Annotated in this window: 40 protein-coding genes; 27 read left to right on the top strand and 13 right to left on the bottom strand. The window is 44.9% G+C overall.

Annotated elements, in window-relative coordinates; all coding sequences use genetic code 11:
* Positions 1-2,752 (bottom strand): MFS transporter (locus tag QZZ55_RS13770; protein WP_293267912.1); only part of this gene is annotated, 2,752 nt, incomplete at its 3' end.
* Positions 2,753-2,922: 170 nt separating this feature from the next.
* Here QZZ55_RS13770 and QZZ55_RS13765 point away from each other — a divergent pair.
* The 7 genes from QZZ55_RS13765 (at position 2,923) to QZZ55_RS13735 (ending at position 11,140) form a co-directional block, all read left to right on the top strand.
* The gene (locus QZZ55_RS13765; protein WP_293267911.1) at positions 2,923-3,693 is read left to right on the top strand and encodes a helix-turn-helix transcriptional regulator; all 771 of its coding nucleotides are present in this window, start codon (positions 2,923-2,925) and stop codon (positions 3,691-3,693) included.
* Between the two features lie 346 nt (positions 3,694-4,039).
* Positions 4,040-5,074: a MoxR family ATPase gene (locus QZZ55_RS13760; RefSeq protein ID WP_293267910.1), complete on the top strand. Its 1,035-nt coding sequence runs from the start codon at positions 4,040-4,042 to the stop codon at positions 5,072-5,074.
* Positions 5,075-5,089: 15 nt separating this feature from the next.
* Positions 5,090-6,043 carry a DUF58 domain-containing protein gene (locus QZZ55_RS13755; protein ID WP_293267909.1) on the top strand — a complete coding sequence of 318 codons (954 nt, stop codon included), beginning with the start codon at positions 5,090-5,092 and terminating at the stop codon, positions 6,041-6,043.
* Entirely contained in the window at positions 6,043-6,525 is a 483-nt protein-coding gene (locus QZZ55_RS13750; protein WP_293267908.1) for a DUF4381 domain-containing protein, read from the top strand. Before QZZ55_RS13755 ends, QZZ55_RS13750 begins: the two co-directional genes overlap by 1 nt.
* The gene (locus QZZ55_RS13745; RefSeq protein ID WP_293267907.1) at positions 6,518-7,504 is read left to right on the top strand and encodes a VWA domain-containing protein; all 987 of its coding nucleotides are present in this window, start codon (positions 6,518-6,520) and stop codon (positions 7,502-7,504) included. The genes QZZ55_RS13750 and QZZ55_RS13745 overlap by 8 nt, the downstream gene beginning before the upstream one ends.
* A gap of 1 nt (position 7,505) precedes the next feature.
* Positions 7,506-9,398: a VWA domain-containing protein gene (locus QZZ55_RS13740; protein WP_293267906.1), complete on the top strand. Its 1,893-nt coding sequence runs from the start codon at positions 7,506-7,508 to the stop codon at positions 9,396-9,398.
* Entirely contained in the window at positions 9,392-11,140 is a 1,749-nt protein-coding gene (locus tag QZZ55_RS13735; RefSeq protein WP_293267905.1) for a BatD family protein, read from the top strand. Before QZZ55_RS13740 ends, QZZ55_RS13735 begins: the two co-directional genes overlap by 7 nt.
* Positions 11,141-11,187: 47 nt before the next feature.
* Here QZZ55_RS13735 and QZZ55_RS13730 read toward each other — a convergent pair whose 3' ends face one another.
* The 3 genes from QZZ55_RS13730 to cadR form a co-directional block, all read right to left on the bottom strand.
* Positions 11,188-12,303, bottom strand: a complete 1,116-nt coding sequence (locus QZZ55_RS13730) for a M48 family metallopeptidase (protein ID WP_293267904.1) — start codon at positions 12,301-12,303, stop codon at positions 11,188-11,190.
* Complete coding sequence (locus QZZ55_RS13725; RefSeq protein ID WP_293267903.1) at positions 12,304-13,491, bottom strand: YjgN family protein; 1,188 nt, start codon at positions 13,489-13,491, stop codon at positions 12,304-12,306.
* Positions 13,492-13,701: 210 nt separating this feature from the next.
* Entirely contained in the window at positions 13,702-14,175 is a 474-nt protein-coding gene (gene cadR, locus QZZ55_RS13720; RefSeq protein WP_293267902.1) for a Cd(II)/Pb(II)-responsive transcriptional regulator, read from the bottom strand.
* 139 nt (positions 14,176-14,314) lie between these two features.
* Here cadR and QZZ55_RS13715 point away from each other — a divergent pair, with 139 nt between their 5' ends.
* Complete coding sequence (locus QZZ55_RS13715; RefSeq protein WP_293267901.1) at positions 14,315-16,621, top strand: heavy metal translocating P-type ATPase; 2,307 nt, start codon at positions 14,315-14,317, stop codon at positions 16,619-16,621.
* Positions 16,622-16,761: 140 nt separating this feature from the next.
* Here QZZ55_RS13715 and phbB read toward each other — a convergent pair whose 3' ends face one another.
* The gene (gene phbB, locus QZZ55_RS13710) at positions 16,762-17,505 is read right to left on the bottom strand and encodes an acetoacetyl-CoA reductase (protein WP_293267900.1); all 744 of its coding nucleotides are present in this window, start codon (positions 17,503-17,505) and stop codon (positions 16,762-16,764) included.
* 77 nt (positions 17,506-17,582) lie between these two features.
* Positions 17,583-18,956, bottom strand: a complete 1,374-nt coding sequence (locus tag QZZ55_RS13705) for a malonyl-CoA decarboxylase (protein ID WP_293267899.1) — start codon at positions 18,954-18,956, stop codon at positions 17,583-17,585.
* 158 nt (positions 18,957-19,114) lie between these two features.
* Between QZZ55_RS13705 and QZZ55_RS13700 the strand changes: the two genes are divergently transcribed.
* The 9 genes from QZZ55_RS13700 (at position 19,115) to QZZ55_RS13660 (ending at position 28,334) form a co-directional block, all read left to right on the top strand.
* Positions 19,115-19,555, top strand: a complete 441-nt coding sequence (locus QZZ55_RS13700) for a MaoC family dehydratase (RefSeq protein ID WP_293267898.1) — start codon at positions 19,115-19,117, stop codon at positions 19,553-19,555.
* Between the two features lies 1 nt (position 19,556).
* Positions 19,557-20,102, top strand: a complete 546-nt coding sequence (locus QZZ55_RS13695) for a hydrolase (RefSeq protein WP_201348521.1) — start codon at positions 19,557-19,559, stop codon at positions 20,100-20,102.
* A gap of 68 nt (positions 20,103-20,170) precedes the next feature.
* The gene (locus QZZ55_RS13690) at positions 20,171-21,811 is read left to right on the top strand and encodes an acyl-CoA synthetase (RefSeq protein ID WP_293267897.1); all 1,641 of its coding nucleotides are present in this window, start codon (positions 20,171-20,173) and stop codon (positions 21,809-21,811) included.
* Between the two features lie 41 nt (positions 21,812-21,852).
* Positions 21,853-23,061 (top strand): ATP-binding protein, encoded by a 1,209-nt coding sequence (locus tag QZZ55_RS13685; protein WP_293267896.1) that lies wholly within the window; start codon positions 21,853-21,855, stop codon positions 23,059-23,061.
* Positions 23,054-23,689: a response regulator gene (locus tag QZZ55_RS13680; RefSeq protein WP_293267895.1), complete on the top strand. Its 636-nt coding sequence runs from the start codon at positions 23,054-23,056 to the stop codon at positions 23,687-23,689. Before QZZ55_RS13685 ends, QZZ55_RS13680 begins: the two co-directional genes overlap by 8 nt.
* Positions 23,690-23,733: 44 nt before the next feature.
* The gene (gene gmk / locus QZZ55_RS13675; RefSeq protein WP_293267894.1) at positions 23,734-24,354 is read left to right on the top strand and encodes a guanylate kinase; all 621 of its coding nucleotides are present in this window, start codon (positions 23,734-23,736) and stop codon (positions 24,352-24,354) included.
* Between the two features lie 89 nt (positions 24,355-24,443).
* Positions 24,444-24,656 (top strand): DNA-directed RNA polymerase subunit omega, encoded by a 213-nt coding sequence (gene rpoZ, locus QZZ55_RS13670; protein ID WP_293267893.1) that lies wholly within the window; start codon positions 24,444-24,446, stop codon positions 24,654-24,656.
* 83 nt (positions 24,657-24,739) lie between these two features.
* Positions 24,740-26,848, top strand: coding sequence for a RelA/SpoT family protein (locus QZZ55_RS13665; protein WP_293267892.1), 2,109 nt, complete (start codon positions 24,740-24,742; stop codon positions 26,846-26,848).
* 163 nt (positions 26,849-27,011) lie between these two features.
* Complete coding sequence (locus tag QZZ55_RS13660; protein ID WP_293267891.1) at positions 27,012-28,334, top strand: HDOD domain-containing protein; 1,323 nt, start codon at positions 27,012-27,014, stop codon at positions 28,332-28,334.
* Here the strand turns inward: QZZ55_RS13660 and QZZ55_RS13655 are convergent.
* Positions 28,331-30,256 carry an ATP-binding cassette domain-containing protein gene (locus tag QZZ55_RS13655; protein WP_293267890.1) on the bottom strand — a complete coding sequence of 642 codons (1,926 nt, stop codon included), beginning with the start codon at positions 30,254-30,256 and terminating at the stop codon, positions 28,331-28,333. The two genes, QZZ55_RS13660 and QZZ55_RS13655, sit on opposite strands and share 4 nt — an antisense overlap.
* Positions 30,257-30,279: 23 nt before the next feature.
* Between QZZ55_RS13655 and QZZ55_RS13650 the strand changes: the two genes are divergently transcribed.
* Together QZZ55_RS13650 and QZZ55_RS13645 are read left to right on the top strand one after the other, a co-directional pair.
* Complete coding sequence (locus tag QZZ55_RS13650; protein ID WP_293267889.1) at positions 30,280-30,771, top strand: TIGR02444 family protein; 492 nt, start codon at positions 30,280-30,282, stop codon at positions 30,769-30,771.
* A 91-nt stretch (positions 30,772-30,862) separates the two neighbouring features.
* Positions 30,863-31,558 (top strand): FKBP-type peptidyl-prolyl cis-trans isomerase, encoded by a 696-nt coding sequence (locus QZZ55_RS13645; protein WP_293267888.1) that lies wholly within the window; start codon positions 30,863-30,865, stop codon positions 31,556-31,558.
* A gap of 43 nt (positions 31,559-31,601) precedes the next feature.
* On the opposite strand, the gene QZZ55_RS13640 is transcribed toward QZZ55_RS13645, so the two are convergent.
* Both QZZ55_RS13640 and rsd read right to left on the bottom strand, forming a co-directional pair.
* Positions 31,602-32,582 carry a hypothetical protein gene (locus QZZ55_RS13640; protein ID WP_293267887.1) on the bottom strand — a complete coding sequence of 327 codons (981 nt, stop codon included), beginning with the start codon at positions 32,580-32,582 and terminating at the stop codon, positions 31,602-31,604.
* 2 nt (positions 32,583-32,584) lie between these two features.
* Complete coding sequence (gene rsd / locus QZZ55_RS13635) at positions 32,585-33,058, bottom strand: sigma D regulator (RefSeq protein ID WP_293267886.1); 474 nt, start codon at positions 33,056-33,058, stop codon at positions 32,585-32,587.
* Positions 33,059-33,198: 140 nt separating this feature from the next.
* On the opposite strand from rsd, the gene QZZ55_RS13630 reads away from it, so the two are divergent.
* The gene (locus tag QZZ55_RS13630; RefSeq protein ID WP_293267885.1) at positions 33,199-33,603 is read left to right on the top strand and encodes a flagellar basal body-associated FliL family protein; all 405 of its coding nucleotides are present in this window, start codon (positions 33,199-33,201) and stop codon (positions 33,601-33,603) included.
* 3 nt (positions 33,604-33,606) lie between these two features.
* Here QZZ55_RS13630 and gshA read toward each other — a convergent pair whose 3' ends face one another.
* From gshA to pyk, 3 genes are all read right to left on the bottom strand, one after another.
* A complete protein-coding gene (gene gshA / locus QZZ55_RS13625) occupies positions 33,607-35,172 on the bottom strand; it encodes a glutamate--cysteine ligase (protein WP_293267884.1) in 1,566 nt (521 codons plus the stop codon).
* Positions 35,173-35,253: 81 nt separating this feature from the next.
* Positions 35,254-37,551, bottom strand: a complete 2,298-nt coding sequence (locus QZZ55_RS13620) for a Tex family protein (protein ID WP_293267883.1) — start codon at positions 37,549-37,551, stop codon at positions 35,254-35,256.
* 133 nt (positions 37,552-37,684) lie between these two features.
* On the bottom strand, positions 37,685-39,121 hold the full coding sequence (pyk, locus tag QZZ55_RS13615) for a pyruvate kinase (protein ID WP_293267882.1): 1,437 nt from the start codon (positions 39,119-39,121) through the stop codon (positions 37,685-37,687).
* Between the two features lie 275 nt (positions 39,122-39,396).
* Between pyk and QZZ55_RS13610 the strand changes: the two genes are divergently transcribed.
* Positions 39,397-41,568: an ATP-binding protein gene (locus QZZ55_RS13610; protein ID WP_293267881.1), complete on the top strand. Its 2,172-nt coding sequence runs from the start codon at positions 39,397-39,399 to the stop codon at positions 41,566-41,568.
* A gap of 10 nt (positions 41,569-41,578) precedes the next feature.
* Positions 41,579-42,985, top strand: coding sequence for a sigma-54 dependent transcriptional regulator (locus tag QZZ55_RS13605; RefSeq protein WP_293267880.1), 1,407 nt, complete (start codon positions 41,579-41,581; stop codon positions 42,983-42,985).
* Between the two features lie 67 nt (positions 42,986-43,052).
* On the opposite strand, the gene QZZ55_RS13600 is transcribed toward QZZ55_RS13605, so the two are convergent.
* Positions 43,053-44,666: a methyl-accepting chemotaxis protein gene (locus QZZ55_RS13600; RefSeq protein ID WP_293267879.1), complete on the bottom strand. Its 1,614-nt coding sequence runs from the start codon at positions 44,664-44,666 to the stop codon at positions 43,053-43,055.
* A gap of 364 nt (positions 44,667-45,030) precedes the next feature.
* Here QZZ55_RS13600 and QZZ55_RS13595 point away from each other — a divergent pair, with 364 nt between their 5' ends.
* From QZZ55_RS13595 to QZZ55_RS13575, 5 genes are all read left to right on the top strand, one after another.
* Complete coding sequence (locus QZZ55_RS13595; RefSeq protein WP_293267878.1) at positions 45,031-46,014, top strand: TRAP transporter substrate-binding protein; 984 nt, start codon at positions 45,031-45,033, stop codon at positions 46,012-46,014.
* A gap of 110 nt (positions 46,015-46,124) precedes the next feature.
* A complete protein-coding gene (locus QZZ55_RS13590) occupies positions 46,125-46,754 on the top strand; it encodes a TRAP transporter small permease (RefSeq protein ID WP_293267877.1) in 630 nt (209 codons plus the stop codon).
* Positions 46,751-48,148 carry a TRAP transporter large permease subunit gene (locus QZZ55_RS13585; RefSeq protein WP_293267876.1) on the top strand — a complete coding sequence of 466 codons (1,398 nt, stop codon included), beginning with the start codon at positions 46,751-46,753 and terminating at the stop codon, positions 48,146-48,148. The genes QZZ55_RS13590 and QZZ55_RS13585 overlap by 4 nt, the downstream gene beginning before the upstream one ends.
* 141 nt (positions 48,149-48,289) lie before the next feature.
* Positions 48,290-48,790: a hypothetical protein gene (locus QZZ55_RS13580; RefSeq protein WP_293267875.1), complete on the top strand. Its 501-nt coding sequence runs from the start codon at positions 48,290-48,292 to the stop codon at positions 48,788-48,790.
* Positions 48,787-49,662 (top strand): RluA family pseudouridine synthase (locus tag QZZ55_RS13575; RefSeq protein WP_293267874.1); only part of this gene is annotated, 876 nt, incomplete at its 3' end. The genes QZZ55_RS13580 and QZZ55_RS13575, both read left to right, overlap by 4 nt.

Below are 49,662 nucleotides of genomic sequence, written 5' to 3'. Positions count from 1 at the left end.
TATTGAGCTTTTCTGCCCCAGAAACAACGATGCGTAAGCTGTCGAACATAAGCGGATGCACTTTGTGGTTGCGGGCAAAAAGCCTTAGAAATGTTGATGTACCACACATGACGGTTGCTTGATGTTTGGCTACAGCTTTAGCGATACCCAGAGCGTCCGTTGGGTCAGGGTGGCAGATCATCGGTAAACCTTCGATCAGGGGTAAGAACTGAGTAACGGTTAATCCAAACGCATGAAACAAGGGTAATGAGGCCATGATAACGTCATCATCATTCATGTTGAGCACGTCGGCAGCTTGTTTAACGTTGGCCATTATATTGCGGTGGCTCAGCATAACGCCTTTGGGAGCGCCTTCACTGCCGCTTGAAAAGAGAATAGCGGCCGTTGCAAGCGGGTCACGCTGTTTACACACCAAATGTGCAAGTAGAGATGTAGGAAGAAGCTTCGCCATTAACCAATGACCAAGTAGCTCTCCTTTACCTATAGTCTTTTTCAACTCTTCTAGATAAACAATCTGCACACCGTCAAACAGTGGTGTGAGATCCACGCCACGCTTCTCCAGCTTTTTAACAAAGCGCTGGGATGTATAGATGGTTTTGATCTGTGCTTGTTTAACAGCAGATATCAGTGCATCGGTGGAGGCTGAGTAGTTCAGGTTTATCACTGTTTTACCCGCCATAAGTGAAGCCATATTGGCTAGCACACCACCGGCGCTGGTCGGGACTAATAAGCCGATTCGTTCCTCAGGGCTGAGCTTGTGAATACGGCGAGACATGGCCATTGCTCCAGCAAGAGCGCTCAAACCTGATAGCTCTGTCCCAGTAGTGTCGGCAATGGCTAGATCAGTGCCCTGCTGCTTGGCGGTATTGATCCACGCTTCTGGTAATGTTGGCAGTTGTGCTACGTGATTCTGCCAAGAGCTAATGGATAGGTCAAAGACACGGCGCTTAAGCACATCAACGCTGGTGTTTTTATCTAACGGAGCCCCAAAAGACACAACAAGATCACGTTTGATGCCACGAGCGCTGTGGCGTTTAAGTCGCTCAGAAGAGTGAGAAAACTTGCTGCCCCATAGGCCACGAAGGTAAAACGGCACGATGCTAACGTTATCGTTTGCTTCTTTACAAGCAAGCTCATAACCACGGCGAAACTCCGCAAGATGGCCGGTACGGCTAATGCTGCCTTCAGGGAAAATGCAGACAACCTCGCCAGCATTAAGTGCCTCGGTAACTTTAGCTAAAGAGTCTTTGCTGGTTGCTCCTGGTTGAATAGGTACGCAGCCCATCATTTTTAGAAAACTGTTGAGGTACCATTTATCGTAAATGGATTTCAGCATGACAAATCGAATAGGACGAGGGCTAGCGATTTGAATGATGGCCCAATCTACCCAACTAATATGGTTACCCAGAAGGAGTACACCACCACTGCTAGGGAGGTTCTTCAACCCTTGTACTTTAACCCGGTAGCGTCTGCTCATGAGTGAACTAAGAATAACGCGTACCAAGCTTTGCGGTAGCTTTACGATGGTATACAAACCACCGACGAGAGCCACGACAGCGATAATTTGTAGCAGAGTCCGGCTTTCGAACCCTTGTAGAGCAAACACGACAGTAAGCGCTAAAAAACTCGCCATGGCCACATTTTGCACCCAGTTATTAACAGCGAGTACTTTTCCCATTTCATGATCTTCGGCATGAAATTGTATTAAGGAATTTAGGGGGACAATGAATAACCCTCCAAAGATACCCACAGCCGTAAATAGCAATGCTTGCCCTTGTAGTGTTGTGATACTTGGCAGCAGCCATAAGCTAAGAGCAACCCCTAACGCACCCACGGGAACGAGCCCCGTTTCTATATGATGACGTGAAACTCGCCCAGCTAACCATGAACCAAATACGATACCAAGGCCAGTACAGGCAAGCACGCCCTGAATGATGACCGTGTTGGTAATTCCGAAGCTGTCTTTTGCATAAGATGGAAATGCGGCTAAAAGTACTTGGCCTACAGACCAAAATGTAGCAAGCCCAATGATGGACAAACGGATGACGGCACGGCTGTTAACTGCTTTAAGGTTATTAGCAACGAGCTTGCCTTTAACGTAATCAGGGACAGAAAATTGTTTTGACGGTTCGCCTTGTTCTAGCGTAGGCAAACGATACATGGCGAGTAGTTCGAGTGCTGCATTGAATACTAAGATCCAACCCAGTGGAGCGATAGCGAGGAGAATGGCACTGCTATCAGTAGCGCCCTCAGGATAAAGGGATTCAAAGAAGAGTGAGTACACGACTGTACCGGCTAAAATAGCAACGATAGTGACAGCTTGTACCATCGCGTTAGCGGGTGCTAAGCCCTCTTTACCAAAAAGAGGCTTGATGTAGCCGTACTTGGCAGGCGAGTAAAATGCTGATTGGACGGCCAATAAAAAGGTCATTGCAAAAGCTGCCCAAAACCAGCCTTGGTAGTAACAAAAGGTGATGGCTAAGGTGAGACCTAATGCAAACCAAGCCGCAACTTTGAGAACTTTATTTTTAGGATACTTATCGGCAACAAACGCGGATGGCGATAACAGTAAGATAAAAGGTAGCAGGATTAAACCGTTAATGATCGCGGTTAATATAACTTGAGTCTGATCGTCGTAAACTTTGAAGATGGTGTTTTGAATAACAATCTTGTGGCCCAGGTCAACAAAGGCGTTAAGAAAAACAGCCGCTAAGTAAGCTAAAGATCCGGTAATTTTGAGCAGTTTGTCCATAAGAACATTCCTTGGTGTGGTTCGTATGCCATCCAGTATTGGCGAATACTCTAGAGATGAAATACTATCTGTAAAAGGCGCGGCATATCAAACAAATAGTATTACATAATGATCCTTTTAACGATTGCTGCAGTTTTGTTCAGTTCTAAAATTTCTTGTGAGCTAAGATTATGACTTCTGTAGAGCACCGCCCGCAAACCAATGCCTTGATTGCCACGCTGAAGCGCCAACTTAAAGCGAGTGGTAAAACCTATCAAGATATCGCTTCATTACTAGGGTTAAGTGAAGCGTCTATTAAACGGTTATTTCGCGAAGGCGACTTGTCATTGCCACGACTGGAAAAAATTTGTGATGGCATCGGGCTTGAGTTGAGCGAACTCTTTCAATTAATGGCGCACCAGAGACTACAGTTGCAGGGGTTGAGCCGTGAGCAAGAACAGGAAATTGTTGATGATCAGGTGCTTTTACTGGTCGCTATCTGTTGCGTGAATGGGTATAAATTCCAAGAAATTCTTAATCAATATACGCTTGAGCAAACGACGCTAATCAAAAAGTTAGCAGCCTTAGACCGGTTGAAGATTATAGAGTTGTTGCCTAATAACCGCATTAAGCTATGCATAGCCCCGAATTTTAATTGGCTTGCTAATGGACCTATTCAAAACTTTTTTCATAGCCGAATCAAAGAAGAATTTTTTCAAGCCTCTTTTGCGAAATCATCGGATAAGTTACTCGTCGCTAACGGCCTAATTGCTAACAGTAGTAATGCTGAACTGCAAAAACGGATGCAGAAATTAATTAATGAGTTTACTGAGCATAGCCGTAAAGACGCCACCCTAGAGATGGGTGAGCGTAATGGCACTATGATGGTGGTGGCGATGCGACAATGGCAGCCAAGCTTATTTAAAGAACATGTTAAGCGTACGAATAACCAAGCACCTTGAAGAGAAGCACTCAGTAATTGATGGTTGCAGCATACGCTACTTTAGCTTTGGTGAGTGCGGATTTTGCTTGAGGGAATATTGATGAGTCTCATTGCTGTTTAACGCCTTTATTCGCAGTCCAAGGCATATAAAGGTCATCTATGCTGACCATTTACTATTATTTTCTTATAAGCCAGAAAGAATTTCTTGAGAGTATTGAATTTTTTACAGTTGTCGCTATCTATAGAATGTCGCTTTAACAGTGGCTGGTTATAAGTAAGCTGATGCTTGTTAGTGGACGTTGTTCAGGCATGGGCTATGTAAGGTCATTTAATCTAACATCACATTTTGTCACAGGAAAAAACTCATGACTGCAGAGGTTGTCCTTAGCAAGAGCCCGGAAAGCGCTGAGAAAATCGTGAGTACCACGAGTGAACATCAAACGACACTAGCAAGGTTGCGTGAGGCTTTGCAGAGTAAAGTTGTCGGGCAAGATAGCTTAATTGAGCATTTACTTATTGCACTGCTAACAGATGGGCATGTGCTGTTAGAAGGGCCGCCCGGTTTAGCGAAAACTCGAACTATCCACGCGTTAAGTGACTTACTCGAAGGTGACTTTAAGCGAGCACAATTTACGCCTGATCTGTTACCTAGCGATATCACCGGTACTGAAATTTTTAATGCGCAAAAAGGTGAGTTTCAATTTCGTCCGGGTCCGTTGTTTTGCAATATGCTATTAGCTGATGAGATTAACCGAGCGCCAGCTAAGGTACAGTCGGCTCTGCTGGAAGCGATGGGCGAGCGTCAGGTAACAGTGGCGGGTACCACGTATCAACTGCCACGCTCTTTTATGGTGATGGCGACTCAAAATCCGCTAGAACAGGAAGGAACTTATCCTTTACCCGAGGCTCAGTTGGATCGCTTTATGCTACATGTGCGTGTTGATTATCCGCAGCATGAGCAAGAGAAACTAATTTTAAGGCTGGTGCGAAATGAGCACACCGAAGAGACAGAAAAAGCAGAGTCTTCAGCCCATGTTGTGCTGACTGAGAACTCCTTGTTAGAAGCTCAGCGTGAAGTGATGAATGTGTTTTTAGCAGATAGCCTAGAAGACTATTTAGTCGCGTTAGTTATGGCAACACGTAACATCGGTGCCTATGGTGAAGATCTTCAAGACAGCCTCACGTTCGGAGCCAGCCCGCGTGCCACCATTGCGTTGGACCGTGCGGTACGTGCTAAAGCATGGTTGCAGGGACGAGACTTTGTTACACCGGATGATATTCAAGAAATATTGCCGAGCGTATTGCGCCACCGTATTGGCCTCAGTTATATCGCTGAAGCGAATGGTCTGGATAAAGATCAGTTGATTGCTGAGTTGATTGCTCGTGTTGCTGTGCCTTAAGGCGGAGAAGTAAGAATGTTTCTCAGTGATAACAGCCCGCGTCCTGTGCCGCAGCAGCGCCATTGTATCTCATTGGATGAGTTGCTTAGTTTACGCCATTGGCCTCCTGCTAGGAGCCCTAGCCGCCAGAGAATGGCGATTCGTGAGGGCCATCATCTTAGTCACATTCGTGGTAGAGGGATGGAATATGATGATGTGAGGGAGTATCAACCCGGTGATGATATTCGGCATTTGGACTGGCGCTTAATGGCACGTACGGGTGAGGCACATACTAAACTCTATCACGAAGAGCGCGAGCGCCCGGTTTTTGTGTTAGCTGACCTTCGTTCCCCTATGTCTTTTGCGACTCAAGGGCATTATAAATCGGTGTTGGCTTGTTATGCAGCGGCAATGACCATCTGGACAACGTTGGCGAATGGCGATCGTGTTGGCGGGCAGATTCTAGGTGCAAAAGGTGAGCAGCTGTTTCGTCCCAGCAGTAATCGTCAGCAAGTGATGGCGATGATGGCTGCACTCGCTAAAGAAAGTAATACTTCTGTTGATGCAGAAGAGGATATTGCAACGTTACCGTTGAGCTTGTCAGCTGTGTTGGCGAAGGCCGAAAGCACTATTACGAGTGGCACCTTATTATATATTTTTAGTGATTTTCATGATGTAGATGACAGCGTGCAGCAACATTTGATGCGCTTGGCGCAGCGGTGTGAATTAAAGCTAGTGTTAATCTCTGATCCATTGGAAGAAAAGCTGCCCCAAGGAAGGCGATATCGATTCTTAGGCAGTGGCCGTGAGTTATTGGTGGATGCCGATAAGCAGCAACAGCAACGTTATTATCAGCAGTTTCAGGCACGTATTCAGTTATTGGAAAGGTTACGCAACCTTCGCGGGGTGGAGTTTGCACATTGGCAAACCAACCAACACCCATTGTTTCGAACGCGGCTTTGTAAGACGTCTATGCAGGAGACGATTTAATGGAGCAGCTCCGTCCTATGCAGTTACCCGATCCCGTTAGCTGGTGGCCGATGGCTCCCGGTTGGTGGTTTTTACTAGTGTTATTCATTGCCAGCGTAATAGGCATGTTTTGGTGGCTGCGCCGCCGTTGGGCGGATCCTCGACGTTATGCATTGTCAGAGTTGAAGAATCTTCAGAAGTGCTACTTTCCTCAAGAAAACAGCCAGCACCCAGCAGATCAAACCGCCTTAATTGTGCACTGTAACCAGCTCCTTAAGCGAACAGCGCTTACGCTTTACCCCCGTCACAATGTTGCTTCGTTATCAGGTGATGCGTGGATATCGTTTTTATTAAATAGCAGCACGGGTTGCAAGGCAGAAGCGTTGCAGTGCCTTAAAGATGGGGCTTATCGACAACGTGTTAAATATGATAGTGCGGAATTACTTGAAGGTTGCCGGCAATGGGTAAAAACGGCAGGTAAGGGAGGCCCAAACAATGTTTAATCTTGCTTGGCCATGGCTGTTGGTTTTGCTTCCTTTGCCTTGGTTTGTGTGGCGCTTTTCTCCTGCACTAACACATTCTCAACAGAGTGCGTTGCAAGTCCCGTTTCTTAAAACGATGGAGCAAGCGGTGGGTGCTTCAGCGGTTGAGAAACGAGGCAGCCGTTTATTGCTTATTCTCTTAGCGTATATCGCGTGGTGCTTGTTACTTGTTTCTGCTGCTCGTCCTCAGTGGTTGGGAGAGCCTGTTCCGCAGCAACGTGAAGGGCGAGATATGATGTTAGCCATCGACCTTTCAGAGAGCATGTTAGAAGAAGATTTTGAATTAGGAAACCGGCTTATTAACCGCTTAATCGCAACAAAGGTGGTTGCCGGTGACTTTATAGAGCGTCGTGAGGGTGACCGAATAGGCTTGATTTTGTTTGGTGAGCAAGCCTATTTACAGGCACCGCTGACACATGACCGTAAAACCGTAAAGCAGTTATTAGATGAAGCTCAAGTAGGTTTAGCTGGAAAGACAACCGCCATCGGTGACGCCATTGGTTTAGCGGTAAAGCGCTTTAAAGAGATGAAAAATGAGCAGCGGGTATTGGTGTTGATCACTGATGGCACGAATACAGCCGGTGCTATAGAGCCTGATAAAGCGGCGGAACTCGCTGCAGCTGAAGGGTTAAAGATATATACGATCGGTATTGGTCGTGACCGTAGTCAGCGTAGTTTGATCAGTCAATTTCTAGGTGGAGGTACGCCTCAAATAGATGAAGCAGCATTGAAAAATATTGCAGGAAAAACGGGTGGGCAGTATTTTCGAGCCAGAGATCTAGATCAGTTATCTGAAATTTACACATTGCTTAATGAGTTGGAGCCAATAGGCCAGGATGAAGACTTTTATCGTCCGGTGATCTCTCTTTATCAGTGGCCGTTGTTAGGTGGTATTTTCTTGCTGTGCATAACGGCTGTATGGCAGCAAAGGAGGGCATAAAGTGCTGGGAACATTTCATTTTCAACAGCCATATTGGTTACTACTTTTACCTCTGTTCGCTGTGTTGGGGTATGGCTGGTTGCGTTATAAAAGAAACACAACGCAATATTGGTCGGATGTATGCGACCCAGAGCTGTTGCCTTTGTTGGTGAGAGAGGGGCAAACCAAGTCAACGAGTACCCCGGCTATTGCGATATTGGTTGCTGTACTCTTGTCTGTCGCGGCGGCACAACCTGTTTGGAAGCAACAACCTGTACCGGCCTTCAAACAAGGTGGTGCGGTTGTGATTGCTCTAGATTTGTCAGCATCGATGAATGCTACGGATATTAAACCAAGCCGATTACAGAGAGCGCATTTTAAAATTGAAGACCTGCTAGAGCGTCTCACGGATAGCCAAGTTGCTTTGCTAGTGTATGCAGGCGATGCGTTTGTTGTAACGCCTCTCACAGAAGATACCGATACAATTTTAGCGCAGCTTCCTGTGATGACGCCCGATATTATGCCCGTTCAAGGGAGCCGTGCAGACCGAGCGCTGGCTCAAGCAGGGGACATGTTGGCTCAGGCGGGTGTAAGAGGAGGTACGGTTTTACTGGTCAGTGATGAAATCAGTCCTGCCCAAATTGCGGCACCGGCTAGCCGTTTAGCGCAACAAGGACGAACGGTCTCTATATTAGCGGTAGGCACCGCACAAGGAGCCCCAATACCGACAGAGTATGGGCTCATGAAAGATAAACAAGGCCGAGTTATATTAGCGCAAACAGACATGCAGGAAATGCACGAAGCTGCCAGTTTAGGGGGTGGTGCTGCGGTGCAGTTAGTAGCCGATGAATCAGACCTGAGTACATTAATATCTACATTCAGTGCTGGCCAGCGGGTGGAGGTTAAGCAGGGTAGTGAGGTTGAGCGCTGGGTGGCAGAGGGTCCTTGGTTTGTGCTGTTAGCGCTGCCTCTATTGTTACCTCTTTTTCGGCGTGGTATCGCGACTGTTTTGTTGCCAGTTCTATGTTTAAGTGCCTTCAGCATGGCACCCAATGCTGAAGCGGGAGCTAAGGAGGTTTCAGGAGCGAGTGTATGGACGAGTTTATGGAAAACCGCTGACCAGCAAGCGGCTGAGCAGTACCTTGCAGGTGATAAAGCGGCAGCGGCTCAAACATTTAATGATGAGCGCTGGAAGCAAGTGGCACAATATGAAGTAGAAAATTATGAAGCGGCTTTAGGCAGCCAACTTAACCCAGACACTGCTGCTGATTGGTATAATCGTGGTAATGTACTGGCGAAGCAGCAACAATTTGATGAAGCTATTGCTGCTTATGATCAGGCATTGGCGATACAGCCTGAACATGAAAATGCGACGTTTAATAAACAGTTGCTAGAAAAACAAAAGCAGCAGAAAAAAGAACAAGAAAAACAGCAGAGCCAAGAAGGCTCCAAAAACAATTCAAAAGAGAATAAACAACAAGGTAGTTCACAGCAAGACCAGCAAGGACAACAGAACTCATCAGCGGATGACTCTCCGCAGGGCGATCAAGATGAAAATAACGCTTCGGCCGAAACGCCACAACCGAGTGATTCGGCACAAAAAAATTCACAGGGTGAAACGCCAGATAAAGTTACAGAGCAAGCCCCGGGTGCCGAGAAGGCGCAAGATGAAGAGCAACAGCGGGCGGCAGATTATCTTAAGCAACAGATGGATAAGGCTCAGCCATATGATGTCCAAGCGGCGGCCGGTGATGATCAAGACCAACCTTCTGAGCCTATCAGTGAGTCCGAACAAGCAAGACAGCAGCTTCTTAATCGAATAGTTGATGACCCTGCTGGTTTGTGGCGTCGTAAGTTCATGTACCAGTATCGCCAGCAGGCAGATCAACATTCGGGAGAAGAAAAAACATGGTAAGTGTCCGCCGTGAATGGCTACTTGTCGTCTTATTATGTGTCAGCGTTAACCTTCATGCTGCGATTAAAAGTAGTATTAATCGCAGCATGATTGAGCAAGGCGAGAGTATTCGTTTGAGCATCGATCTTGAAGATGTTGATGCCGACCAAGTTGATTTAACACCGCTCGAGAAAGATTTTGATGTGCTGGGGAGAAGCCAGCAATCTAAAAGGGTTATTCGTAATGGCTCGTATGAAAGCTCTTCTGAGCTGATACTCACACTGTTACCAAAACGTAGCGGAGACTTACACGTTCCGTCGTTAAGTGCTGATGGTGATCAAACCAGCTCGCACGCACTGCGCGTTACCACTGTGCAGCAGCCGGCAGCAGCGGATGGTGGTATAGAGATGCTATCAACACTCTCGAGTGAGCAGCCTAAAGTCCAGCAGCCTCTTATTTATCAGGCTAATTTGCTGGTAGGGCGACAAATCTTTAACGCGTCTTTACAGGGCCCAAGTGTTCAAAAGGGCAAGGCGCTTATTGAGTCATTAGGCGAGCAGCGCCAATACCAACAAGCACTGAATGGCCGGCAGGTCACCGTTGTTGAGCAAACATGGCTTATTACGCCAGAACAAAGTGGCTCACTGGAGATATCACCTGCACACGTGGTGGGGCAAATACAAACAGGGCGTGTAACGCGTAACCCGTTTGGAGGGGCTTTTTCAGACCCTGCCGCCATGCGCAGGATTCAGGTCTCAGCACAGGGGTACCAATTAGATGTCGCTCCTATTCCTAGTAGCTTCAGTGGCAAAGTGTGGTTGCCTGCCGAAAAGCTAGTATTAAGCGATGAGTGGAGTAGTGAACAATTCACGGTAGGCGAGCCCGTAACACGTACCATTACATTAAGAGCAGAAGGGTTGAGCCGTAATCACATATCAGAATTATCGTTACCTGATATCGACGGAATCAAACAATATGCTGCTAATCCTGAAGTAACACAAGCGTACGAAAATGGCCTGTTAACGTCGGTGTTGGCGCTAGAAGTTACGCTTATTCCTGAGCAGTCAGGTGCATTGGTGTTGCCTGCGATCAAGCTTCCTTGGTGGGATATTCTAGATGATAGCGAGCAAACGGCAGTGTTGGCAGCAAAAACGGTACAGATTCGTCAAGGGAAGGTCGCACAACAGCAGGCTACTGCTCCTGTGATATCAACTCAAACGCCCGCTCATGTTAATAACTATGAACAGGGAAAAGTTACTTCTTCTGTCGCAGGCCAACAGTTAGAAAATAGTACTACTTTGCCCGCGAGCGACGAATTAACTGAGAAGGGGATTAATACTTGGTTGGCGTTACTCATAGGTGCAGGGTTAGGCAGTGTCATAACCCTGTTGCTAATGAGACTGCTCGGTAAACGCCGCCGACCCTCACAGGCTCAAGTAGAGAGCACTCAGCCTGTGCGTAAACCTTCATTGGCAGAGTTACAGAAGGCATGCGCAGAGAATGATGCACTTGGGGCTCGCGCTGCATTGCTTAATTGGGGGCAACACTTATGGCCTGAATGTCGAAATTTACATCAACTATCGATGCAGGTAAGCCCTGAATTGCGAGCCGCTATTGCTGGTTTGCACCACAGTAGTTATAGCCGCAATGCAGAAAGCTGGCACGATGGAAAAGCGCTGTTGAAAGCGGTTGAAACATGTAAACGCACCGAGGCCATACAAAAACCAGCACGAGACAAACTAGAGTCTCTGTTTCTCTCGTAGCGTGTACTTATCTAAAACCTCTTTAGTAGTGCTCTACTGTTAGAGGTTTATTCTTCTTCAGGGTGTTCATCGGTATCGGTTTGGCAGCTGGTTAAGCCTTTTTTAAAGCACTCATGATATTTGTTTGCTTGTAGGACTCGCTCTTTTGTCACCGGGTGCGATGAAAAGTAGCTGGTTAAACCGCTGTCTGTATCCTCATTAGCGTGAAGTTCTGTTTTACCTAGCGGTGCGGTGATTCTGCTGATGATGTTTGAAAAATGCTGCGGGTCAATATTGGCTGAAAGCATATGCTTAAAAGCATAGGCGTCTGCTTCTGATTCATGGCCTCGAGAGTAATTGCTACTAACAAGAATTGATCCCAATCCTGTTCCCATATCGGTAATGCTATTACCGTCTCCCGTCACTAACATGATAACGGTGGTTATAAATGTGCTTTCAACTACCCTCTGCAAGGTGTGACGATGCACAATATGTCCCATCTCATGAAGTAGAACAGAGTCTATTTCATGTTGGTTCTCACTGAGTTTAACGAAGCTATCCGTAAGAATAATATCTCCAGAAGGAAGGGCAAGAGCGTTGGGGATTTCTGTATCACCACTACTCCATTGGCGGAAGTGGATTCTATAGTTAATGGCTAAGCCACTGTCGTCTAATGGTGCGACATTCTCATTGAAATGATTACGTATCTCTTCTTTTCTTTGAGGGGTAATTTGGCTCTCATCAAAGATATACCCATCTAAAAAGTCAAATGTATGCGTCGCTATCAGCTCATTTGTTTTATGGGGTAGGGCATGGGCAATTTTAGTGCTAGCCCACGGTACTCCCCATTTAAAAAATGCAAATGATGTGAGGAGTGTCACGACTAAAGCGACAGCCACCCAACCCATATGGGATTCAATGGTATGGATGTACTGGTTGGCCTTTTTGCTTTTAAATAGCTTATCAATAGCGTTGTTATCTTGAGTAGCGAAGAGTGAGCCATCGCGTAAAGTAAGCTTACGTTCTACGTTACCTAAACGGTCACTCACATTTATCTCTTCTAGGTGTCCAGAAAAAACGATGAGCTCATTTGTTTCTATTACGCAGAGTTCATTAGAAAAACGGAGCGTGGCGCTTGATTGCGCCGCACTCCCTTTTTTATACCAGTGGCCTGTAATTAACAATTAGAAGGCAACCTGTACATCAATGTCGAAAGCTTCACCAATCTGTTCCCCTAATGCAGATTGCTTGCCTTGTTGCTGGCTAACATATGTATCGAGATTGAGTTGAGTGTCTGCTTGGGTATTTTCTAATACTAATTTTGCCATTCTTACTTTAGCCCACGGCATAGCAAATCCTAAGCTGATAATAATAAGCAGCAAATTAGAAAGCATGACCCACGTTACTGACTTAACAGAAAGTGTCGAGGCAAAAGTAATATCGTTATCGAGTGTTGAATTTGCATAAGTATATGCACGGTTACGCACAAAAGAGTAAGCCAGTACGACAAAACTCGCTATAATCATTATTAAGTAAAACAGGCCGAATGCTAGTGCTAGCCCACCACTCATTATTTCTTGCATAGCCTCTGGGTCTTCAAGGCTTTCGAAAACATTCGAAATATTACTTATTCCTACAGTCATTGCGCTAATAGCCATTATTATCGCAATAGCAGCTATTGTTACCAGTATACTGACGCCAATAGTTTTAAGAAGTATTTTTGCGAACCCTTTGGTTTCAACGGTTGTTGCAAAGCGCCCTTGTCCATAACGTGCACCGTTTATTGCATAGGTAGTGTTGCGCTTTTTCATCCATGCATAGGCGTAAAAAGCAAAAATGTAGCATGCAATAAATAAGAGAGCAGTTAGGATACCGACAAATGCAGAAGATGTTGCTATTAGAATACTTGAAAAAGCTGCACCAATGATTGGACCGTATATAGCAACGAGTAGAAGAATAGGGAGCAGTAAGAAATTAATATATGCTTGACCTAATGTGCCATCAAAACTAAAGCGGACATTACTGAAACTAATCATCCGCATATTAAACATCATGCTTCTCCAAACGATCCAAGGGAGTGCTAAGAAAAGAACCCCTAATGCTATAAAAGCGCCAATAGGAGAAATATTTTGGATGATTACATAGATAATAACTAATGATATTGATATCAAATAGCCAATGAATAACTGTTTTCCAGTAGCATGGTATTCGAAGTTTCTTCCTTCGAGTGTGCTGTTACCATAAAAATAGCGGTGGTTACGTACTTTCGCCCAGGGGTAATAAAGGCCCAGCGTTACAATTGTAAGTAATATGTTAACAATCCATATTTTAAAATACTCTAATCCACTTCCTTCAAAGCTTAATGCTTTCATCCTTATTCCCTTTTCCTATTGCTCAAAAAAATATAATTCGAGGTCTTACAATCCATCGCATTTAATAGCGGAAAACTAGCTAGACAAATCTGATAATCAAAAAAATAGCGAATGATATTTTATAAAAGCACTTCATTGCAAGTGAGTTGTTTTTAATATTATTAATAAACAGAAAAGCGAACATTTGTTTAAATTTACAGAAAGTTTTATTTATTTACTTATTTTATCAGCATGGCAAAGGCTGCCGGGCACATGGCTAGCAGTCTCTTGGGGAGCAAGTGGTTCATCTGTAGGGTGGTCGAGCTCACGCAAAATTCCACAGTCCCGAGTAGTTAGCGCAGCGTGACATTGGCCGCGTAGTTCAATGAGCTGTGTTTCCAGTATTTTCAACTCCGACATTCGGGCTTGTACATGATGAATATGTTCATCAATTAGCTCATTGATAGTCTCGCAACTTGCATCAGGTTGAACACGCGCTTGTAGCAGTACTTTTATTTCGTTATGGGTCATTGCGAGCGTTCTGCAGCGGCGGATAAAAATTAAGCGCTCTAAATGGCCACTGTCATAACGGCGATAATTATTAGCGGGGTTGCGCAATGCGGCATGCAATAACCCTTCATTTTCATAGTAGCGAATAGTTTCTACCGTAACGCCAACCTGTTTGGCTAGTTCACCTATTTTCATGTGACCTCCTGATTGACGCTTTTCTTATCATTAGTAGCTTGACCCTGAAGCAACTTCAGGGTGTTTAATGCTAAGCATACGACACAATGCAGGTGATAACTATGAGTAAGGATATGAGCAACATTAAAGGGCCGACGCTATGAGTGACTCAATAAGCAGTGCAGTGGCTGATTGTGTGGAGAGTGATATTGATAGCTGTTGTAGCTCTTCGCATGAAAAGAGTTCTGCCCCTGAGCACAAAGAGCGTGAAGCCAAGTGTTGTGCACCTGAGCCTTTATTTGATTCTGCAAACACTCAGCCCTTAGGCCGGTCACAAGTGGTTGCAGAAGGCTTGCGTACGCCAATCCGTATTATGCAGATGGACTGCCCTACGGAAGAGGCGCTCATTCGTAAAAAACTGGGTGATATGCCGGATGTTATTAGCATGGAGTTTAACTTGATGCAGCGTATCCTCACGGTGGTACATACCACGGATGCGTTGGGAAGTGTGCTCGATGCTGTTCGTTCTCTTGGTTTTGAGCCGGAGGTGCCGGACGCGCAAGGTCAGCTTGCTGATGTTGTCGAGAAAAAAAAGCCATGGTGGCCCTTGGCTTTAGGCGGTGTTGCAGCAATAGCGGCTGAGGCTGTTTCTTGGATGGCCGCGCCTAGTTGGTTAGCCGCTGTGTTGGCATTGGTTGCAGTGGGTTGTAGCGGTTTAACAACGTATAAAAAAGGTTGGGTGGCGATCCGCCATATGGATCTTAATATTAATGCGCTGATGAGTATTGCGGTAACAGGCGCGTTTATTTTAGGGCAGTGGCCAGAAGCTGCCATGGTGATGGTGTTATTTACCATTGCCGAATTGATAGAAGCTAAATCTCTCGATAGAGCACGAAATGCGATTGCTGGGTTAATGCAACTGACGCCAGATAATGCAACTGTGCAACAGGACGATGGTTCATGGACGCTGGTCGATGCTACGTCGGTTACCGTTGGCTGTATTGTTCGTATTAAACCGGGGGAGCGTATTGGTTTAGATGGAGAAATAGTACGTGGTCGCTCAACGGTAAACCAAGCGCCTATTACGGGTGAAAGTTTGCCTGTGGATAAAGCCGAAGGCGATAAGGTATTTGCCGGTACGATTAATGAGGCGAGTGCGTTTGAATATAAAGTAACAGCGGCAGCAAACAACACCACGCTGGCGCGTATTATTCATGCTGTAGAAGAAGCACAGGGCACAAAAGCACCCACGCAACGTTTTGTGGATCAGTTTGCACGTTTATACACGCCTATTGTTTTTGCTATCTCACTAGGTGTTGCTGTTTTACCTCCTTTATTAATGGGTGGTAGTTGGTTTGACTGGGTGTATAAAGCGCTGGTCTTGCTGGTGATTGCTTGTCCATGTGCATTAGTGATATCGACCCCTGTGACCATTGTTAGCGGTTTAGCTGCAGCTGCACGGCGTGGGATCTTAATTAAGGGAGGCGTTTACCTAGAGAGTGGTCATAAACTTAAATATTTAGCGTTGGATAAGACGGGTACGATTACATATGGAAAGCCGGTGCAAACTGAGTGTGAAGTGCTGCTTACAGTAAAGGATGAAGCGAGCAATGACACTGCGAAAGAGTACCGCCGTTTGGCTGTGAGTTTAGCGGCGCGCTCTGATCACCCAGTATCGCTTGCGATTGCCAATGCTGTAGAAACTGATGGTGCTGACGTTGCTCATGCCAATGTGGATGAGTTTGAAGCTTTGGTTGGCCGTGGAGTGAAAGGAAAAATAGACGGGAAATCATATTTCTTGGGTAACCATCGCTTGATAGAAGAGCTAGGTGTATGCACTTCTGAGCTGGAAACACGATTAGATCAATTAGAACAGCAAGGACAAAGTGTGGTAATGCTGGTGGACAACCAGCAAGTGTTAATGATTTTTGCAGTTGCTGATACGGTAAAAGAAAGCAGCCGTGAAGCGATTGCTGAGTTGAAGCAGTTAGGTATTAAAACAGTGATGCTCACGGGTGATAACCAACACACAGCAACCGCTATTGCTCAGCAAGTAGGTATTGATGAAGCGCGAGGGAATCAACTACCAGAGGATAAACTGAGCGCCATTAAAGCAATGGAGGCCGAGGGTTTAGTGGGCATGGTGGGCGATGGCATTAATGACACACCAGCACTGGCACGTGCGCATATTGGCTTTGCGATGGGGGCGATGGGAACCGATACCGCTATTGAAACGGCCGATGTAGCTTTGATGGATGATGACCTACGCAAAGTACCTTCATTTATACGTTTGTCTCGTGATACGCGCACCATCTTGATTCAGAATATCTCTCTAGCATTGGGTATTAAAGCTGTCTTTATGCTGTTAACCCTGATGGGAATGGGCACCATGTGGATGGCAGTTTTTGCTGATATGGGCGCAAGCTTGTTGGTGGTTGCAAATGGTTTGAGGCTAGTGAGAAAGTAAGTAGAGGTAAGCCGGAGAAGCTAACACTTAAAACCTCTGTGGTTATCAGGCAGGTGTTAATAAGATGTTTTATGAGTGAATACTGCCCTCAATTGAGGGCAGTATTGAATCAAAGAGCGACTAGCGATTGCTTATCGCGCTTATGCCATATATTGGCCGCCGTTCACCGAGATGTTAGTTCCGGTAATAAAGCCGGCATCATCTGCCGTTAAAAAAGAAACGGCACGAGCAATCTCTTCTGGCTGCCCCAAGCGGCCAACAGGAATACCACCAACAATGCTGTTTAATACATTTTCTGGTACTTGGCGTACCATTGGTGTATCAATATAACCTGGTGAAACCGAGTTCACGGTCACACCTTTTTTGGCACCTTCTTGAGCAATCGCTTTGGTAAAACCATATATACCTGCTTTTGCAGCCGAGTAATTAGCTTGCCCAAACTGGCCTTTTTCGCCATTTAGTGAAGAGATGTTAACGATTCGTCCCCAGCCGCGACTGCACATCGCTTCAAAGATAGGCTGGCTCATATTAAACATAGAGCTTAGATTCGTATCGATTACGGCTTGCCACTGCTCTTGCTGCATTTTTTTCAGCGGTGCATCGCGGGTAATACCTGCATTGTTGACGAGTACATCAACACTGCCTTCTGAACTTTCTACTTCTTCTAGCAAGCGCTTACAGTCGTTGAAATCAGACACGTCTACCGGCTTCATGATGATATCAAAACCTTGTTGTTTCATCTCTTCTTGCCAGTTGGCTGCTGCTGCATCGTGTCCCGGTGCAAATGTACCTACTACCTTGCGGCCTTGTTCTACAAGGGCTTTACACATTGATTCACCTAGGCCGCCGTTTGCACCTGTCACTATGGCTATGCGTTGAGTCATTTTTTTATCCTTATTCTTTTTAATAGATGTTTAATTACGTTTGTAATCAGATGGGTCATTAGGTTAATCGCTAAGAGCTAGTTACTCAGAAGAGATTTAATTGAAGAGGAAAAGCTACGCTTATTTTGGCTAAGGTAAGCTTGGCTGTGCTCTTCAATGTTGGGTAAGTCATAAAGGTAGTTCACCATAAACCCTGCCGATTGATTCAAGCCGTTGGCTGAAGTGTCTGCCATCCAATTTAGTTGGGCTATTTGTGCCCCATTACTGAGGTGGAAATGTGTCACAGAGTCGGCTGCTGTGCCGCCAACACGTTCCGCTTTAGCAAGGTAATAAGCGGCTAACTTGCTGAGAGGCACCTTTAACTGTGGTTCTGCAAGCTGCTCCATAGTCAATGTCAGTGCTGAATCTTGTATGTGGGGAAGTAGTGCTTTTCCGCCGGGTAACTGCTCTAGTTCTTCTGCGGGTTGTTTATGGATCCAGCGAGTAAGACCTGGTATTGGCGAAAGTGTGGAGAACTGTTTCAAGTGAGGGAACTCATGTTGCAGTTCTTTAACGACCCGCTTAATTAGAAAGTTACCAAAACTGATACCTGCTAGTCCTTTTTGAGCATTAGATATGGAGTAAAAAATAGCAGTATCGGCGTGATCAATGTCACCCACAGGCGCCGTCTCATCTAGTAAGGCCTGGACGTTATCAGAGAGACCTTTTACGAGCGCAACTTCAACAAAAATAAGAGGCTCGTTTGGCATGTTGGGATGGAAGAACGCGAAGCAACGACGGTCAGAGTCCAAACGGTTTTTTAGATCATCCCAGCTGGTAATTGCATGTACGGCTTCGTATGCAATCAATTTTTCTAATAGCTCTGCACTGGAGTGCCAATTGATCTGTTCTAGTTGTAATAGGCCAATATCGAACCAGCTGATCAGTAGCCGCTTTAGGTCGGCTTCTAATGGTTTTAATTCTGGATGTTGCTTTTGCAAGGAAAGAATTTGTGCGCGCATATCAACCAGAAATTTTATGCCTTCTGGTAGCTCGTTAAAAAGCGTCAGCAGTTTCATTCTCGGTGGTTCTAGTACCCGTCTTAGCTGGCGAGCGGCTTGTGCGCGAGAGTCGTCGCTTGCTTCTTGCCAGCGCTCTATATACTGCTCTACATCTATACGATTGGTATCGTAGTGCAGTGCTAAAATAGACAGGAATCGCTGCTGCCCTATAGGGTCCAGCTCTAAATAGCTTTGCCCCAACGTAGCGGCTCTAGCGCGTGATGCTATTTCTCCACCCTTGTCTGCAAGGCAGTGATCAATCCATGTTCGAAGAACCGCTTCATCATCGGTGCTTAGCTCAGGAGATAAGTTTAATCGCTCTAGCGTAGCGCGGTTATCAGTTGCTTCGCGCCAAGCCAGACGTATATGACTAAACGTGCGCTCTAAGAAGCTGTTATTTGATGTAGCCACTATGCCTTACCTCGTTTTATGGAAAGGGTTTACGTGATTTCTATAAACACGCTAACAAAATAAAAATAAAAAACCAAGGGTTAATACTTGGTTTTTTGAGTAAAAACCATTAGTTTAATAATCATCAACACTTAAAACATGACAGGTTTGGGGGATTTATGCAGGAACTACACGGTTTTTATCTTGAAGATTTAGAAGTGGGTCAGACGGCAAGTTACGCGAAAACAATTACTGAAGCAGACGTGGTGTTGTTTGCTGGTATATCGGGTGACGACAACCCGGTTCATATCAATGCGGAGTATGCCGCTGAAACTATGTTCAAAGATCGTATCGTGCATGGCATGTTTAGTGCCGCATTGATTTCAGCTGTTTTGGGCACACGTATGCCAGGGCCGGGTGCTATTTATATCGACCAACAAATTAGCTTTAAAGCACCGGTGTACATTGGTGATACGGTAACAGCGACAGCTACAGTAATGGAAATTAATGAGCAGCGCCGTCGTGTAACGCTCAAAACAGTGTGTACTGTAAAAGGCAAAATAGTGGCAGAAGGTGTCGCAACTAACATGGTAGACCGTCGCCCAGTTGAGGATAAATAACATGATGTTACAAAAAGATAACTCGTGCTTGATGGTGATTGATGTACAAGCGCGCTTGTTACCCGGCATCCACGAAAGTGAGAAGTTAGTGGCGTATTGCGACTCATTGGTTGAGCTGGCCCAAGAGTTGAGCATTCCTGTTTTTGGTACAGAGCAATACCCAGAAGGTGTGGGCCCGACTGCTGATGGTTTGCGTGAGCGTGTTGGTGAAGGCGAGTTTACAGGTAAAACTTTTTTCTCTTGTGTTGATGCACCGCAATTCCAAGACAAGCTAAAAACTATTACACAGGACCAAGTTGTGATCTGCGGAATGGAAGCGCATGCCTGTGTATTGCAAAGCGCGATGAGCTTTAAAGCAATGGGAAAACAGGTTTTTGTTGTTGCCGATGCTATCTCAGCTCGTAATCCTAAAGATACTGAGTTTGCTATTGCTCGCATGCGTGAAGAAGGTATCAAAATCATCACGCGTGAAATGGTAGGTTTTGAATGGTTGCGCCGTTCTGACGCAGAAGGGTTTAAGCTCTTCAGTAAAAAGTTCCTTCGCTGAGTCAGCATCGCTATATGTAAAGCGGTGTGATGCCGCAAGGAGAATAGGTAATAGATATGGGAATAGGTATGGAAAATAATAATAAAAGTCCGTACGAGAGTGGTCTTGATAAGGTGTCAGCTAATTTTGAAGCGCTGAGTCCGGTCCCTTTCATTGAGCGCGCTGCTTCTGTTTATCCTAATCGCCCTGCGGTTATCTACGGTGATCTAGTTCGATCATGGAAAGATACATATACGCGTTGTTGCCAGCTTGCTAGTGCACTAGAAAAACGAGGTATAGGCAAAGGTGACACGATAGCAGCTCTGTTACCTAACGTGCCTGAGATGCTTGAGTTACATTTTGCCGCACCTATGGTGGGTGCGGTTTTGAATGCACAAAACATCCGCTTAGATGCAGACACTATCGCCTTTATGCTCAACCACAGTCAGGCCTGCGTGCTCATGGTTGATGCTGAATTTGCAGGTTTAGCTCGGGAGGCGTTGTTGCAGTGTGATCACTCAGTGCTGGTTATTGATGTTGAAGATTCAACGAGCGAATTTGATGAGTGTATAGGCTCGCTGACTTATGAGCAGCTATTGCAAGAAGGAGATGCAGCCTATCAGTGGAGCCTGCCTGACGATGAATGGCAGGCGATTGCGCTGAATTACACCTCTGGCACGACGGGCAACCCAAAAGGGGTCGTTTATCACCATCGTGGTGCATATCAAAATGCGCTGAGTAATATTTTAGGTCAGAACTTACCCCCGCATGCGGTATATCTGTGGACATTGCCAATGTTTCATTGCAATGGCTGGTGTTACCCCTGGTCTGTTACTGCTGTAGCAGGAACGCATGTTTGTCTTCGCAGTGTCCGTGCTGCTGATATTTTTGCTGCATTGAGTGCTTATAAAGTGACACACTTTTGTGGAGCGCCTATTGTCTTAAACATGATGCTAAATGCTCCAGAAGCTGTGGAGTTTTCGCTTGAGCAAGAGGTTACGGTTACAACCGGTGGTGCAGCGCCTCCGGCGGCGATTATCGAAGGAATGGAGCGTTTAGGGATTAAAGTGGTCCATGCTTATGGGCTAACTGAGACCTATGGTCCGAGTGTGTTTTGTGATTTTCAGCAAGCATGGGCCGAGCTACCTATGGAGCAAAAAGCAGCCAAAATGGCGCGCCAAGGAGTGCGGGCACCGGCAGTGGGGCGTCTAATGGTTGCTGACGCATTAACTCTTGAGCCTTTGCCACATGATGGAAAATCGATGGGGGAAGTTTTTATTCGTGGTAATACGGTAATGAAAGGCTACCTGAGTAACCCTAAAGCTACACAGGAAGCATTTGAAGGAGGCTGGTTTCATACCGGTGATTTAGCGGTGTGTCACCCTGACGGTTACATTGAAGTAAAAGATCGAGCAAAAGATATTATCATTTCTGGGGGAGAGAATATCTCGACACTAGAAGTAGAAGATACGCTCTATCAACACCCTGATGTTTTGGAGGCTGCAGTGGTTGCAAGGCCGGATGAAAAATGGGGTGAGGTGCCTTGTGCCGTTATTACACTTAAAGCAGGAGCTGAAGTCAGTGCAGATGATCTTATTCAATTCTGTCGCTCACGTTTAGCGCATTTCAAATGTCCTAAACAGGTGGTTTTTTCTGCTTTGCCAAAAACCTCCACCGGTAAAATTCAGAAGTTTGCATTGCGTGAATTAGTTAAAACAGCACAGCAATGAGTGCGTCGCTTTTGAACTGATTTGCTATGATAGGAGGCTGAATGATCTTGAGTTCAGGAAACAATCCCCCGATGGAAGCTTCTAGTGCACAGCAAGGGCAAAGTGCCTTAACAGATGACGCGGAACGTAACCGCTTGCTGGCTGAAATGGCTGAGCAATCTACTGATATGATCTCGCGTCATACACCACAAGAGTGGCGCTTTATCTATGCATCCCCGGCCGTCACTCATCTGCTGGGCTACAGTGTAGATGAGATCATTGGTATGTCTGCATATGAGTTGTATCACCCGGATGAGGTGGAAGATTTTAAGCGTCGTCGCCCTAGTGTGTTTTATGAAAAAGGCTTTTACACGCATACTTATCGCTTTCGTTGCAAAGATGGTCACTACACATGGTTAGAGAGCACTAGCCGTTCGATTCGAGATGTACAAACTGGCGAGTTAAAAGAAATTCTCGTTGTTTCGCGTGATGTTAGCCGCCGTATCGAAGCAGAAGCGCGGATGTTGCAATACCAAAAAGAACTTAATCGAGCTTCTCGGCTCGTTGTTATGGGAGAGATGGCATCGGGGTTGGCTCATGAGTTAAATCAACCCTTAACCGCTGTTGTGAATTATGCGCGCGGCATAGAACGACGCTTAGAGGCAAAGCAGTCTCTATCCATAGAAGAAATCACCCCTGTTTTGCAGCGCATTACCTCTACGGCTATGAGGGCTGGCGGTATTTTGCACCGTATGATGGACTTTGCACGTAAGCAAGAGCCTGTGCGAGAGCGGCTTGATCTGCACGGATTGATTGATGACCTACTCGAGTTTTGTGCAAGCTCAGCTGCACAGCATAATGTGTTGTTAGAAAACCGAACGCCCGCTATTTTACCTCAGGTGATGGCTGATCGAGTTCAGCTTGAACAAGTCTTTCTTAATCTGGTTTTGAATGCGATTGAGTCTTGTCATACTAAATCAGAAGATATGCCTCTATCTGTGTGGATTGATGCTTCTCTGGTGAAGAATGAGCAGGTTATAATTTCCGTTTACGATCAAGGCGAAGGTCTTAGTGGTGATGTTGAGCAGTTGTTTGAGCAGTTTTACACAACCAAGGAGGAAGGGCTGGGCATGGGGCTATCAATCAGTCGTTCGCTGATAGAGGCGCATGGAGGGCAATTGCGTGGTGAAAGACTACCGAATAAAGGTAGCGCGTTTCATGTGACGTTGCCGCTCAGTAATTTGCAACCTGTTGAGGAATTGAATGAGTAATCAGCCAAAGCAAATTATTTTTGTTGTAGATGATGATGCCGATGTACGTGACTCACTAAAGTGGTTATTGGAATCTGTTGATCTTAATGTCATGGTGTTTGAAACGGCTCAGCTCTTTCTTGACGGGTGTCCTGAACATGCACAAGGGTGCATTTTGATGGATGTTCGTATGCCGGGCATGAGTGGATTAAGTGCTCAAAGTCAGTTGGTCGAGCGACACATCTATATGCCGCTGATTATGATTTCGGGCCATGCTGATGTGGATATGGCGGTATCAGCAATGACACAAGGCGCGTTAACCTTTTTGCAAAAGCCGTTCAGTGATCAGTCGCTGATTGATATTGTTCAGCAGGCCTTACGACAAGATTTTGAGCGTTGTCAGGAGGCTGAGTTGATCAGCAATGTGCGGGTATGCTACGCACATCTTACTAAACGAGAGCGGCAGGTTTTTGATGATGTGGTTAAGGGGTTGGCTAATCAGGACGTTGCTGAGCACTTGGGTATTAATCGTAAAACAGTTGAAGGGCATCGCGCCAATATGATGGCCAAAATGCAAGCAGGTTCGTTATCAGAACTTATTCAAATGTCAGTTGCGCTAGGTCTAGTCAAAAGTTATGGGCAGAACTAAAATGAAAGCTAAAACGTCTCTAAGTATTTAGGTGTGAGTGTAAAATGAGTGTTAAAGGTACCCTTTATATAATTTCTGCGCCTTCTGGTGCCGGTAAAACCAGTTTAGTGAAAGCGTTGCTGCAACAAGATCAGCAAGTACGGGTGTCTGTTTCTCATACAACACGTGATATGCGCCCTGGCGAACAAGAGGGTGTTGATTATAACTTTGTCAGTATGGATACGTTTGATGGCTTAATTGCGCAGCAGCAGTTTCTTGAGTATGCAGACGTATTTACTAATAAATATGGTACTTCTCAGGTGTGGGTTGAGAGTGAGCTTGATAAAGGCATTGATGTCATTCTTGAAATCGATTGGCAAGGGGCTGAACAGGTACGTCAGTTGATGCCTGATGCTGTGTCGGTCTTTATTCTGCCGCCATCACAGGGTGAACTGCGTAAACGTTTGACCGGGCGTGGTCAGGATGATTCTACTGTTATTGATTTGCGTATGTCCCAGGCAGTTAGCGAAATGGAGCACTACCCAGAATTTGACTATATTGTGATAAATGATGATTTTGGCGTCGCCTTACTTCAGTTACAGGCAATTTTGACTACGCAGCGCTTAAAGCAGGGAGTTCAGACGGTACGCCATGCGGACTTGATGAATGATCTCTTGTCAGTTTGATTCGTGTGAGGTAAAATTTCGCCCCTTTGGATTTCTTAAGCAGGATTTCCTAAACTGATTTTAAACAAATCAAATTTTTGAGGTTTAGCATGGCTCGTGTCACAGTTGAAGATTGTCTGGACAATGTAGATAACCGTTTTGAACTGGTTATGGTTGCAGCAAAGCGTGCGCGCCAGTTAGCAACAGGCGGTAAAGAACCAAAAGTTGAGCGCGAAAACGATAAAGATACAGTTGTTGCATTGCGCGAAATTGCAGAAGGTTTGGTTGATAAGTCTATCCTAGACGATATCGCACAAAGATAAGTTCCTCTTTTTTAATCGGGCATTGTTCCATCTGGAAGCATTAGTGAGTAGATTATTACTAGCGCGGAAATAGTGGAGGAATAATGCCGACGATTGATTTTCTTTCTGACCGATTAACAGATTACCTAGATCTTCAACAGATCAAGGATGTTCGTCGTGCTTATTTTTATGCAGAACAAGCACATGATGGTCAGCGTCGCAAAAGTGGTGAGCCATATGTGACTCACCCGCTAGCCGTTTCCAGTATCCTTGCTACTATGCATATGGATCATCAAAGTCTAATGGCTGCGATGTTACATGATGTTATCGAAGATACTGATATTAGCTATGATGGTATTGAAAACCAGTTCGGCACATCGGTAGCCGATATTGTGGATGGCGTATCGAAGCTAACCCACCTAGAATTCGAAACTAAAGCTGAAGCTCAAGCAGAAAACTTCCAAAAGATGGTCTTGGCCATGGCGGAAGATATTCGCGTTATTTTAGTTAAGCTAGCCGACCGTCTTCATAATATGCGTACGTTGGGCGCAATGCCTCCAGAGAAACGTCGACGTATTGCCCGTGAGACTATGGATATCTATGCGCCTGTTGCTGCTCGTCTTGGTATGCGAGATATGCAGGTCGAGCTTGAAGATTTAGCTTTTCAATCGTTTTATCCGATGCGTGCTAAATATATTCGACGCGCAGTTGTGCAGGCCCGTGGCCAGCGCAAAGACATGATCAGTTCTATTGAAGAGGCCGTTAGAAACCGGCTCGATCAGGAAAAGTTGCCGGGTATTGTTTCAGGGCGTGAAAAGCACCTTTATAGCATCTATTCGAAGATGAAAGCTCAGCGTAAGTCCTTCGCTGAAATTATGGACGTGTTTGCATTTAGAATCGTCACTGAGACCGTCGACGAGTGCTACCGAATTCTTGGCGCAATTCATAATCTCTATAAGCCTGTCCATGGGCGATTCAAAGATTACATCGCTATCCCTAAGGCCAATGGTTATCAGTCGTTGCATACCGAGCTGTTTGTCGCACGAGATATTACGATTGAGGTGCAAATTCGCAATCGTGAAATGGATGCTGTCGCCTCTCTTGGTATTGCAGAGCATAGCCATTATAAGGTTTATGGTGATTCTGATAGCGCGGTAGGGTCTTATAATCGTGCCCGAAAATGGGTATTAGGATTGTTAGAAATGCAAAAGCGTGCGGGTGACTCTATGGAGTTTATCGAGCATGTAAAAAAAGACTTATTTCCAGATGAAGTTTATGTCTTTACGCCTAAGGGTCGCATTCTTGAGTTGCCCCGCGGCGCTACCCCTGTAGATTTTGCCTATGCTGTGCATACTGATGTAGGTAACTCGTGTGTTTCATGCCGTATAAATAGGCGTTTAGCTCCGCTTTCTGAGCCCTTAGAAAGTGGTGAAACCATTGAAATCATTACTACGCGTAGCGCTCAACCAAACATGGCATGGCTGAATTTTGTAGTAACAGGTAAAGCGCGTTCTAGTATTCGCCATTTCTTGAAAAACCAACAGCGGCATGAGTCTGTTGAATTAGGTCGCCGATTACTTAATCAGTTTCTGGGTAATTATGGCATTTCGGTAGATGATATTGCTGCAGATAAGCTAAATCCGCTTTTAGAAGGTGCAGAGTTCAGCACGCTAGAAGATTTGCTGGAAGATATTGGTATGGGTAACCGCATGGCCTATGTGGTTGCAAGAAAGCTAAAACCCGATGAAAGCGATGTTGAGCTGCAAAAAGGCCAGAAACCCATCGCTGTTCAAGGGACTGAAGGCTTGGTTATCCAGTATGCGAAATGTTGTTATCCTATAGCAGGAGACCAAATTGTTGGCCATATAAGCAGTGGCCGCGGTTTAGTCGTTCATCGTACTGAGTGTCGTAATATTCGTTACATGAGAGACGATCCCGATAAATGTATTTATTTGGAATGGTCTGATGTGATGGATGATGAGTTCTCAGTCATGTTGAAATTAGAAGTTGCTTCATATCGTGGCATTATAGCGAGCCTTGCCACCACCGTATCGGCAACAGGGACAAATATCTTGAGAATTGATATGGGTGAGGAAGAAGGACAGTTGGCTACAGTTGATATGGAGATAGATGTGACTGATAGGGTTCACCTTGCGCGAGTGATTAAGAAGCTCAGGGCGCTTCGAGCGGTGACTAAAGTAACGCGTCTTTGACGCTAAAATCATACGCTTTCACAATAATAGATATCTTTGGTGTAAGTTAACCAAAATTATTCCTTAATTGATGATTAATTGAATGTTTTGCCTATACTCTAAGTAGCAGCTGCGATATATACCGCATGCTGCTGATATTTAGAGTAGGTAAGTCTCGATTGGAGTGAGCACATTGGCTATAGGTGTAAATACGTTAGACAGTAATGCAGGAGAGAGCAGTTGTGCTCGGCTTGTGCTGCTGCATGACAATGTTGGTAAGGTTCTGGTTTTATTACCCGCTGCGAAGCTGCTCAATTTAGTGAGTATCTGGCGTGAGACAGAACGGCACTTGCAACCTGTCAAAGGCGATGATGTAAAACGCTTCTTTAGTCAAAGTAAGCTGTTAACGAGCGCAGGGCAGCAAAAACTATTTTCATTACCTGTTTTTGTTGATGACGCACTTCAAAGTCAAGAAAGCCTTGATGTTATTGAGCCGTATAGTGCTTTGCGTTTTACGGCGGATCGTTCTTGGTATGTTGCGAGTATGCGTTCTATACGTATGGGGTTGAGTGTTTCAGATATTGAAAATGTTCAACCTAAAGGCGATGATGAAACAGTGATTACTCATGCTGTTGAGCGGTTTACCGCATTAAGAATACGTCAACGTCTGGAAGACACCCTTGGCCTGCCTAGTTTAGCTCCCACGACACAAAAAATTATTATGTTGCGATCTGACCCTGCAGCGGGTGTAGATCGTCTAGTGCCTGTTGTTAAGGTCGACCCTAGTTTGTCTGCTCAAGTGATGAGTTGGTCTGTTTCTCCTTACTATGCTGCACCCGGTAGTATTCAGTCGATTGATGATGCCATTATTCGGGTATTGGGTTTTGACCTTGTTGTTAATTTGGCTTTAGGCATAGCGATGGGTAAAACGTTGACACTTCCTGAAGATACGCCGCGTAACCAAACGCCGTATTGGCAGCAAGCTGTATATACGGCGACATTGGCTGAGCGGTTAGCTAAGCGTATGCCAGGTGATATGCGTCCTAAGCCCGGTTTGGTTTATTTAGCGGGTTTGTTGCATAATTTTGGCTATGTTGTTCTAGCACATCTTTTCCCCCCCCATTTCTCATTGCTATCGCGTTATATCGAAGCTAACCCGCATTTACGTTTAGACTATATTGAAAAACATATTTTGCACGTAACACGGGAGCAAGTGGGTGCTTGGCTTATGGAGAGCTGGTCGTTACCTAAAGAAATTTACAATGGCGTCCGGTATTTAAATGACCCATTAAATCCTAAGGCTGATGCGTATGCGCAGATAATTCACATAGCAAATCATGCGTTGCGCCAAAATGGGTGGGCGGACGGACCTGTTGAAAAAGAGTTGAACCCCGATGTACTAGCAATTACTGGTCTCACTCAAGCTCAGGTAACAGAAGAGATCGAGCGTATGCAGGGTGATAGTGAAATTCTGCAGGACTTTTCAGAATCACTCGCAGGCCATTAATCAGCCGCGAGTGCTAGCTCAAGCGTTTCTAAGTTTTCTAACGCCTCCATCCATGTCGATTCAGTGTTATCAATTTGCTGTTTGAGTTGTGTTTGAGTAGCCAGTATCTCTTTGAGCTTCTCCTTGTTTCCTGTCTCATACAAGCTGCTATCACTGAGTTGCTCTTCAGTAGATGATAGTTTTTCTTGTAGTGCTTCCAATTGCTTCTCTAGTTTTGATACTTGCACCTTTATAGGGCTTAGTTTTTTCCGTAGCTCTGCTGCTTCTCGCTTTTGTGCTTTTCGTTCCGTGGCTGAAAGAGAGCGGTTTTCTCGCTCTTCCGTTTCGCTATTGCTCTGCTGTTGCTCATTGCGACGCTGTTCGGTAAGCCATTTTTGGTAATCGTCTAGGTCGCCGTTGAATTCTTCGACAGTGCCATTGGCTACCAGCAAAAACTGATCAACAGTATTACGTAATAAATGGCGGTCATGCGAAACTAAAATCACTGCGCCTTCAAAGCCTTGCATCGCGACGGTTAGAGCGTGACGGACTTCTAAATCGAGATGGTTAGTAGGCTCATCGAGTAAAAGAAGGTTTGGTTTTTGCCACGCAATGAGTGCGAGTGCAACGCGCGCCTTCTCGCCTCCCGAAAAGCGCTTTACCGGCTCTAGCGCACTATCACCAAAAAAGCCGAAGGATCCAAGATAATTGCGGACTTCTTGATCGGTAGCTTGAGGAGATAAGCGCATAATATGAAGTAGAGGTGATGCCTCTAAGTCCAAGGCCTCTAGTTGATGTTGAGCAAAATAACCTACACGTAAGTGCTCCCCAGAGTAGCGCTCACCACTGAGTTGAGCGAGGTCACCGACTAATGTTTTAATTAATGTAGATTTACCAGCCCCATTAGGGCCCAGTAAGCCGATGCGTGATCCTGGTACTAACGTAAGGGATATATCCTTCAGAACAGGGCTGCCTGCATAGCCACAATCAGCTTCACGTATGGATAATAGTGGGTTGGAAACTTTATCACTGCTATAAAAGTGAAAACTAAAGGGGCTATCGATATGAGCAGCTGATATTTGCTCCATACGCTCGAGTTCTTTTACCCGGCTCTGTGCCTGTTTAGCTTTAGACGCTTTGGCTTTAAAGCGGCGTACAAACTGCTCAATCTCAGCAATACGTTGTTGTTGCTTTTCGTATTGTGCTTGTTGTTGGGATAAGCGTTCTGCTTTCGCACGCTCAAAGGCACTGTATTGGCCTTTGTACATAATTAGCTGTTGCTGGTACATATGGGTTATGTGCGTGACCACTTGGTCAAGGAAGTCTCGGTCATGAGATATCAGTAATAATGTACCCGGATAATTTTTCAGCCATTGTTCCAGCCACATAGTGGCGTCGAGATCCAAATGGTTGGTCGGTTCATCCAGTAATAGGATATCAGAGCGGCACATCAATGCTTGAGCTAGGTTAAGACGAATTCTCCAGCCCCCTGAAAGCGCTTTGACCTCTTTTTGCATATCGGCACTGCTAAACCCTAAACCGGCTAGTAGCTGCTGTCCGCGTGCAGAGGCGCTATAGCCTTCAATGGCATCAAGTTCGGCATGTAGTTCGCCGAGTTGCTCGTTTGCACCATTGGCCTCAGCTTGCTCTAACGCATGCTGAATGCGCCGTAAGGCTTTGTCTCCATCCAGCACATAGTCAAGTACTGTACGATTTATCGCAGTGACTTCCTGTGCCATATGGGCAATAGTGAGATGAGGAGGCAGGTAGCAATCTCCAGCATCGGGTTGAAGTTCACCTAACAGGAGTTTGAATAAGCTGGATTTACCCACGCCATTGGCGCCGATAATCCCTACTTTCCAACCGGGATAGATGGTTAAATCGGCTTGCTCTAGTAAAAATTGAGTGCCACGGTGTAAGCTGAGTTTAGATAACTGAATCATAGTCGCGAGATTCTACCATAGCTATGCAATTACAAAATCCTCTTTGGGCATTTGCGTTAAAAGTTTATTCTCATTCTGAGATTGAGCAGTGCTGTTTGGCATTGCAAAATGATTTTGGGATGAATATCAACCGCCTGTTGTTTGCTGCTTGGTTAGCGACGCAGCATAAATCTATTGATGTTGCTCTATTGAGGCATAGCCAAGCAGACTATTGGCAAAAGAGTATGACTCACCCGTTAAGAGCGCTTAGGTATCAGTTAAGAGAATTGCGAAGAGATGAGTCGGAGCTTTCCATGTTGTATGATGCAATGCGCAACGCAGAGTTAGAAGCTGAAAAGGTTGAGCTTGCTTATTTGTATCAGCTTGCTGAAAACTGGCCGCAAGTAGTAATGACTTCTGAGGTTTTAATCGTTGAGAATATAGAGAAGCTGGCCTCTGCGAAAAGCGTCTGTATTAAAACGACGCAGCGAGAATTACTAGCCTCGTTTGGCCAGCAAATTTTATTAGTAGGATAAGGCTTAAATCTCTCGGAACTTTACGGTTTAATCAAGCACTAACGCTATAATAAATATTTATATGAATGATATCAGGTACAAGGAAAGCAGAATGAAAAAAACATTACTGGCCATCGCTGTGGCAAGTTCTTTTATTGTAATGCCGCAGGCTCAAGCGTTTGAAGTGAAAACTGATGATCAGAAAATAAGTTATAGTCTGGGTTTAGTGTTGGGCGAAAAACTTAAGTTGGATCTTGAGACGATGGATTTAGATGCTTTTCAGGAAGGTATTAAAGCCGTTTATCAAGGCACTACTCCGCTGATGGATTCGCAGCAAGTTGGCGAAACTATGCAAGCATTTCAAATGAGAAAAATGGAAGAACAGCGTCAACAGGTTGCTAAGTTGGCGCAGGAAAATTTAGATAAGGGTCAGAAGTTTCTAGCTGAAAATGCTAAGAAATCAGGTGTTTCTGTAACTGAAAGTGGCTTGCAATATGAAGAAACACAAGCCGGTACAGGTAAGCAGCCAACAGTCGCAGACACTGTTAAAGTTCATTATCGCGGTACATTGTTAGATGGTACTGAGTTTGACAGTTCTTTTGCACGTAATGAGCCTGTTTCATTTCCGCTAAATGGCGTTATCCCTGGCTGGACTGAAGGTTTGCAACTGATGAAAGAAGGCGGAAAAGCTAAGTTGGCAATACCTGCAGAGTTAGCATACGGACCCGGTGGAATGAGTGATGCAATCGGCCCAAATGCAACACTGTTATTTGATATTGAATTATTGGAAGTGAACCCGGCCCAATAGTGATTGTAATGCTTTAAAAAAATGGCCGCTAAAGCGGCCATTTTTATTTGAGAATATTCATAATACCATTTGAACCTATGGCAAAATATTCTCCAGAACCAAAACCAACGGCATATACACTTGTGCTGGTTGGGCCGTACGGGTCTCGTTTGTGAGCACGCCAGCGATTTAATTCCTTACCGGTATTGCTATCCCAAAGCTGAATCAATCCGGCTGCTGTGCCTGTTAAAAGCTGTTCCCCGCTATTAGAAAAACGGGCGGCTACGTAACTAACGCGTTTAGGGAAAAACCCATCTGTTCCAGAGAGTGTTTGTTGTACTTCTCCTGTTTTTGTATCCCAGATAATAGCCTTGTCTAAATTGCTAGCGCTAAACGCTTTGTCGCCTTTTGGGGTTAGTGCGACTACGTCAATAATATTGTCTAGTGTTATTTGCTGTAATTGCTCACCGCTTTGTAAATTCCACACGGTGGTTTTGTAATCATCTGAGCCGGTGAGTGCTGTTAGTGCGTCAGCGCTTAAGTCGACGCCTCTCACACGGCCTTGATGGCGTAAGGTGCGCTTCACACCGCCATTCTTGATGTCAAAATAGACGGCTTCATGGTTCCCTAAGCCCAATAATGCATAATCACCTTGCGGTGATAACGCTAGGTCTAAAATTTCACCGGGAGAGCTCCAAAACCATTCTGGTTTACCGGTCAATGTATGCCACAAAACAAGATCTTGTTGGTTAGCTGTGACTGCGAAACCTGCTTCAGGAGAAAAGCCAGATTCGGCAATAATAGAGCGTTCTCCTTTACGATGATTCCAATCAAAAAGCCTAGCATTCTTTTTGATATCCCAAAGGCTGCCCCCTTCTTCTTGAGACCCTATAACTGCGTACTGTCCATCTATGGATATATCAGCGCTATAAGCACCGAGAGTTGTATACTCGTACACCGAAGAAGGAGAGTTTGCGCTATCACACGCGGCTAGTGCACTCGCTAGTAAGGGAAAGAGTAGCAGCCTGTGTGATCGTTTTAACATTCTTATGCCTCGTCCATGACGGTATCGCGATGCGATGTATGTAATATTTCTATGAGTTGATCTTCTAGAGCAAACCTTTCTTCTAGGTTTTCGCCAAGCTTGGATAGTTGGAACGAGAACTCTCTGATTTGTTGTACCGTAGGATTCTTAAAGGCGGCGTAACCATCATTAAAATCCAGTGCCATGTCAGTCGTAGGCTGAATGCGCGGAAAAATCTTTTGTGCTTCCTCTAAGCCTCCATCGTCAAATTCGCTCCCTTCATGAAGCAACTTCTCGTACACTTCAAAATGGCCTGACGACAAATAATCCATCATGGACGTGCAAAATGATTTGATACTTTCTTCAATATCTCGAATCTCTACATTTGGTAAAGCAACGAATGTGCTGATCAATGTTTGCCGGTCTTCTAGCCAATGATCAATAAGCTCGCTGATACCTCCCCAGCGTTCGTGGGCACTTTGACATTTTTCCAACATGGTTGAATCCTTATTCATGAATATAATTTAATATTAATCCTAAGCGACTTTCCGGTGCAAGAGCGATCAAGCCTGACGTAGTGGAAATTGGCGGTTATACTTGTCAAAAATTGATTTATCTCAACGGGAGCCTTAACGCTATGCTACTACGTTTTTTCGCGATTGTTTTTTTTAGTTTGTGGTTGCCCACCGCGTGGGCAGCAGATGAAGAAAAGCCGGTTGAAACCGATTATGTTGGATATGTAGAACTTAAACCCTTCATAGCAAATTTCGGAGGCACTGGAAAAATACGGTTTCTTAAGTGCGAAGTGACGGTTCAAGTAGGTTCTGAAGCGGCGAGCTATGCGATTAACCATCACATGGCAAATATTCGAAATGATTTGGTATTTTTGTTTAGTGCCCAGACTGAAGCTGAGTTGGACACAGTTGAAGCGCAAAAGGTCTTAGCGAAGAAGGGACTGCAGTTGATACAAAAATTGCTGGTTGAAGAAGAGGGCGAGGGGATGGTTAACGACCTCTTCTTCACCAGCTTTGTTATCCAGTAATAGTTAGCTTTCCAAATATTCTGCTAAATATTGATCGAAGTTGAGCGTGTCGCCAGCTTCGATCTCTGCTTGAGAGCTTAACGACTCATTCACTTTCTCGGTAAGTTTCTGTTGAATGGCAGCAGGTAACGGTGATTGATTAAACGTCTGACGATGCTCGGCACTTTTTTCTAGTAACCACTCTGTATGGTTTAAGCCACTGTCTTTCAAGGCCTTTAGAACCTGTGCTGACGGAGTGAGAGATACATCTATTAGTTTCTCATGTTGGGCTGCTACTGAGTGTGTATAGGATGCGTCACGATGTAAATCACTTAGCATGTCAGCCGTCATTTTCACTTGTTGTAGCACTTCGTGGCCTGCGCTAATGAGTGAGACAGGACCATTGAGTGTTTCAAGTGCCAATTCAGGCTCGCGCCCACGCGATACGACTTTCTCTAAATTAACGCTAATCATATCGCATTCGACTTCGCTGATTTCATCATCACTCATGAGCAAGCAACTAATCAGGAACGCATCTAAAAACTTAGCCTGTTGGCTATCAATGCCCGTTGGCAGGAACGGGTTGATATCTGTGTTGCGTACCTCGATATACTCAACGCCGCGTTGCTGTAAAGCATGCAATGGTTTTTCGCCGGGAGCCGCCACGCGTTTTGGGCGGATATCGCTATAGTACTCATTTTCAATCTGCAAAATATTTGTGTTGAGTTGTTTGTAGTGCCCGTCAACTTTAGTGCCGATTGTTTCATAAGCACCGTAAGGAGTATGAATAGCTCTGTGCAATGAACTGATGTAAGTATTTAAGTGGTTGAAGCAGATATTCAACGAAGCCTGAGCTTTGTTTGAATAGCCTAAATCACTCATACGCAGTGACGTTGCGTAAGGTAAGTAAAGTGTATGGTCATGCAGCGTCTCTAAATTGTGCTTTTTTCCTTCCAAGAAAGAATCACACAATGCTGGAGATGCACCAAATAGGTAGAGTAATAACCAAGAGTGACGACGAAAGTTACGAATCATCCTAAAGTAGGATGCCGAACGAAACGCTTGCAGTGACTCAGTATTACCCTGTTGCGTTTGCAGTGCTTGCCAAAAACTATCAGGCAGCGAAAAATTATAGTGAATGCCTGCAATGGTTTGCATCATTTTGCCGTATCGGTGCTCAAGACCGACGCGGTAAATATGCTTTAGCTGACCAACATTAGAAGAGCCAAAGCGGGCAATAGGGATGTCTGCTTCACTTTTAATATGACACGGCATACTGCCGCCCCAAATTAACTCGTTACCTAAGTGCTGATAGCTGAACTTGTGTAGGTTCTCGAGCAAGCCTAGGGCTTCTTCGGGCGTTTCAAAAACGGGAGTAATAAATTCTAACAAAGACTCTGAATAATCGGTGGTTATGTCACCGTTGGTCAATGCTGATCCCAGTCCCAAAGGATGTCCGGTCTGAGATAACTCACCTGAGCTATCGACACGTAAGCCTTCTTTTTCGATGCCATGCAAGACGCCCTTAAGATGGATGTCGTTGCCGCTGGACACTAGTTGTTCAAGCTGTTTTTTCAGAACGGATGCCAAAGCCTAGCCCTTCTCAGATGATAAAATGGTTAGCATTATAACCAGACTGCTCTTCATAAAGCACAGAAACAGTGCGTTGCATTATTTGACTTTAAACCCGGCTGCTTTTAAACCGGCTGCAAGCCCTGTGTTCGAATGAGTACTTTTATGAGCATGGCTGGTTGTCTTAGGTTTTTGGGGAACAGGTTTAACGGTAGCGTGACGGTCACCCGCGATTGCTTTTCCAGGTGAATTTGGACTCTTCATTGATAGCGCAATACGACGCCGTGTTTCATCCACGTCAGTCACTCTCACTTGTACAATATCACCTGTTTTAACCAGTGTGTGCGGGTCTTTTACAAATTGATTTGATAATTGTGAAATATGCACAAGCCCGTCTTGGTGTACACCTATATCGACAAATGCACCGAAGTTAGTCACATTTGTTATTACACCTTCAAGTTGCATATCTACGTGCAGGTCTTTCATGGTTTCTATACCCGCCGCAAATTGTGCTGTTTTGAACTCTGGTCTAGGGTCTCTACCTGGCTTCTCTAACTCGGCAATAACATCACGTACTGTATATTCGCCATACTGATCAGTTACAAACTGTTGCGTTGTGAGTGTTTGGATTAGGCCTCCGTTACCAATTAGTTCGGTTGTTTTGCAACGCAAAGTAGCGGCCATTTTATCCACAAGAGAGTATGACTCAGGGTGAACTGCTGAATTATCTAATGGCTGCTTCCCTTCGCGTATTCGAAGGAAAGCGGCACATTGTTCAAATGCTTTCGCACCAAGCCTTGGAACCTTCAGTAATTGCTTTCGATCAGTGAATCGGCCTTGTTTATCACGGTAATCAATAATGTTCTGGGCGGTGGTACGATTTAATCCTGCAACCTGGGCAAGAAGTTCACAAGAAGCTGTGTTCAGGTCGACTCCCACATGGTTTACACCGTCTTCGACCACGTTATCTAATGAACCTGCTAGTAGTTTTTGGTCTACATCATGTTGATATTGGCCGACGCCAATAGCTTTTGGGTCAATTTTCACTAGCTCTGCGAGTGGATCCTGCAAGCGGCGTGCGATAGACACGGCACCGCGAATGGTGACATCTAAATCAGGAAACTCGCGGCTAGCAAGCTCTGATGCCGAGTATACGGATGCGCCGGCTTCGCTGACCATAATTGAGGTGAAGTTTAGTTCAGGGTGACGCTTATCCAGATCTTTTACGAGCTGCTCCGTCTCTCGTGAAGCGGTGCCGTTACCAATACTGATAAGAGACACTTGATACTTGCTGACAAGTTTTGCCAGCATGCTCAACGCTTCATCCCAGCGCTTATGGGGAGCGTGTGGGTACAGGGTGCAGTGATCAAGTAATTTTCCTGTGGCATCAACGACCGCGGCTTTAGTGCCTGTTCTTAATCCTGGATCTAAACCGATGGTTACTTTGGGGCCTGCTGGTGCCGCGAGCAATAGATCTTTGAGGTTGCGCGCGAAGACATTGATTGCTTCTGTTTCTGCTTCTTCACGTAAACGTTTAAGCAGGTCGGTTTCAATCTGTTTGTGCAGCTTCTGAGTCCATGTTTGTTCCACGCAACCTTGTAACCAGCGCTCCCGAGGACTATTTCCCGAAGGCGTGCCTACATACTGCTTAATAATGTTGGTAGGCTCTTGTTGCATGGTGGATTCAACGAGCAAGGCGACTTTTAGCTCGCCTTCTTTATTACCGCGAAACATAGCCAATGCACGGTGGGAGGGCATTTTACGAATAGGTTCTTTGTGGTCGTAATAGTCACGAAATTTGCTGTCTTGCGACGCTTTTCCTCGTGCCACACTAACGGTAGTGATGCCGTTACTCCATAGCCAGCTACGCAGACGATTGAGTAAGTCTGCCTGTTCAGAAAATTGCTCGATCAAGATGTGTTGTGCACCTGTTAGTGCGCTCTCTTGATCAAGAATTTCTTTATCCACGTTAATATATTGGCTTGCCGTCTGGATCGGATCACAGGACGTTTTGAGTAATTGCATGGCGAGTGGCTCAAGCCCCGCCTCACGTGCTGTCTGAGCTTTTGTTCGGCGTTTAGGGCGATACGGTAGGTATAAGTCCTCTAGACGCACTTTGGTGTCTGCTGAGGTGATTGTTGCTTTCAGCTCAGCAGTTAGTTTTCCCTGCTCTTCGATACTGCTTAGAATGGTTTGTTTACGGCTTTCCAAAACTCTTAGATAGTCTACTCGTAATGCTAATTGTCGAAGTTGAATATCATCTAAAGCGCCAGTTATCTCTTTACGGTAACGCGCAATGAACGGCACCGTCGCCCCTTCGTCCAGTAAAGTGATAGTGGCGGCCACCTGTTGAGGGCGAACGCCTAGTTCCTGAGCGATTTGAGCAGCGAGTGTCATAAAGTTGTCCGGTTAATTAGGTGATTGATTTATTATTGGGTAAAAATAATATTTATAAAGTGCTATCAAGATGTAAAAGTACACATAAAGAAAGGTGGACGAGTCTTTGCCCCTTTCTTTATACAGAGTAAGGCTAGGGTACCTGTAAAACCTGCATGGAGTTGGTGCCACCGTGCTCCCCAAGTTTAGCGCCACGGGTGAGAATGATGAGGTCGCCACTTGTCAGTAACTCTTTTGCCTTAAGGCCAGCAAGAATTTCGTCGTTTAGGCTGTTCTCTGGTACGCCGGTTGCGTCAAAGTGCATTGCTTCAACACCGCGATAAAGTGCCATACGGCGCATAGTACGATCATGGCGTGTTAGAGCATAAATCGGTAAACCTGAACGAATACGTGACATCCAGCGTGGCGTAGAGCCTGATTCAGTTAAACAAATAATAGCTTTGATGCCGACCAAGTGGTTGGCGGTGTACATTGCAGAGCGAGCTATGGTTTCGTCAATACGGTCGCCCTGTTGTGAGATGCTTGTTACGGCAGGGCGTGCTGATTGGTGGCGTTCAGCGCCTTGGCAAATTTCGGTCATAGATTTAACAACGGCAACCGGAAAATCACCTGCTGCGGTTTCTGCCGATAACATAACGGCGTCTGTGCCATCGAGTATCGCGTTAGCAACATCAAAAACCTCTGCACGTGTTGGCATAGGGCTTTTGATCATGGTTTCCATCATTTGAGTGGCTGTAATTACTGTGCGGTTTAGCTCACGGGCGCGGTTAATAATGTGTTTTTGCACACCTATTAGCTGCGCGTCGCCTATTTCTACGCCTAAATCACCACGAGCAACCATGACGCTATCACTGGCGAGAATGAGTGCATCAAGAATGTCATCATCGGCAACGGTCTCCGCACGTTCTATTTTGGCAATGATTTCAGCGCGACAACCTGCGGCTAGCAGTAATGTTCGTGCTTCTTCAATATCGGCTGCTGAGCGTGGGAACGACACCGCTACATAATCCATATCGAGCTCGGCCGCTACTAAAATGTCACGTTTATCTTTATTCGTGAGAGCAGCTGCCGATAAACCACCGCCTTGTTTGTTGATCCCTTTATTGTTTGATAGTGGGCCATTGAGCAGCACCTCAGTTTCAACTTTTGAGCCATTAACCTTCAGTACCTTTAACTGCATGCGGCCATCATCTAGCAATAATATGTCGCCTGGACCGCAGTCATTAGGTAGCTCTTTGTAATCTAAGCCGACTTGGTGCTGGTTTCCCGCCGTACTGGGTAATTCGCCGTCTAGTGTGAATAGATCGCCTGTTTTTAGTTCGATACGATCAGTTTTAAATTTGGCAATGCGAATTTTTGGCCCTTGCAAATCACCTAAAACAGCAACGACTTTGCCAATTCTGCGTGCAGTGCCGCGAACTTCCGCGGCTCTGCGGCGGTGGTCGTTGGCTGTGCCGTGTGAAAAATTCAAACGTACTACATTCACGCCAGAGCGAATCAACTCTTCTAATACGCCGGGTTGGTCCGTTGAGGGCCCTAAAGTAGCTACAATTTTAGTACGTTTTAGCATAATAATTCTCTGTCGTTGGCGCTGGTAAAGGTAGGAAGGCGACCGTGTGAGTTAGTTAGTGCAGCTGCCGAGCAATCTTCCTTTCGTGTGAAAAACAAATGTTTCCTATAGAATCATAGCAGTAGATAATTTCCACTTCACATTTAGATACTTTAGTTTGCCATTAAATTATTAGAAGGAGTGCGACTCTGGCAAGATATTTTTCAACATATCGCCCTTGGGTAGCGGTAGCTCTGACGTGCATATTTATTTTGTTACTCGTTCAGGTTGCTAGTTTGAGCCGCCAGCAAGCGCTGAATAATTTGCAGCAGAAAACGTTGGCTGATATGAACCGGTATATGTTGAATCTACAGCAGACACTTGATCGGTATAAAGATCTTCCTCGATTGTTGTCTTCACACTCTGAGCTTATTAATACGCTGTTGTATGACCCAAGTAGCGATGCGCAAATGCGAGCCAGTTTATATCTTGAACAAGTGAATGATGTGATTGGGGCATCAGATACTTATTTGATGAATGCTAAAGGTATTACTGTCTCGGCCAGCAACTGGAGTAATGATGCATCTTTTGTGGGCAGAGACTTTAGCTTTCGACCTTATTTTCAAGATGCAATACAAGGGCGAGCAGGGCGCTATTTCGCACTGGGAACTACATCAAAAAAACGGGGTTATTTTTTCTCTTACCCTGTTGAGCACCGAGGCAGAATTGTTGGTGTTGTTATCGTCAAGATCGATTTAAATGAAATAGAAACAGATTGGAATGATGCCTCTACGGATTTAATTGTTAGTGATGATGATGGTGTTATTTTTATATCCACGCGCAAGGATTGGAAGTTCCACACGCTTACGCCCTTGTCTAAGCGTGATGTTCAGCGAATCTACCAAAGCTTACGTTACGGAGAGTACCCTTTAACATCGTTGGATATTATCAACCGAAAACAGCGTGATGATGGAAGTCAGTTAATTACGCTGGTGGATAGCGGAGATATTCGTAATTCTGCATTGGACGGTATAAAAACCGGAGAGTATTTATTGCAAAGCACGACCGTAAGTGGTGCTGGTTTTACGGTCTCTATATTAGCCAATATGAAGCCAGTACAGCGCCAAGTATTGAATGCCGTTATATTGGCTGCATTTATCTATCTTGCTGTTGTGCTGCTGGTCATGGTGGTTATTGCCCGACGACGTATTGTAAAAGAGCGCGCTCGATTTAAGCAAAGAGAGCTGCAGTCATTAGAGAAAAATGAATCTCGTATACGTGACATTATTGATAATACACAAGCGGGTTTGATAACGCTGGATAGTGAAGGGCGAGTTGATTCATTTAACCGCACCGCTGAAAAGCTCTTTGGATACAATGAAGAGCATGTAAAACATCAGTTCTTTAGTTTGTTTCTGTCGCAAGAGGACCGGTCTGTCTGTTGGCAACATATTACCCAGACATCCGTCGCAGAAGCACCAGAGTTAATGATAGAGGCTTCTGGTAAACGACAAAGTGGTACGTATTTTCCAATTGAAATTACTATAGGGAAGATGCAGCGTGGTGATGTATTACGCTTTATTGTGACCGTTCATGATATTACCGAACGTAAAGAATATGAATTAGCGCTGCAAAACTCTCAAACTGAGTTGGAGTCCCGAGTTCGTGAACGAACTTCGGATTTAACCTACGCTAACGCAAAGCTCAGAGAAGAGATGGATTTGCATACAGATACACAAAACGAGCTCATTCAAACGGCTAAACTGGCGGTGTTAGGGCAAATGTCTGCCGGTATTAACCATGAATTAAACCAGCCTCTGACAGCCATTCGTGCTTATGCTGATAATGCACGGCAGTTTTTGAAATTGGATCGATTAGAGCCTGTAGAAACCAACTTATCAGAAATTAGCCAGCTCACCGAGCGTATGGCTAAAATCATTCATCCTCTCAAAGAGTTTGCGCGTAAAACCAGCGGGCATGCCGAAGTTGTGTGTATGAAGTCGGTAAAAGATGGTGCTATGTCTATTATGTATGGTCGTTTAAACCGTGAAAAAGTAGTTATTAGCTGGCCTGCCGGGCTCGAGTCATGTTTTGTTTTGGGTGATATTGTACGTATAGAACAAGTCATGGTGAACCTGATTGGGAATGCTATTCAGGCGATGGAGCTCTTAGAGGATAAGAGTATTGATATCACATTAGCACAGCATGACAGCATGCAGGTTCTACAGATACGTGACTATGGCCCGGGTATTCCCGAAGATGAATTAATAAGGGTGTTTGAGCCTTTTTATACAACAAAAAAAGCGGGTCAGGGGCTTGGATTGGGCTTGTCTATTTCATATCGTATTATTGAGAGCTTAGGAGGCGGCCTGAGCGTTTCTAACCATCCTCAAGGAGGTGCTGTATTTAGGTTGTCTTTGCCTAAAGATCCTCATCGGGGTATTGATCAGCAACTTACATCAATTTAGCGAGAAACGCATGCAGGCAACAGAGGTAAATCAAAGTGCTAATCATCAAGGTGTCGTTAACCCTAGTAATACTGTGCTTCTTGTTGATGATGAAAAGCACATTAGGCTGTCAGCGGGGCAAACATTAGAGTTGGCCGGCTATTCTGTCATTGCATTGGAGAGTGCTGAAAAAGCGCTCGATCAGATCACTGATGAGTGGTGTGGTGTTATGGTTACCGATATCAATATGCCGGGTATTGATGGGTTGGAATTGATGGAAAGGGCTCATGTGATTGATCCTGATCTTCCTGTTATCTTGATTACGGGTCATGGTGATATCTCTATGGCAGTGAGTGCGATGAGAAATGGTGCTTATGACTTTATAGAAAAGCCATTTTCGACTGAGCTGTTGGTGGATATTGTGCGCAGAGCTATGGAGAAAAGGGCGCTTACTATAGAGAATCGCAGGTTACGTCAGGAGCTTGAGGAGCAAAGCGCACCTGGACCACGCATTATTGGTAATACGCCATCGATTAAGCAATTGCGTCGCTTAGTTCATACCGTCGCTGATACGCCAGCTGATATTTTGGTTCTGGCTGAAACAGGCACCGGTAAAGATTTGATGGCCCGCTATATTCATGAGCATAGTAACCGAAGAGATAAAAACTTTGTAGCAATTAACTGTGGGGCAGTGCCTGAAAGTTTGATCGAGAGTGAACTGTTTGGACATGAAAAGGGCGCTTTCACAGATGCTAAATCAAAACGTATTGGTAAGTTTGAGCATGCAAACGGGGGCACAGTATTTCTAGATGAAATTGAGAGTATGCCCTTAGCCTTGCAAGTTAAATTGTTAAGAGTGTTAGAAGAAAGAACGATAGAGCGCTTAGGCTCAAATGAAGTGATAACGCTAGATATTCGAGTGATAGCTGCAAGTAAAGTTGACTTAAAAGAGCAAGCTGAGCGAGGTTCGTTTCGAGAAGATCTTTACTATCGTTTAAATGTGGTGCGCGTTGATATACCTCCTTTAAGAGATCGTCTAGACGATCTCCCTTTGTTGTTTCAGCATTTCTCGATCTTAGCCTCGACCCAGTATGGACGGGAAGTGTCGCCTCTAACAATAGAGAGGATGCATAGCTTGATGACACATGATTGGCCTGGAAACATCAGAGAGCTACGTAATTTAGCGGAGAGGTATGTTCTTTTAGGTGAAAGCTGTACGTTTGATTTTGATAACCGGCCCATTATCGATAGTGCCGCATCACGTAAAATGACTCTACCAGAGCAAGTTGAGCAATTTGAAAAAATATTACTGCAAACAGAGCTATCTCTGCATGGCGGTTCAATTAAAGATACGCTAAATAGTTTGGGTTTACCGCGTAAAACTTTGTATGACAAAATGCGTAAATATGGATTAGATAAAAACGATTACAAAGTCTAAAAATAAACCTATCGCTCTCGGCAAGGGGCGATAGGTTGTTAGTATCAAGCAAGCTGCTTATGCTGATTTATAGTTTAAATCGGCTAACAAGAGTGCCCAGTTGTGAGGCGAGAGAGCCTAGCTCTGATGCAACAGCTGTTAATTGCGATGCTCTGTCCGCTGTGCGACTTGAACTTTGGCTAATATCCTGCACGCTTGAATCGACACTGGCTGCCATTTGAGATTGTTCTTTAATAGCCGTAGCTACTTGATGATTCATGTCGTTAATCACACGGACTTCTTCCGCAATATTTATCAATGCATTAGACGTTTTCTGTACACTTTCCACACCGGATTCGGCGCTACTCATCGCAACATCCATGACGGTTACCGCACCTTCAGCATCTTGCTGTAAACGCATAATGATTGAATTAATTTCCTCTGTTGCTTGGTGGGTACGGCTGGCTAATGTCCTTACTTCATCGGCTACCACCGCAAATCCACGTCCTTGTTCACCAGCCCGAGCTGCTTCGATTGCTGCGTTTAGTGCCAGTAAGTTGGTTTGACCGGCAATTTTTTGTATAACTTCAAGGACAGAGCCGACGTTCTGGCTTTGTTCGTTTAGCTGTTGGATAACGTGCATTGCTTTGATCATGTTTTCTTTAAGGCTTTCAATTTCTTGTAAGGCCGCTTGCGTTATTTCGGTGCCGTTAGTGGCCTCTTGCAACGCCAAATCAGATGCGGATACGGTATGCTCAGCGTTAGTAGCGACACTTCTAGTCGCTTCATCCATTTGCTCCATTGCCGACGCAACGGAAGTGGTTTGTACATGTTGGTTATTGACTGCTTGTGAGGCGAGATCGGCAATATTGTTTATCTGTTGGCTAGACGAGCCAAGTTGTAAAATTGTGTTACTCACTTGGTGTAAACTATCATGGAAGTTTTCTAACATAGAGTTGAACGCGCCTGACATGTTGCCAATTTCATCTTTCGAGGTAACGTCAATTCTAAGGTTAAGATTACCTTCTTTCTCAATTGTATGGATGGTATCGCTCATGCGGTTAATAGGCGTTACAACTAAGCGACGTAGTAAAAGGCTAATGAGAATAATACCCGCAGCAAACAGCGCTAATTCAACCAGAGCAATAGCTGTGATGTTGCTGAAAACAGTCGCATCTAAGTTCTTAAAAGAATAGGTGACGCGAACGGCGCCTATAATATCCCCTTCGGTCACTTGGTGACACAACAGACAGTTAGTTCCCTTGTAGTCACTTAATGCTTTCATCGGAGTTACAACCACAAGGCGGTGGCCTTTCTCGTCATCAATCTCTTCTATTACATGTTCACCTTGCATGGCTCTTTTATCAAATTCATCTTGAATACCGGAGTCTGAAGCGCCAGGGCCGTAGACGTTTGAGATGGCATCACCACGGATAATTCTGGCTTCTGTTAGGTCTTCGTTAGTAATGATTTTCTGCTGCAATGTTGCGCTATTTGCCATAGCGCCGCTGAGCATCAGTATATTTATGCTGTCAAAATATGAGTCTGCTGTAGCCAGCGTAGTTTTGCGTGCTACCTCTTTGCTTAATCCTCTCTCGCTTTGGAATATTGCGGTGAGGCTGCTGATAAGAACAATCGTGAAAACAGCCAAGAGTGATAAATTGACTTTGGTTTGAATAGACATCCCTTTACTGGTGCTCACTTCTGTCTCCTGTTTTAAGACTTCTTAGCGCTTAATATAAACTTAACAACGGCGAACTGTAGTTATTCTTTAGATATTTGTCGCGAAGATAAATCAAAGAATAGTAGGAATTTCTGGCTCTTGCCCGTATCACCTCGTTTTAAATGTGTGGATTCTCGCCACTTATGCTGCTTTTTATTGGGTGGTTATACGCCGATTTTGAAGTGATTCTATTTTCTGTTTTTGTTAACTAATTGTTTTTAAATGCAAAATAATGGTTGGCCCTGTCCTTGCAATACCAGTGTAGACGCTGATGGCAGAGTTTATGTGGCCACCAGTAAAACGCTAAACAATCTGAATAAAACCAAAAAGTAGGAGATACACTATGCGTTTATTGACCGCTGCGGTAACTACAATCGCTTTAGCACTGGGTGCTCAAGCTGCAGTAGCTGCCCCGATCGAAATTAAATTTTCTCATGTTGTTGCTGAAAACACCCCCAAAGGCCAGATGGCGCTTAAGTTCAAAGAATTAGTAGATGAGCGCCTAGCCGGTAAAGTAGAAGTCGATGTATTTCCTAGCTCGCAGCTTTTCGGTGATAACAAGGTGTTAGAGGCGATGCTGCTGGGTGATGTTCAATTAGCAGCACCTTCTTTATCCAAATTGCAAAAATACACTAAGAAACTACAAATTTTTGATTTGCCTTTCCTGTTTAAAGATATGGCCGCGGTAGAGCGTTTTCAGAAAGGCGCGGATGGTCAAAAGTTGTTAGGTTCTTTAAATAAAAAAGGACTTGTTGGCTTAGGCTATCTTCATAATGGTATGAAGCAGTTATCTGCGAGTAACCCATTGAAAGTGCCTGCTGATGCTGCCGGAAGAAAGTTCCGTATTATGACGTCTGATGTACTGCAAGCGCAGTTTGAAGCGATAGATGCAGTGCCATTGAAAAAACCTTTCTCCGAAGTGTTTACCTTATTGCAGACTCAGGCAATCGATGGTCAGGAAAATACGTGGTCTAATATCTACTCTAAAAAATTCTTTGAAGTACAGCCATTCATTACAGAATCTAATCACGGTGTTCTTGACTACTTAGTGGTGACCTCAGCTGAATTCTGGATGTCTTTGGACAAAGATCTGCAAAAAGAGCTTAAAAAAGCATTGGATGATGCTATCACATACGGAAATGGTATAGCGGCTGAAAAAGCGAGCCAAGATAAGCAAAAAATCATCGATTCTAAGCGTTCAAAAGTAGTGAACCTTACTGATGCCGAGCGTCAACAATGGGTTAAAGCAATGAAACCTGTTTGGACGCAATTTGAAGACGAAATTGGTGCTGATTTGATTAAAGCTGCAGAAGCATCTAACCAGTAAATTGATGTTTACAGACAGGCTTGATGGCCTGTCTGTTTCTTCAATGAGTATTGTTTAGAAGAGAGCTTCTCCTGTGTATTCATATCCGTGTAGGTAGAGCTGTCCTGTAAATGTTATCTCGTGAAAAAATAAATGGCGAAATGGTGGCTGTGATGATTAAGAAAGTAGTTTCGCAGCTAGAAGAAGGGTTCTTATCCTTGCTTCTGGTTTCAATGACCCTGCTCGTATTTGTAGAGGTTGTAGCTCGGTTTGGGTTCAATTCAGGCATTCACTGGGCACAAGAAGCTACGTTGCTGATGGCAGCTTGGTTTGTACTGTTTGGTGCTTCTTATGGTGTGAAAGTTGGTGCGCATATTGGCGTAGATGTATTTGTCAAAATGCTGCCGGCTAATACGCATCGATTCTTTACTCTGCTAGCAATTGTGCTTTGTTTGATCTATTGCTGCCTATTTGTTTATGGCTCTTGGATTTATTTAAGCAAAATGAAAATGATCGGTATCGAGATGGAAGATATTCCTATCCCTAAATGGATTCCGATGAGCATATTAATTATAGGCTTTGTTTTATTGATTGTTCGTTTCCTGCAGCTCGGTTGGAAAGTTGTCATTGGTCAAGCTGATGGTTTCCATTTTGCAGATGAAGCGGAAGAGTCTATGGAAATTGCTAAAGACTTGCAGGATACCGCCCTAGGGGATCCTGAGAATAAAGACTCAAACACAGATAAGGGAGATAAATCATGACTATTGCGGTTCTTTTTATCACCCTATTCTTTTGTATGTTTATCGGTATGCCGATTGCTATAGCGCTGGGTCTATCGTCTGTTACCACTATTTTAATGTTCTCAAATGATTCTCTTGCATCGATTGCGCTTAAGCTATTCGAAGCTACATCAGAGCATTACACACTGTTAGCGATTCCGTTCTTTGTATTGTCATCGGCGTTCTTGTCAACCGGTGGTGTGGCTAAGCGGTTGATTAACTTTGCTGTGGATACTGTGGGCCATATCAAAGGTGGTCTAGCAATGGCCTCTGTCATGGCGTGTATGTTGTTTGCGGCGGTTTCAGGTTCGTCTCCTGCAACGGTGGCTGCAATCGGAACTATCTGTATTGCTGGTATGGTTCGCTCGGGCTATCCGCAGTCTTTTGCTGCAGGTGTTATAGCGAATGCTGGAACATTAGGCATCTTGATTCCTCCCTCAATTGTCATGTTGGTTTATGCTGCAGCAACGGAAGTGTCTGCTTCACGGATGTTTATGGCAGGGTTTATTCCTGGCTTGATGATGGGACTTATTTTGATGATCGCTATCTACATAGTAGCGCGTATCAAAGGCTTGCCTTCTCAGCCTTTCCCAGGTTTTAAGAAATTGGCTCGCTCAGGCATCATTGCGCTGGGTGGCATGATGTTGATTATCATCGTGTTGGGCTCTATTTACGGAGGTATTGCATCACCGACTGAAGCGGCGGCGGTTGCTGCGGTTTACGGTTATTTCATTGCGGTAGTTGGTTACCGTGATATTGGTCCGATGAAAGGTATTGCTTGGCAGAACGAAGGAGAAAGCGTTGTGTCTGCTTCTGTTCGTAACGCGGTGCAGATGCTGGTGGCTGTTCCGAAATCATTTGCAGATCCTGAAGTTCGTAAAGTCATATTGGATGCATCAAAAGTATCCTTGATGCTGTTGTTCATTATTGCAAATGCCATGCTGTTTGCTCATGTACTGACCACTGAGCGTATTCCGCACACCATTGCTGAATCGATCATTGCCTGGGGTTTACCTGCGTGGGGCTTCTTGATTGTAGTCAATATCTTGCTGCTGATTGCCGGTAACTTTATGGAGCCATCAGCCATTATATTGATCATGGCACCGATCTTGTTTCCCATAGCAACACAGTTAGGAATTGATCCGATTCACCTGGGTATCATCATGGTAGTGAACATGGAAATAGGCATGCTAACGCCGCCTGTTGGGCTTAATCTCTTTGTAACGGCGGGTATCACTGGACAAAACATGATCTGGGTTATTAAAGCGTGTCTGCCATGGTTATGTCTGTTGTTAGGCTTCCTGATGCTGATCACATATATACCGCAAATTTCACTCTTCCTACCGGAGTATATTGATTCGCTGAACGGGTATTAACGTTGATGTGAATAATAGCGATGTAATGTTTGTTTGAAGATACGTGCACTTACCGCCCATTATGGGCGGTTTTTTTGTTTAGTATCTGTCAGAGTTGGGTACAATAAGCGCCTCTACTGGTTAAATGAAAGAGATACGATAGTGCTAGGGTATATTGCTGTTCTGTGGGGAATCACAGGAATCGGCTTGCTACTGGGTAGTGCCATCTATCGATTAAGCGCGATAGGTTGGCAAACCTTTGATTACAGCCTTGAATGGCATCATTGGTTGGCGTTGGTAGTAAGTATTGTTTTTATGGGCTTTAGTGAAGGCTACCGTGGATTCCAACAGGGGTGGTCTCCTCGTGTTGCGGCACGAATCCTTTACCTCTCTCAGAACGTGTCTCCGCTACGATTATTACTGGCGCCTTTGTTTTGTATGGGTTTTTTCTCCATTGTGCGTAAGCGAATGATAGTCACCTATAGTTTAACACTGGGCATTATAGTGATGGTGCTGCTTGTGCATCAGTTAGAGCAACCATGGCGGGGTATTGTTGATTTAGGTGTGGTTACGGGTTTGCTGTGGGGGTTAACCTCCACTTGCTTGTTTACGTTACGCGCTTTTTTTGGGAAGAATTTTGAACACTCTCCGGAGATGCCTTGACGGCAAATGACCTTAGACCATCAGCAGGGCATGATTCTGTTGATGGTTTCTGTATAGCGTTTATAGTTTTTTCTGAACTCCCACAATACCTATTAGCATTTCTCTCCTTACGTCTAGCACGCCACGATGTTGATCAATTAGATCATGCTTTTGAAAATGAACAGGTCTGTGTTGATGGCCGTGTCGCTTATCCTGATCAAATACTTATCTCTGGTCAAAAAGTGACACTCAACTTGAGAGGCCATCAAGAAGCTGACGTAGATTCTCGCTGGCAAGTGCTTTGGCAAAATGATGAGTTGCTGAAAGTTTATAAACCCGCATTACTTCCTGTTAGTCGTACGACACGTAATTTATACCAGACGTTGATCTCGCTTGTGCGTCGAGAAACACCTTTCGTTAATGCGCAATTGCTACATCGATTAGATACAGAGACATCGGGTGTGATTTTGCTGGCTAAAGATAGCGCTGCAGATAAAAAGTGGAAAAAGTGTTTAGAGCAACTCATTGTTAAGAAAGTCTATCATGCGTGGGTGGCAGGTTTACCGGAGTGGAATCAGATGACTTTTGAATGTGAATTATCTGAAAAAAAAGGCAGTGAAATTCGTAGCCAAATGTATGTAGTTGGTTCGCAGCTACGTGATTGTTATTTAAAGCCCAAAGTAAGTAAAACAGCTTTTAAGGTGCTGGAGCGCCAAGGTAACAAGGCTTTAATAGAGTGCGAGCTGTTTACGGGTAGAAAGCATCAAATTCGTGCTCAGCTAGCACACTTGGGGTATCCCATTATTGGGGACAAGATCTACTCACATGATGGCCACTTTTACTTAAAGCGCTTAGAGCAACCTCTTACTGGCCATGACTTTTCTATATTAGGT

Origin of the sequence: Neptunomonas sp. (assembly GCF_016744175.1) — a bacterium.
GTDB lineage: Bacteria > Pseudomonadota > Gammaproteobacteria > Pseudomonadales > Balneatricaceae > Neptunomonas.
The sequence above is the reverse complement of the archived record's forward strand: the minus strand, read 5'-3'. Positions and strand labels throughout refer to the sequence as shown.

Bases quoted from the DNA above. Each gene is read 5' to 3' on its own strand.
- QZZ55_RS13765 (WP_293267911.1), top strand. From the start codon at position 2,923: ATGACTTCTGTAGAGCACCGCCCGCAAACCAATGCCTTGATTGCCACG.
- QZZ55_RS13760 (WP_293267910.1), top strand. From the start codon at position 4,040: ATGACTGCAGAGGTTGTCCTTAGCAAGAGCCCGGAAAGCGCTGAGAAA.
- QZZ55_RS13755 (WP_293267909.1), top strand. From the start codon at position 5,090: ATGTTTCTCAGTGATAACAGCCCGCGTCCTGTGCCGCAGCAGCGCCAT.
- QZZ55_RS13750 (WP_293267908.1), top strand. From the start codon at position 6,043: ATGGAGCAGCTCCGTCCTATGCAGTTACCCGATCCCGTTAGCTGGTGG.
- QZZ55_RS13745 (WP_293267907.1), top strand. From the start codon at position 6,518: ATGTTTAATCTTGCTTGGCCATGGCTGTTGGTTTTGCTTCCTTTGCCT.
- QZZ55_RS13735 (WP_293267905.1), top strand. From the start codon at position 9,392: ATGGTAAGTGTCCGCCGTGAATGGCTACTTGTCGTCTTATTATGTGTC.
- QZZ55_RS13725 (WP_293267903.1), bottom strand. From the start codon at position 13,491: ATGAAAGCATTAAGCTTTGAAGGAAGTGGATTAGAGTATTTTAAAATA.
- cadR (WP_293267902.1), bottom strand. From the start codon at position 14,175: ATGAAAATAGGTGAACTAGCCAAACAGGTTGGCGTTACGGTAGAAACT.
- QZZ55_RS13715 (WP_293267901.1), top strand. From the start codon at position 14,315: ATGAGTGACTCAATAAGCAGTGCAGTGGCTGATTGTGTGGAGAGTGAT.
- phbB (WP_293267900.1), bottom strand. From the start codon at position 17,505: ATGACTCAACGCATAGCCATAGTGACAGGTGCAAACGGCGGCCTAGGT.
- QZZ55_RS13700 (WP_293267898.1), top strand. From the start codon at position 19,115: ATGCAGGAACTACACGGTTTTTATCTTGAAGATTTAGAAGTGGGTCAG.
- QZZ55_RS13695 (WP_201348521.1), top strand. From the start codon at position 19,557: ATGATGTTACAAAAAGATAACTCGTGCTTGATGGTGATTGATGTACAA.
- QZZ55_RS13690 (WP_293267897.1), top strand. From the start codon at position 20,171: ATGGAAAATAATAATAAAAGTCCGTACGAGAGTGGTCTTGATAAGGTG.
- QZZ55_RS13685 (WP_293267896.1), top strand. From the start codon at position 21,853: ATGATCTTGAGTTCAGGAAACAATCCCCCGATGGAAGCTTCTAGTGCA.
- QZZ55_RS13680 (WP_293267895.1), top strand. From the start codon at position 23,054: ATGAGTAATCAGCCAAAGCAAATTATTTTTGTTGTAGATGATGATGCC.
- gmk (WP_293267894.1), top strand. From the start codon at position 23,734: ATGAGTGTTAAAGGTACCCTTTATATAATTTCTGCGCCTTCTGGTGCC.
- rpoZ (WP_293267893.1), top strand. From the start codon at position 24,444: ATGGCTCGTGTCACAGTTGAAGATTGTCTGGACAATGTAGATAACCGT.
- QZZ55_RS13665 (WP_293267892.1), top strand. From the start codon at position 24,740: ATGCCGACGATTGATTTTCTTTCTGACCGATTAACAGATTACCTAGAT.
- QZZ55_RS13655 (WP_293267890.1), bottom strand. From the start codon at position 30,256: ATGATTCAGTTATCTAAACTCAGCTTACACCGTGGCACTCAATTTTTA.
- QZZ55_RS13650 (WP_293267889.1), top strand. From the start codon at position 30,280: ATGCAATTACAAAATCCTCTTTGGGCATTTGCGTTAAAAGTTTATTCT.
- QZZ55_RS13645 (WP_293267888.1), top strand. From the start codon at position 30,863: ATGAAAAAAACATTACTGGCCATCGCTGTGGCAAGTTCTTTTATTGTA.
- QZZ55_RS13640 (WP_293267887.1), bottom strand. From the start codon at position 32,582: ATGTTAAAACGATCACACAGGCTGCTACTCTTTCCCTTACTAGCGAGT.
- rsd (WP_293267886.1), bottom strand. From the start codon at position 33,058: ATGTTGGAAAAATGTCAAAGTGCCCACGAACGCTGGGGAGGTATCAGC.
- QZZ55_RS13630 (WP_293267885.1), top strand. From the start codon at position 33,199: ATGCTACTACGTTTTTTCGCGATTGTTTTTTTTAGTTTGTGGTTGCCC.
- QZZ55_RS13620 (WP_293267883.1), bottom strand. From the start codon at position 37,551: ATGACACTCGCTGCTCAAATCGCTCAGGAACTAGGCGTTCGCCCTCAA.
- pyk (WP_293267882.1), bottom strand. From the start codon at position 39,121: ATGCTAAAACGTACTAAAATTGTAGCTACTTTAGGGCCCTCAACGGAC.
- QZZ55_RS13605 (WP_293267880.1), top strand. From the start codon at position 41,579: ATGCAGGCAACAGAGGTAAATCAAAGTGCTAATCATCAAGGTGTCGTT.
- QZZ55_RS13595 (WP_293267878.1), top strand. From the start codon at position 45,031: ATGCGTTTATTGACCGCTGCGGTAACTACAATCGCTTTAGCACTGGGT.
- QZZ55_RS13590 (WP_293267877.1), top strand. From the start codon at position 46,125: ATGTTATCTCGTGAAAAAATAAATGGCGAAATGGTGGCTGTGATGATT.
- QZZ55_RS13585 (WP_293267876.1), top strand. From the start codon at position 46,751: ATGACTATTGCGGTTCTTTTTATCACCCTATTCTTTTGTATGTTTATC.